The organism is Psychrobacter sp. AOP22-C1-C5, assembly GCF_052378885.1.
Lineage (GTDB): Bacteria > Pseudomonadota > Gammaproteobacteria > Pseudomonadales > Moraxellaceae > Psychrobacter.
This window is the reverse complement of the sequence record NZ_JBQSYC010000002.1, coordinates 230,685-288,355: the sequence shown is the minus strand read 5'-3', so window position 1 is coordinate 288,355 and position 57,671 is coordinate 230,685. Positions and strand designations below refer to the sequence as shown.

Here is a 57,671-nt window from a genome sequence, read left to right as displayed (position 1 = left end):
GGTTGCTATAAGCATCATTACGACGCTTACGCGGAGTTTGTCGACTGTCTACGATCTTAAAGTCTGGTAGAGCATGAACAATGAGTCCTGTTCGATAAAAGCGTACCCGTTCAGGCTCAATCATCTCACCCTTATTATCACGGCAAAAAACATAAGCCCTTAGATCAATAAATTCACGGTGCGCCACCAAACGAGCTTCCTCATCATTGTCAAATACTGCTGACATACGCGCGATGTCATCAGCGCTATAATCACCGCATTTGTCAGTAAGCGCGCCTACTGAGCCAAAGCTTTTGGATTCTTTGGCACGAGTTTTGGTGAGATGTAAGCGCTGAACATGATAGATAAACTGCGGTATCTCAAGGCTAGCAGGTAATGACAGATAATCAGGTGGTAGATTGGCAGCAGGATAAAAAGCCATCGCACGCGCAAGCAAAGGTTGCCAGCGCTGCTGATAAGCCTGAACCTCGGCTAAGTTGCCTTCATAAATGGGCATGTCACGAATTTGACGCAAAATGTCGGGTGGAAATTGCGTATCTCGGAAGCTGGCAATGTCTTCTTGCAGCGTCGATAGCAAAACTTTGGCGTGCTTTTTGCCATCCTTTGATGCAGGGTCTTCAATATGGTCTGGGGCGACAAAAGGCGCTGAGCGTTTAGACATGATAGAAGGCCACAGTTGATTATGAATAAGCGTTTAAATGTTAAGTATACAGAATTTATCTTAAAAATATGACAGCAGGGCTGATTTTTTCAGCGTTTTTAACACGCGATTACAATGATAAAAACTCCCGTGATACGCACTCATTCAAAATCAACGCTTTTCTAGATTTATTTTTAGTTGTTTGAATAGAGTATGTGATAATAAATATGAAACGTTAAATAAGTTATAGAGATTACTTATGAATAATCGTTCATCCAATTTGACTGCTCATTATAAATGGCGAGGCCTATTAAAAACTTTTGGCAAAATAGTCGTAAGCATTATCTGTTCAGGATTGGCACTATTATTGGGGTTTTGGTTAGTGATAGCATCAAACATGGGACCAACTTATTTACTAAGTGTGTGCAATGGATGTTTAGATCACTGGATTAGAATGGTGCTGTTAGGAGCTGGGGTAGGTATTTGGCTCACAACAGCAGTTGGATTAATTTTTCTTATACTGCGTTATTTTTTCCATTCAACTAAATGTAACCGGTAATTGGTAGAATCCATATAAATAAGTCTTCATAGTTTCAATGATGATGACCCGCGTGACTATTATTGGTAGCTGATTGCGTCGAGATGTCACAAACTAAGGCATCACTATGTGTTCCAGTTTGTGGAAGCGATGCGCTTTCGACCTGAATAGTGGCGTGATGAATGCCAAGTTCAAGCAAGCTTAATTCCAAACTGCCAATTAACACATTCGATTGATGAATATTCATTTCTCCATCGACAACGATATGACAGGATAATGCATTTAAGCCGCTAGTAATGCTCCAAACATGAAGGTCATGGACTGCTTTTACTTGCGGGTGAGTGAGTAGTTTTTGCTCAACATTGACTAACGCTATATTGGCAGGCGTGCCTTCCATCAAAATGTGTACTGAATCACGTACGACACGGTAGCCACTCACTAAGATAAGCACTGCCACAATGACTGAGGCTACAGCGTCTGCCCATAACCAACCAAATCCCATCATCAATAACGCAGCAATGATGGCAGCGACTGAACCCAGCAAATCACTCAATACGTGCAAGTAAGCACTTTGCATATTTAGATTAACGGGTTCTTTATTATTCGATGGCTTAGTATCAGATGACTTGGTGCCATCTGATCCATGACTATGCCTATGCTCATCGTTATTATGGCTTCCTCTGTGCATGAGCCAAGCGACCAAAATATTAACCAACATACCGACAGTCGCAATGATCAGCATACCTTGGGTAGCAATCTCGGATGGCGAATTAAAGCGTTTGATTGCTTCATAAAAAATCATGAGCGCAATGATAATCAGCGTAGCGCCATTTACCGTCGCAACTAAGATCTCAAAGCGCTTATAGCCAAAAGTTTTTTGGTGAGTGGCTGCTTTTTCGCCAATTTTAAAAGCTATTAGGGTAGCGCCAAGTGCTATCGCATCGCTTAACATGTGACCGGCATCTGATAACAGCGCCAAGCTTCCTGTGAGCCAGCCACCGATGGCCTCGATAAACATGTAGCTGGTAATGATGATAAAGCTAATAAGCAACGTGCGTTGATAGCCTTTGGTATCTCGTGGAGACGTGGTCTTCTCTAGATTGGTATCGTGATCGTGATGGTCTTGTCCATCGTGCGCATAGGTATGATGCCCACTATCTTGATGCTTGTGCGTATCAGTAGTCTTCTGGTGAGTGTGGTCATTATGTCGAGAGTTTGAATTTTCTGGATTCATAGCAGCACTCAGATTCGCTGACATTCAATGGAATAATGAATAGGCATTTTACATAAAGCGGTGGTGGTTTTTTGAGCACTACCGCGAAACAGCTATTATAAATTTATCATAGTCGAATTTTAGAAGCTGTAACAGCGAAGTAAAAATAATGCAGACAGTCGATATGACTCATTCAAAATAAAAAAGTAGTCTATAAAGGCGGCGCAGTGATCAATTGAGAAAGCTTAAACTACCAGCCTATAGGATCAATATCTAAAGTAAGTTTAAGATATTTAGCGCTTGGCAGAGCAAGGACTGGTTGCCACCACTGACCCAATACATGGTGAAGTTGTTGCCTATCTTTAGCTAATAATAGTAGCTGGGCGTGGTAGCGGCTGTTCTTTTTGCTCATTGGTGCATCAATAGGGCCAAGTACGGCCAGATTGTGCGCACTTGGTAGTAGGGCAATCGCATCTTTGAGTGCTTGAGTGGTAGCGGTCATTGTCTTGCCTTCACAGCGTATTAGGGCGGCATAGCTGTGAGGCGGCAGACCCATCATTTTACGTTCTTGTAGCAATTCACGAGCAAATGACAAATACCCATCTTTGACCAGTTTTAATAACAATTCGTTATCCGGTTGCAACGTTTGAATCAGCACTCGTCCTGCTTTGTCGCCGCGTCCAGCGCGTCCAGCCACCTGAATCATTAGCTGAGCAGTATGTTCAGGCGAGCGAAAGTCTGCGGACAAAAACCCACGATCAGCATTGGGTAGACAGACGAGGGTGACGTTGGGAAAGTGATGACCTTTGGCGACCATTTGCGTGCCGACCAATATCGCAGGTTTGCCTTCATTGATACGTTGGTAGATATTTTCCCAGCTGTCTTTCAATCTTGTCGTATCCCGATCGATTTGAATAATGGGATAGAGCGCTTTACTGGTTTGAGGGTTGGCAAAAATCGCATGCAGGTTTTCGCTCAGTCTGGTGGTACCCATACCTTTGGCGTCTAAATTTTGACTGCCGCAATCAGGGCAGACAGTAGGAATGTAGGCTTGCCAATCACAGTGGTGGCATTTTAAATAAGAATTGCTTGAGTAATGGCTATGTTGAGCTTGGCTATTGTAATGTACGGTCAAATGAGCATCACAACGTGGACAGTCAGCCTGCCAACCACAAGCATTGCACAATAAAACAGGTGCATAGCCGCGGCGGTTCAAGAATATCAATACTTGATCACCAGCTTCTAGCGTTTGTCGTATTGCCCCAATTAATTTATCTGTCAGGCCCGTGTCATAACGTGCCCCGTCGTCCGTGGTTTGTTGATGGGTACTTTGTAGACGAGCATCAATGAGCTGCATAGGCGCAGGTTTAGCATTACCAGGGCGCGTCAGCAGCTGATACTCTACCAACTTGGCGTCATCAACCAATTTTAAATGCTCAAGAGAAGGGGTGGCCGTACCAAGCACGACCGGTATGTTGTGCTGCAAGCCACGATACAGGGCAACGTCAGCTGCATGATAGCGCAACGTATCTTGTTGTTTATATGAGCCATCATGAGCTTCATCGACGACAATGAGTCCCAGATCTGCAAAGGGATACAGTACGGCTGAGCGTGTGCCAATGATGATTTGCGCATGTCCAGTGCGGCAGTCTTGCCATCCTTGTAAGCGATGGGTATTGTTCATTCCTGAATGCAGCAAAACGATATGCGCGGCAAATCGACTGGCAAACCGCGCACGTGTTTGCGGTGTCAAACCAATCTCTGGCACTAAAATCAAGACCTGCTTTCCGGATTCTAGTACCGCTTGCATGGCTTGTAGGTAGACCTCAGTCTTACCGCTGCCTGTAATACCATTTAACAAAAATCCCGTGTAGCGTTTGGCTTCATGCGCAGCAATGATCGCATCGACGGCAAGCTGCTGTTCCTCATTCAGATCAAGGGGCATTTTTGCTAATTTGACAGGTGAGGGCGCTTGTTTTGTTTGAATATACCGTTCAATAAGGCCTTTGTCTTCAAGCGCTTTTAAAAACGCTCGTTGCATGCCCTCTAACAATAAGACGTCTTCACTTGCACCGCGCTCGCCATGTAGCTTTAGCATATCAAATTGCTGTTTTTGTTTTTTGGCGTTGGCGCGAAAATCATCATCAGTGATGTGTGGCAAAATTCGCCAGTGCGTAATCAGCAAATCTAATGGTTTGCCTTGACGAACCAAGCTCGGCAATATGACAGCTAAGACGTCGCCAAGCGGATAGTGATAATACCGAGCAAGCCAATGGGCTAGCTTTAGCATGCTATCGCCTAAAATAGGATCAGCATCTAAGCATTTATTGATGGGTTTTAGCTTATTGAGTGGTACGCTACTATCAGTTTCAGAAACATGAGCAACAACGATGCCAATCAAGGTTTGTCGGCCGAATGATACCTCGACACGGCTACCAATTTGCGGTATCTGTGTGGAAATGGCATTTGGCAACATGCTCATATTTGCTGGCAGGCTGTAGTCAAACACCCGATAAAGGGGGACGGGCAGAGCAACTTGTACCAACATAAAATGTACCCATCGCCTTTAGACAGTTAAATAAGGATAGTAAAAGGATAACAGCAGTAAGCCCAAATAGTGCTATTTGGGCTTACTTTAGAAAGAGGTATTTTGACTCAGAAGATTAGCAGTCATGATGTAGGTGTTAAGATTACTCAATATATAAGATAGACTCAATCTCGACCACACCACCTTTTGGCAAGGCAGCCACTTGGACCGCTGCACGCGCAGGATACGGCTCACTTAAGTTGGCAACAAATACTTCATTCAAAGCGGCAAAGTCATTCAAATCAGTTAATGACACATTAAATTTGACCACATCATTCAAGCTGCCACCAGCGGCTTCACAGATGGCTTTGATGTTTTCAAACACTTGCTTTGCTTGTGCTTCAAAGCCTTCTTTTAATTCCATTGTCTCAGGATCAAAACCAAGCTGTCCTGAAATATAGACGGTATTACCGACTTTTACGGCTTGTGAATAAGTGCCGACAGCCACAGGAGCTTTGTCTGTTTGGATGGTTTGACGGGTCATATGATGTCCTTTTTATATTTTTCTGGTTTGGTTAGTGGAAATGCATTATTTACTATATTTTATCATCATTCTAAGATTATTGAAAAAGCTCTAAAACGATGAGCTGGTACTATCAATAACTACCACTTCGCCGTTTTGTTACAGCTGATATAAGCGCATGATATTGGGGAAGCCAAGTAATGAGCGCAGTTCGCGAATACCTTGCGCTAAGTGATTGCGACTACGCACAATGATATGGATGATGGTATCACTGCTACGGACATCAATGGTTTCGACGCCTATATTTAATTGGCGTAGATGATAGATCACTTCAGTGATTTGTTCATCACTGAGAGAAATAGACAATTTCAAATAGGCTGGAAAACGAATTTTCCCATTATTTTTTATATCATTCTCGCCTGATTCGCCTTGCTTGACCGCTTTATCATTGCGCCATCGCAATTGGATAACCTGATACGGATTGTCCTTACGAATGTCATCAATGGAGAAGCACTTGTGGCGATGTACGACCAAACCATGACGTGATAAATGACCAACGATAGGATCGCCATATATCGGGTGACAACAATTGGCAAAATCAAGCTCAACGCCAGAAGCGTTAACTATAAGCTGCTGGGGCTGAGTCATATCCTCGCTATGCTCTTTTGCTTGTAAGTCATTTACTTCATCGCTAAACAAGCGGGTAACCACCAACTGCGGCAGCAACGTGCCAGAACTTATTTGCTCAAATAAAGCATCTTTTTCTGTTAATCCTCGCCATTCAGTGAGGTTTTTCCAATCACTGTCTGTCAAATCATCGAGACTTTTTTGGTACGTTTTAAGAGCACGGTCTAACGCTTGCTGACCATGATGCTGCTTATCGGCCACAGACAAATCTTTAAACCAGCGTAGAATCTCTTCACGGGCTTTATTGGTGACCACAAACCCGAGCCATTCTGCTTTTGGTTCTGAGTGGCTATTTACTTCGATTTCGACCAATTGTCCATTTTTTACTACGGTACCAAGCTTGGCAGGTTTGCCATCGATGTTTGCGCCAACCGCCACATTGCCAACCATTGGTCCGACCGCGTAAGCAAAATCTAGCGCTGTTGCCCCTTGTGGTAGCTCATAGGCACGTCCTTTTGGACTGTAACAAATGATTTTACTTGAGTGTAAATAGTCCATCAGCTCATTGATTGTAGAGACTGCCGCCGAAAAATCGGGACTGTTTTCATTTAAATTGTCTTCGTCGACCAAATCTTTCATATTGCGTAACGAGGCTTGAATGACTGATTGACTGACGTCGGATGCGTGCTCTGCACCGATGACGCCAAGCCTTGCTGCGCTTTGCATTTGCTTGGTCAAAATAGTTACTTTTACCACATCGTTGTCGCGCTCATAAATAAGAGTGAGCGACTGATTACCACCTGGTAAGGGTCTGCGAATATTATCAGCAATGTGACTGTCATCAATCTGATATTTTTTAATCAAATAATAAGCCAACTTATCACAGGATTCGACATTGTCGAGGACAATTTCAAACGCATAATGGCGTAATAAGGCATTGATCTCACCGCGATTGCGGAAAAATTGACGATAAATGACCACACGATTATCTAAAACTTTGACCAGTCCATTCAGCTCCAAGTTATTGAGGACAATACTCAAATAGCGATGGATGGCTTCTCTTTGAAAATTACGGCCAAGGCCATGCTGCAAAAGCTTATCAGACAGCTTGTTGTACATATCAGAATCAAGGTTACGATAACAGAGCACTTCGATGTAATCAGCGATGTCATTGAGACCCATCAATCGTGCGAATGGGACATAAAAATCTAGGGTTTCTTGCGCGGTGGTACGTTGCTTTTCGGGACGTACTGCATCAAGCGTGGACATATTATGCAAGCGGTCGGCAAGCTTAATAATCAACACGCGTGGATCAGCCAAGGTGGCAGTCAGAATTTTATGAAAAGTGGCGGCTTTATTTTGCTGCTTATTATGTGAAGAAGACTTTAGCTTGGTCACACCATCGACCAGTCTTGCCACGATTTTGCCATAGCGCTGCTCAAGCTGCTCGTCACTTACTTCAGTATCTTCGACGGTATCGTGCAAAATCGCTGCGATAATTGTGTCTCGATCTAGACGAAAACCCGCCAATATCTCAGCGACCGCAATAGGATGCGTAATATAAGGTTCCCCTGATTTGCGCTTGTCTTTAATGTGCGCAATATCACCGAACTCACACGCGTCAATAATATCACGGCGTTCAGCGGCAGTGAGGTAACCTACTGAGCGCAGTAAATTATATTGAGCTTCATCGACTAGATGATGACTGAGTTTGGGTAAGGTTTGACTCATAAAGCAACGATCCTATTTTCCATTACCTATTTTCCAAGCTAGCTATGAAGGTAAATAGTGACTGAATGAATGCTGACCTATTATACAAAAGCTCAAGAAAAAAAAGCTAAGAATGGGTAGATTACCTTCTAATTAATCGTAAATCGCATTCAATGTCAACTGCTAAGCAAGCAGGGGCTATAAAAATTTAGAAATTTGAACTCAACGGTATATTCTGAAGTATAAATGGTGTCTAAAACAATCAAAGCAATATTATTACAACTAAAAAACCACAGCCGATGCTGTGGTCTCTATCATCACTATGTATTTGGATATAAAGCTTTAATAAGCTCTATAGCAGTAATACAAATGACCTTATCAAAGCAGCCAATTAGAAGCTATGGTCGCCTGATAATGCCAAATCTAGTGAGCTGGTTGCAAAGTGATGCTCTGGCTGATTGAGAATATCACGTGTGATTTTACCAGCAGCAATCTCGCGTAATGCTAATACAGTAGGCTTGTCGTTATCGACACTAACCAATGGCTCAGCAATACCTTTAGCCAATTGACGAGCGCGCTTGCTTGCCACCAAAATCAACTCAAAGCGATTATCAACGTTATCTAAACAATCTTCAATCGTCACTCGTGCCATAAATAGCTACCTCGGTTGTTTTTATTAGTAATGGACATGGTCCGCCACTCAATAAAAATAATATCAAAAATATAAAAAGGGATAGCCAGATATTATAGCATTTTTTGCTCAGTCGCGTAGTCGCTTTTTATATTGACTTAAATAAACGGCTCAGGCTTGAATCATTCTTCTGGGTTATCGCTTAGCAAGTTAGTAATCGTGCGATGATAACGTTGCTGCTGACGTTTAAGCGTCTGTCTGTCTGCTACGATAATTGCTTTAAGCTCAGTCAAAGCCACTTCAAAATTGTCATTAATAATAACAAAGTCAAAATGTACGTATTGCGCCATCTCACTTACTGCACCAGCCAGACGCTGCTCTATCACTTCTATGGTATCTTGCGCGCGAGTCGATAGGCGTTGACGTAAGGTTGCAATGCTGGGCGGTAAAATAAAAATCATCGTCGCATCGGTGAATATCTTTTTGACTTGCAACGCCCCTTGCCAGTCAATCTCTAAAATGACATCAACGCCTGCTTCTAACTGCGTGCGCACGCTTTGTTCTGAGGTGCCATAATAATTGCCGAACACTTCCGCGTGTTCCAAAAATTTCTGTTCACCGATTGCGCCTACAAAGCTGTCGACGTCGGTAAAATGGTAATGATGACCGTCAATTTCGCCAGGACGCGGCGCACGGGTCGTATGAGAGACACTGACGGTCAAGTCATTGGTGGTGGCAAGTAATTGCTTTACTAGTGAGGTCTTGCCTGTACCAGAGGCGGCGGTAATGATAAATAATGAACCTGTCATACAGTATGTCCTAATAAAAGACGAAAAGGTGCCCTAGTGAACGGCTAAAGGCTGGTAAAAATAAAAATCGCCATCATGTATGGCGATAGAAATCGGAGTCAATACGTTATTATAAACTGCTTTTATGAATTTTATTTTAATTAAAGCCACACTTGCCACTGTGCGATGAATACTTCAATGTTTTGCTATAGAACATTAACGCTAACATTGGTATTTTCAAGGGCAATAAAAGCAAATTATGCTAAAGTAGAGCCTTGATTTCATCCCAGTCTTTGAATTGAAGCTTTTTAATATAAGCTTTGAATATAAATTATCTAATGATAGGCCTGCTTATGCAAATTTATCTTGCCAACCCACGTGGATTTTGTGCTGGTGTGGACCGTGCAATTGCGATTGTTAATGAAGCATTGACACGTTTTGAGCCACCCATTTATGTTCGTCATGAGGTGGTACATAATAAATTTGTCGTCTCAGACTTGGCAAATCGCGGTGCTGTCTTTGTTGAAGAGCTTCACGAAGTGCCAGATGGTTCTATCGTTATTTTTTCGGCCCATGGCGTGTCAAAAGCGGTTGAAGATGAGGCTGAGCGCCGCGATTTGACAGTATTTGATGCGACTTGTCCGCTCGTCACTAAGGTACATATCGAAGTTGCTAAGTTTGCGCAAGATGGTATGGACGCGGTACTGATTGGTCATGCAGGACATCCTGAGGTAGAAGGCACCATGGGACGTTTTAACCGTCGACATGGTGGTCAGATTCATCTGGTCGAAGATGAAAACGATGTTAAAGCATTGACCGTACAAGACGCTGAACGTTTGGCATTTGTCACGCAAACCACTTTATCGATGGATGATACCGCGCGCGTCATTGATGCGTTGCGCGACAAGTTTCCCAGTATTCAAGGCCCGCGTAAAGACGATATCTGTTATGCCACTCAAAATCGCCAAGATGCGGTAAAAGATCTTGCCAGCCGCTGTGAAGTGGTGCTCGTGGTCGGCTCGCCAAATTCATCAAACTCCAATCGTTTGCGTGAATTGGCAGAGCGCATGAGCTGCCGAGCTTATCTGATTGACAATGCCAGTGAGATGGATAGAAGCTGGTTGGAGGGAGTACAAAGTATCGGCGTGACTGCTGGTGCATCAGCCCCTGAAGTGCTTATTCAAGAAGTGCTACAACAGTTGCAAGACTGGGGCGGTGACTTACCGAGCGAGCTGTCAGGTATTGAGGAAAACGTGACGTTCAGTTTGCCTAAAGCCTTGCGTATTCCAGTTACGCAAGTGGGTAAATAGCGCAAAATAATCAATAAAAATCACCTACGATGGATAAGGTAGAATGAAAAAGCAGAAAAATAAATTTGTCTTGTCAGAAGCCACTCTGAATGAGGTTAACAAGCAATTAAAAATAAACACGTTTGTCATTTGCTTGATTGCCTTAATACTTCTATTGAACGTCGCGCATTTTATGCAAGAGCATCGCCCTTTTTACGCTGTGCTTGTGGTCGTGATGGTTTTTTTATTGTTTATCATTATAAAGAGTCGCCGGATTCTTGAAATGAGAAAGCGGGCGCTTACTAAATCTTAATAAAGCAAAAATTCACAGTATTTTTTCTAAAATAAATTCCCAGAGCATTCGAAAATCGTAAGATAAATGAGAGAAGTTTTATACAAGAACAAGGATGGTCATGTCAGCTTATTATCGCTTTATCAAACGCGAACAACAAGAAAACGGTATCAGTGTTGCGCACTATCAGCCAACCAAACACGCACAGGGCGCTTGGAATGAGCATGAGCAACACATGGCTCCAGCGACAGGTTTGCTCACAGCTGAGCTAAACGGCTATGCGCCGCAAGCCAACATGCGCATTGCTCGTATTAGCCTTGATATTTTAGGCTTAATACCGCTTGATGACTTTACTATTACCACACGCTGTATTCGACCGGGCAAGACCATTGAGTTGATTGAAGCGGTCATGAGCAGTCGTGGCCGCGATGCGATCATTGCGCGTGCATGGCGACTTATGACCCAAGACACCAGTGAGATCGCAGGGCTTGAAGATCAAAAGTTGCAGCATATGCCTGAGGATTTGCCAGCTTGGGATGGTATGAAAGGCTGGCCGGGCGGGTTTATTGAAAGCGTGCACCTAGTGACAGATGCGGAGCGTCGTCCAGGCCGGGGTAGGGTTTGGATAACTAATGATGTTGAGATGGTCGAGGGCATATCTACTGGTGACTTGGTACATCTGTTAGGTATGGTTGATACGGCCAATGGCGTTGTGCCACGGGTTGGTCTTGGCCTATCGACATTGGAATGGATGTTTCCAAACACGGATTTACAAATCCACATGCACCGTGCGCCGCAAGGTCGCTGGCTGGGTATCGAAGCGGTGCAACAATATGGCGATGATGGCATTGGCCTGACCAGCGCGATACTGCATGATACACAAGGACCTTTTGGTCGCAGTGAGCAGATTCTGACCATTCGACCGATGCCACGTTAAGAAATGGGATATCATTTAGCTATTGGTTTTAAAAAACGAAACGAGATATTGTAATCAATTAATTATACAAATATTTGAAAACTGGTTGTAATAGTACCTAACAAGATAATGTCAATCGACCTAGAGGTTACTATGAAAACACATATTCGTTTGTCAAAAAAACTGACGACTATTTGGGAGTTATTGATAGAAGCTTATTCAGAATAGCTGCTCATGCTTTGGCTCTTGTGTAAGCAAATGACTGATACTAGAACACCGCCTTGGTAGACAAGTGCGGTGTTTTTTATTGAATAGGGGTCTTGAGCTTGAAATTTTTTGCTGTGCCCTTATTAGTATAAGCAGCTTAGCAGTATTCAAAACGACGGTTTTTCATAGCCGTTTTAGTACGTTTAAATAGAATCACCGCTATCTTAGAACAACTTTTTACCACCAATTAAAGGAGTTTTTTATGAGTGAACAGACCCAAGCGGATAACAACAACGCTGATAACCTTAATACTGATACAACTGCCTCTAATACAAGCGCCCCTGAATTAAAAAAACACACCTTTGAAGCTGAAGTGGCGCAGCTACTACACCTAGTCACTCATTCGCTGTATTCTAATGCCGATATTTTTGTACGTGAACTGGTTTCTAACGCTTCTGATGCGTGCGACAAATTGCGCTTTGAAGCGACCAATGATGACAGCCTATATGAAAATGATGGTGAACTGCGCATTCGCATCAATGTCGATGAAGACGCCAAAACCATTACCTTTACCGATAACGGTATTGGTATGAATGAAGCCGATGCGATCGAGAACTTGGGTACGATTGCCAAATCAGGCACCAAAGCATTTTTGGACAAATTGTCTGACTCACAAAAACAAGATGGTCAGTTGATCGGTCAGTTCGGTGTAGGCTTTTATTCAGGTTTTATCGTGGCTGATACGATCAGTGTCGAATCACGCAAAGCGGGCGAGCCTGCCGACAAGGGCGTGCGCTGGGTATCAGACGGTACGGGTAGCTTCACCGTTGAGCCTATCAATAAAGCAGAGCGTGGTACTGCCATCACCTTGCATCTAAAAGAAGAATATAGCGAGGGCGAAGACAACTATCTTGACCGCGGCAAAATCAAGCGCTTGGTCAATAAGTACTCAGACCATATCAGCTTGCCCATCCAAATGCGTAAAGAGGTTTGGCAAGAAGACGTTGTCGGTGATGAAGACGACGATACGCCAGCAGGCGGCGAGATGGTGCTGACTGACGAGTGGGAAACCATCAATAAAGCCAGCGCGCTATGGACACGCTCAGCGTCTGAAATTGAAGATGATGAGTATGTCGATTTCTACAAGAACATCACTTACGACATGGATGCGCCGCTGACTTGGACGCACAACCGTGTGGAAGGCCGTGTGCAGTATACGCAATTACTGTATATCCCGAAAAAAGCCCCTGTCGATCTATATACTCGCGAACAGCAACATGGCTTAAAGCTATACGTCAAACGTGTGTTTATTATGGACGAGGCTGAGCAGCTGCTACCGATGTATCTGCGCTTTGTCAAAGGTGTCATTGATTCAGCGGATTTGCCATTGAACGTCAGCCGCGAGTTGTTGCAAGAGTCGCGTGATGTCAAATCAATTCGTGATGGTAACGCACGTCGTATTTTGACCTTGCTATCAAGCTTGGCAAATAGTGAAGACAGCGATAAGCAAGAAAAATTCGCTCAGTTCTACGCAGAGTTTGGTGATGTCATCAAAGAAGGTCTTGGTGAAGACATGGGCAATCAAGAGCGTATTGCCAAACTGCTTCGTTATGCGACCAGCACGCAAGATGGTCTTGAGACCAGCTTTGAAGACTATAAAGCTCGTATGAAAGAGGGTCAAAAAGCTATTTATTATCTAACGGCTGATAACTTAGCTGCGGCCAAAAATAGCCCACAACTCGAGCTGTTTAAGAAAAAAGGCATCGAAGTTATTTTGATGACCAGCCGTGTTGATGAATGGGCGATGAACTTCTTGACTCAGTTTGATGAGACGCCGCTACAGAACATCGCAAAAGGCGCGGTAGACTTAGGCGACTTGCAGGATGAAGCCGAAAAAGCAGAAGCTGAAAAGGCGCAAGAAACGTTAAAGCCCGTTGTCGATAAGCTAAAAGCGGCTTTAGGCGACCGTGCCAAAGACGTGAAAGTATCGACGCGTCTAGTCGACAGTCCAGCTTGTTTGGTCGTTGGTGAAGGTGAGTTGTCACCGCAAATGATTCAGATGCTTAAGCAAATGGGACAGGATGTGCCAGAGAGCAAGCCGACTCTCGAAGTCAACCCTGACCATCCGCTCATTAAAAAGCTAGAGAGTAGTGAGCAGTTTGATGATTTGGCTCAAGTTATTTTCGATCAAGCATTGCTCGCGGATGGTGGTCAATTAGACGATCCTGCCGCTTATCTAAAGCGCGTTAACGAGCTATTAATGAGATAAAACGTCGTATTGAATCAAAAAAGAGATCTTGCATGCAAGGTCTCTTTTTTTGTTTGATTTTAGCCAAATATAAGCAAATTTTACAAATCAGCCTTATCCTCTTGACCGACAATCCGTTACAATCGCGATAGATTAGCGAGCTAAACTATTAGTCTGAGCTATTCATCATTTATAACCATTTCTTAGTCAATTAGCTATAAAACTGATGTTTTTATGCCATAAAAAATGTAAATCAATCACATTAAATGGTAGTCGCATCAAAGCATTTTTAGTTGATTTACTTTATATTTCTCGACTGGCTAGAGGTCTAAGTCTTTGTCACTTGCGTCGTTAAAAACCGTATCACTTCAGCGCTTTTCGCTCAATTTCGCTGCCAATATTATCGCAACTTTGTGGATGCTAGTCGGGTCAACGCGTGCGTTTTCTTGGGTAAAACCCACCTTTATGCAGTTTGCTGTCTTTGCCTTATTGGCGCTCGGCAGCAATGTGCTTTTTTCTTGGTTGGCAGCTGAAAGCGGTAGCCTCTTTAATGAGCAAGGATTGGTCAGCTATTTGATTTGGCCAATGATTATTCTGTTGGGCGGGATCATTTTGGCAAGGCGTGCGGGCAACCAGTCGTTGCTTTTTGTGCCTGTGGTTTTGTGGTTGGTCGCTGATACATTGTCAGCGCTATTGCAAAGCTTAATGCAACTTTTGGGCAGCTACGGCTGGTTACCCAATTGGAGCTATTCATTTTTACCGATTTTGTTTTTGGTGCTGTTTTTGTGGCAGACGCTAGCATTGCTATGGATTTTCTCTCGTCGTCTGCGCATACCGTGGTGGGAGCGAATCATTGTGTTGGTAGGCGCGGTTGCGCTTTTAACCATTTGGCAACGCAATGTCGCTGACCAGCCCATATTCAAACAGATTCCTGTAGAGCCTGTATTAGAAGAGGCGGCTCTATACGAACAGCCCCGTTTGTTGCAAGAAGCCTTGAATAGTATTGACCCTAGCGTATCAGGTAGAACCGATTGGTACTTTATGGGCGTGGCAGGCTTCTCTGAGCAAGACGTTTTTCGCTCTGAGATTAATAAAGTACGTGAGTTATTTGATGTGCGTTTTGGTACCAGTGGTCATTCTTTATCATTAATCAATAACACATATAGCTGGCTTGATGAGCCGATTGCCACCAAAACCAGTATTTTGCGCGGCTTAAAAAGAATCGGTCAGCAGATGAATGCCGACGAAGATGTGTTGATGCTTACGCTATCATCGCACGGTAATACAGATATTATTCAGCTGGAAAACCCGCCACTTGCGATAGAAAATTTAGATGCAGCGTGGCTACGCGAGGCGCTAGATGCTTCAGGCATTCGCTGGCGTGTAATCGTGGTATCTGCCTGTTATTCTGGATCATTCATCGATGATTTGGCATCGCCAACCACGGTAGTGATTACTGCCTCAGCTGCGGATAGACCATCATTTGGTTGCACAAATACTGCTGAAATGACCTATTTTGGACAGGCGTTTTTTGCTGAAAGTCTACGTAGCAATACCAGTTTTGAAGCGGCTTTCAAAGATGCAAGAGTACGTGTTCATGATCGGGAAAGCGTCATGGGGTTTGAGCCCTCAGAGCCGCAGATGGCGATTGGCAGTCTCATGGAGACAGCATTACCTGCGTTTGAACAAGTGTTATTTGATAAAACACGACCGCCAGTCGCTCGCGTTATCAATCAGAATGATACCACTGTTAATATATTGCCTGAGGGTGCTTCACAGCAGCCAGTGGATAGTACAGCAACCACTGCTAATTAATGCTGTAGCATAATTTGAGGTTTTAAAAATTACTACTTTATAAAGACTTTTTATAAGTCATTGCATATTTTACTTTGAATAAAAAGGATGCCTCTTATGAACAACTCTTATAATCATAGTCTGTCTGCCAATACCCAGCTCACACAAAAAAGTGTGAACCGCTGCTTCAATGGCGAGCAGCATTATTATAGACATCAATCAATGTCTACCAAAACGCCGATGACATTCAGTATTTATATGCCTGACGAAGCGTTATCAGGGCAGCTTTGTCCAGCGATTTTATACCTATCAGGATTGACCTGTAATGCGGACAACGTAACGCATAAAGGGCATTTTCAACAAAAATGCAGCGAGCTTGGGATTATTTTTATCGCACCTGACACATCTCCGCGTAGCGATGCCGATGTAGGTATTGAGGTAGCCGATGATGAGCGCTATTTTGTCGGACAAGGCGCTGGTTATTATGTTGATGCTAAAGAGGCACCATGGGCTGAACATTTCAATATGGAAACCTATATTGTTGATGAGTTGTACGATCTGCTACGCGCAGAGTTCCCAATCAGTACTATGGGTATCATGGGACACTCAATGGGTGGGCACGGGTCTTTGCTACTAGGATTTAAGCATCCCAGTAAATTTATCAGTGTTTCGGCAATGTCACCTGTTTGCTCAGCCAGTGAATCTTCATGGGGTCAAAAAGCGTATACCGAATACTTTGGTGATGACAAAGCCTTGTGGGAGCAATCTGATGCCTCAAAAGTGATTGCCCGCTTAGGTCGGCAGTATGCCGGTATTTTGATTGATCAAGGCGGTGCAGATGAGTTCTTTTTAGAAGGACATTTACAAACGTCAACGCTCCAAGATGCTTGTGAAAAAGCCAAGCAGCCATTGACGCTGCGTTACCATGCTGGGCATGATCATAGTTATTATTTTATTCAAAGTATGATGAATGACCATATTGAACATCATTGGCACATGGCACAAATTAATTAGCATTTGATATGACATTTTTTTATTATACGTTTACTTTTTAAAAGGTCAGCCTTATGGCAAATTCTCAAGATTTAGCATCAGCGAGTGTTGTTCATTCTTTATCAGATTCTACCGCTGCTGATACTACGCTTGCGACCATGCGAGCAGATATGGATGCGGCTTTGGAAGATAAACAGCAGACTAGTATCCATGCCGACACTGATTTGAATGAAGCGCGGACAAGTTCTGTCCAGTCAGACGATATGATTGTCCAATCAGTCGATGATGCTGGCGAAAGGGTGCTAGACGAGGCGCAAGTCTCACGCGTGATCGAGATGGCGTGGGAAGACAGAACGCCGTTTGGAGCCATAGAGCACAGCTTTGGCCTTACTGAGTCTGACGTCATTAAGCTAATGCGCCAAGATTTAAAACCATCGTCTTTTAAGCTGTGGCGTGAACGAGTGACCAATCGTGCTACCAAACATCAAGCAAAACGAGACTTTGAAGTTGGCCGTGCTTATTGTAAAACGCAGTACAAGCAGCGTTAACAGTTTGAGTATGGAATATCAGTACGTTCAATATCTGAATAATACTGATATCCGTTCCAAGATCTTTTTTATTTTATTTAAACATGAATGAGGTAGCTTCCTTATGACCAGTTCTTCTAAACCCTATCTTATTGCACCCTCGATACTTTCAGCTGATTTTGCACGTTTGGGCGAAGAGGTTGAGAAAGTATTAGCGTCGGGCGCTGATGTGATTCATTTTGATGTGATGGACAATCATTACGTACCCAATCTGACGTTTGGTAGTATGATTTGTAAGGCGCTACGTGATTATGGGATTGATGCGCCTATCGATGTGCATCTTATGGTCTCACCTGTTGATGGTATGATTGAGCAGTTCTTAGAAGCGGGTGCTAGTATTATCACTTTCCATCCAGAGGCTAGCGCGCATGTCGACCGCTCCTTGCAATTGATCAAGGATGGCGGGGCAGAATGTGGCTTGGTATTGAATCCAGCAACGCCATTACATTATTTAGACTACGTCATGGATAAGGTTGATCAAATCTTACTCATGAGTGTCAATCCTGGCTATGGTGGTCAGTCATTTATTGAGGGCACTCTAGACAAGGTGCGCCAAGTTCGTCAGCGCATTACTGACAGTGGTCGAGACATCAGATTAGAAGTTGATGGTGGTATCAAAGCCAGTAACATTCGTGCAATTGCCGAAGCAGGGGCGGATATGTTTGTCGCTGGCTCTGCAATCTTTAACCAAGAAGATTATAAGGCTGCTATTGATGCCATGCGTGAAGAGCTGGCGCTGGTTAACGTTAGCAAATAAACCTGTATGAAATTATTGAGAATGAATTCATAGACGCCTTAATTTTTAACTTAGGTCACCCATAAACACGAATACTAAAATGTGCTGTATAATTGATAACTATACATAGCGGTAAGTAACGTAAAGGTGAATTATGGACGCAAATAAAACAATTAACGCATCAGTCCTCTCTGAGCCAGCAAGACATACTAAACCGCGGCGTAGCTTGGTGCCAAAAGGTATTACGATTGGTTTAGCAGTTTTTTCGCTTGTTCTAAGTCTTGCAGGTTATGGTTTTCGCCTAATGATCGGTGATGAGGTTGAGACCGTATTACGCCATGCTGCAGTCATCGTCCCTGCATTTGTGATTGGTATCCCACTGTTTTTTTGGGTCGGTTCGCGAGTGGTTAATAAAGTGAAAGGTCTGCATATCGAGACGAGAAATGCGTTGACGCTTGGCTGGCTAACCGCTTGCGTGGCAATGTTATGGTTGATGGGTAGCTACAGTTAATCTACTGCTACGCTGCCAAATCGACCGTTCCTAATATCAAGCTGGCCGGTCATTTAATGAATGATCCATTGAAAGTTTCTTACTCATCAATAAGTCATGCTGTATGAGCGTGACTGGACGCTCCCATGTCAAAACCTGCTACTAAAATTACAGATACTATTTTTCCAAAAGACTTACCAAATAGTCTTTTTATCATGTTGATTAGTGCCTGTCTACTGATGGGCCTTGCTTCATTACGCCATGGAACTGATTTACAAGGGTGGCTAAATGTCATTGAAAATTGGTTAATCATGCTGCTAATCTTTCCAACCGCTACTGCCACAGTGGCATTGCCTTTCAAATATCGTGATCCAACCTTTGAGCTAAAACTGGCATACTACCTTGGTATGTTTGTCGCGTTGTTATTTACTTTATCAAAACTGCGTTATTGGCGTTGACCTTAGAGATTGACTCAAACTCATCATTTATATAAAAGACTTATGTGATAGGTCTTGAATTTCAAGGTCAAAGCGTCCATTGTATGAGTAAGACAGTTTTACCCGCACTACTATAAGATAATAGCTTGTTATATGAGATTTTCTTTGCAAGTATTAGACGGGACTATAAGGAACAAGCGAATGCCATACGATATCGAGAATGATATAGAAACAGATAATGATAGTACCGACCAATTTGCAGGATTTGCTAAAGAGACCACGCTTGAGCTGGTAGAAGCTGAAGATGGTAAGTTGTTATTGCGTGATGCTGAACAAGATGAAGCACCGCTGATGACCATCGATTTTTCTGACAAGTTAAAAGAGCTACTGGGTAGTGACACACAAGCGATTGGTCAACACATGATTCATGCGGCAATTCAGGTTATTATGCAAAAGCAGATGAGCCAATGGCATGCGCATGTGTATGACAAAGAGCCGACACATTATAGTTAAGGTTCAATCGGTTTGGCCTTTAGATGTGATTGTGCACTACTGAAGAATAAAATTACGAGCAGAAAAAAGGGTTTATCTAATGATAAACCCTTTTTTTATTCAAATAAAGCCGTTGGTGAAAACGGAAATTATTTGATTTTAGCTTCTTTAAAGATCACATGCTGGCGAACTTTTGGATCAAATTTTTTGATTTCCATTTTGCCAGGCATAGTGCGCTTGTTTTTGGTAGTGGTATAGTAATACCCAGTACCAGCTGTTGATACTAATTTAATTTTATCTCTCATGATAGCTTTCCTGTAAATGAGGGTCTTAAAACGATAGGTACGGGTCTCAAGTAGTAATTTGCCACATATGCTGTAGCAGAAAAGCAGCTTAAGTAACGAGAATTATCGTTATCAATAAGCTGCTAATGTCTACTTAAACTTTTTGACCTTGTGCGCGTAGATCTGCTAACACTTTATCGATACCTAGTTTGTCAATAATGCGCATACCTTTGGTAGACACACGTAGACGTACAAAACGATTTTCAGACTCTACCCAAAAACGATGGTGGTGTAGGTTTGGTAGAAAGCGACGACGGGTTTTGTTGTTTGCGTGCGAAACATTATTACCCACCATAGGGCGCTTTCCAGTCACTTGGCAAACTCGAGACATGGCGAACTCCTAATCTATGAGGTATGAGGTTTTCTCATACCAGTCTGGGCAAGTTGCACGTTTTTGCGGCATGGACACAGCAAGCGGCAGCTTTGCACCAAACAAAACTATATGAAGGTTGAGCTGGTAGAACTGCTATCTAAAGGCAAATAACAGGCTGACCAATTCAGAAAATTTTAAAGCCGACATTTATACCATAAAATAGATGAATACTCAAATATTTTTATGATTATTGCTGGTTTAAACGATAACTATTATACCCTTAAAAGTACTATCTATGTTGTTGATTATTTAATAGTAAAGATTAATTTTTAGTTGTAACTTATAACAAAAGTCAGTAAAGTCTCTTTTATATATTTAATACAATCTGTTAATACAATCATCTTTAATGTAAATCTATGTATCATTACCAATCTATTGTGATTCTGTGTAATGGTTTTTGCCTACTTGCTCGAATAAATCACTGCTCATGCGGAGTCTAAAACATGCTATACGCTTCACTACCTACTTCTAAGCTGTTTCAATTAACAGCATTAACTTTATCACTGGCTTTGGTTGGATGTGGTGGCGGTGGTGGTACTGACACGATTGCGCCAGAGCCTGATACAGGTGTGACTCAACCTGGTACTGGGAATGGTGACTCAGAACCTTCTCCTACAAATGCAAGTGAAATCTACATATCAGCTGAAAAAAATCAGCTCTTAACAGGTAGTGATAAGACTACTATAAATATTAGAGTAACTGACAAAAATGGCGGTATTGTCAGAAATGTTCCTGTTAGCATAAATATCGCTGACGCTTCTTTATACGGTTTATCTTTAAGTAGTACTTCTAATCAAGTAACTGATGACCAAGGCTTAATTGCTATTGAATTACTACAAAACACAGTAGGCATTGACTCGCAATTAAACCATGAGAGTTTATTAACTGTTGTTGTTAATGAAAATAATAATGTCATTCAACAAACACTTCCTATTTTGGTATCTGGTACTAGCACAAGTAATGTTGTCTCTTCCAAGAACTTAGTAGAAGCTGGCGACAACTTCAGTGTATCTGGGCAAATCTTAGATGGGGCAACTAAACCTGTCGCTAATGCCAATGTTATTTTATATAGCAATGATAAAGAAGCAGCAACTGGAATAACAGACAATAACGGTAAATTCATCTTTGACTTGAATGCCTCTAATTTAGATATATCAGATGTTGGTTACTTATTCAGCATTGAAGTTAAAGGTGCTAAAACCACTCAGCGTATTCCTGATATCTTAACAGTAGTATCAGCAAATAGCTCAAGTATGAGTTTTTCAGAAACCCCTGACATTGTTGTTGGTAATAAACAAAAAATAACTTTAAATGTTCCGAATGCAGTAAATGGTGATATTGTATATTTATCAACCAATAAAGGTGAGATATTTGCTTCTATAAACGATACTCAAGGTAGCTCTCGTCGTGGATTAAATGTTTTAAATGGAAAAGTTGACTTTTATATCGACTCTAATGTACCTGGTACAGCAACTATAAGAGCAGAATTTGATAATGAAACTAAAGAAACTCCGCTAAGTTTTGTATCGGTTGAACCTAGCAAGCTGCTTCTACAGATTGAGCGGGCTGTTGTTAGTGTAGGCGGCTCTACCTCAGTAATAGCAAGAGTTCTAGATAAAAACGATGCGCCAGTAAAAAATGCCATCGTGCAATTTACCACTATTAGAGACGCATCTGGTGGAAGCTTAGGTCAAGGTTTTGCTTATACTGATGATAGTGGTATAGCTACAGTTGTTTATAATGCAGGACAAAACCCAACAAGTACGAACGGTGTTACTATTAAAGCTCAGGTACAGTCAATTAAATTACCAAATGGCCAGGAAAGGGCTGTAAATACTATTCTGGATACTTCTGAAATTACAGTTCAAACCAAATCCACATATATCAGTTTTGCTTTTGCGGACAAAGTATCTTCCGATGATAGGCAAATATATTATTTCCGTAACGGATCTGTTAGTGTTCTTAACAGTGCTGGTAAGCCTGCCATAAATCAAAAAGTATCTATAAATTTGACTCCACATAATTATTTAAAAGGTTATTTCGATATTATTAGAAATAACTCTCTAGAACCAGATTTTTGGCAGCAGAATGCGGTTATTTGCGAAAATGAAGATAAGAACAACAATGGTATTTTGGATCCTAATGAAGACTTCAATGGTAACGGTCAGCTAGATCCTATTAATGTGGCAGCAGTACTTAATAGTGATGGTCAAACGGTTGATTCTAATCAAAGTTTTAACTTCATAACAGATGGGTCTGGAAGAGTAGATTTTTCTATACGTTATCCAAAACAATATGCTAATTGGTACAGAGCTAAAGTTACTGTAAATACAAGAGTAGATGGTAGTGAATCACAACAATCTAGAGTAATAGATTTTCCAGCATTAGTAGATGATGTTGATGTTGGAATACCTATGCGCCCTAATACGAATAGTCCTTTTGGTACCGATCAGAATTGTTCTAGCTCTCAATAGGATAAACCATTCAAAAACCCCCAACTCTATGTTGGGGGTTTTTGCTTTATTACTCGTCAAAACCAAATTACCCTAAATAACCAAAAACAAGCAACTCCGCCAGCAAAACATCTCGAAAAAGATTAAAATAGTCGGTTTCCTATGCTGCTGATAGCATTTAGATTGTAATAATTTTATTTTTTAATTGGGCGTACTATGTCAGATAATACCAAAACGGCTCCATCAACCACTCTAAAGCCAAATCCTCTTAATGCACCTGCGACTGGCGCAAGCGATACTGCTACGCTTTTGATCAAATGCAAAGACCAAGCGGGTATCGTACAAGCGGTCTCTGAATTTATTCATCGTTACGGCGCTAATATCATTACGCTTGATCAATACTCAACAGCCCATGAGGGCGGTCAGTATTTTATGCGTTTAGAGTTCGCTTTGGCAGGATTGAGTGAGATTATCGATAATTTTGAGGTCAGCTTTGGGCACACAGTCGCCAAACGCCACAATATGGATTGGCGGCTACATAACAATGCGATTAAGACCAAAGTTGGTATTTTGGTATCTAAGTTCGACCACGCGTTGTTGGATTTGTTATGGCGACATCAGCGCGGCTTGCTTGACTGCGAGATTACCTGTGTGGTCAGTAACCATGCTGACCTGCGTCAAGCAGTAAAAAACTTTGGCATTAAATTTCATCATGTATCGGTTACAAAGGATAATAAAGAACAGGCTGAAGAGCAGATTCATAAGTTGATGGAAGGCAACGACTTACTCGTATTAGCCCGTTATATGCAGATACTATCGCCTGACTTTGTGAAGCGCTGGCCAATGCAAGTGATCAATATTCATCATTCATTCTTACCAGCGTTTGTGGGCGCAGATCCGTATCGTCAAGCTTATGATAAAGGCGTCAAGCTGATTGGTGCGACTGCGCATTATGTCACCGCTGAGCTCGATCAAGGGCCTATTATCGAGCAAGATGTTCACCGTGTCACTCATCGCCAAGGTGTGACGGAACTACGAGCAATTGGCCGCGATATCGAACGTAATGTATTGGCACGCGCTGTGAACTGGCATGTGCAAAATCGTGTGATTGTAGCGGGCAATAAGACCGTGGTTTTTAATTAACACAGTTTTTAGTAATGAGCAAAATATTAGTTGCTCATTTCATCAAACGATCAAGCGGCAGTCAGTATTAGTATAAAACGCTACTGCTGACTGCCGTTTTTTTTATTAAGCGATTCCCAACATCAGCTCTAATACAAACTTACTACCGACAAAGCCAATGGCTAATAAAATAAAGGCATAAATAGTGATATTGGCAGCACGCTTACCACGCCAGCCTGCGCGCCAGTTGCCAAGTAAAAGAGTGCCAAACAGCAACCACGACAGCAGACTAAAGACAGTTTTGTGCACAATGTGCTGCGCCATCAAATCTTCTACATAGATAAAACCAATGCCTAGTGCAATACTAAGCAAGACAAATCCTACCAAGAGCATATCAAACAATAGGCTTTCCATGCTTTGCAACGACGGCAGTTTATTGACCCAAAACCGATGAATCGTATGGTGCTTCAACTCACGTATTTGTAGGCGTAAAAATAGCGCTTGCACCGCTGCCATCAGCAGCACGCAATAAGCGGCAAGAGACAATAGAATATGAGCCTCAAGCCCGATGCTGATACTTGTTATGGGCTGATAAGGGGCGCGGCCGATATAGCCGACCGTCATGCCTATAAGCGCTGTTGGCGCGGCTAAAATGCCAAGGCTCACAATGGGACGATACAAACAAAATAGGACGTAGAAGAACAAGAAAAATAAACTGATTAAGCTGATGATATTGAATAAGTTAAAATTCAAACCATAAAGAGTGACAACATAGGGATACAGTAGCACCGCATGCGCACCCATACCGACCACCAATAACCCTAAGCTGAAGCCTTTGTGGATAGGTTTGTCTTGAGTCAGCGTCCAACCAAGGTAAACGCTGACTAAGATATAAGCTAGGCTAGCAAGTAGGAATGCAAAGTGCACAGATATAAAGCCTCATCTCATATTGAGCGTATAATGACTGCTCAATGTAATGCTAAAGTGGTATTATCGGAATAATTAGAATAATTGTCCAATTTATCATAAAATGGTGGCCAATTGAGTACCATCTTGCGTATTCCTTACAAATGCTCAGCTAAGTCAACCTGAACCAAGCTTATTAGGCATGAATGACACCTTTAATGTCCAAGCCTTTTGCAAACCGACGATAATGTTTAAGTCGTCTTAATGCTATAGTGTTGATAATTTAACGTTTTTTATGATGCTATTGATAAAAAAACAATCTGATATCTTATAATGCATCCCACTATTATCTGTAATCCATTTAAATGGTTTTACTAAGAATTATTTTAACTGCGAATTATTTTAACTGAGAGTTATTTATGTTTGATACCTTAACAGAACGTTTATCGTCGAGCTTGCGCAATATTGTGGGAACTGGACAACTGACTGAAGACAATATCAAAGACACTTTGCGTGAAGTGCGTATGGCGTTGCTAGAAGCCGACGTGGCGCTACCAGTCACTCGCGACTTTGTGAAGCGTGTTAAAGAGCAAGCGCTGGGCGCTGAAGTATTAAAAGAGTTGGCACCAGGACAAGCATTCGTCAAAATCGTTCACGATGAGCTGACCGAAATGATGGGCAGTGCCAATCAGCAGCTAGAGATGACAGGTAAACCACCTGTTGTTTATCTACTCGCGGGTTTGCAAGGGGCGGGTAAAACGACCACGGCTGGTAAATTGGCTAAATTCTTACAAGAGCGCCATAAGAAAAAAGTCATGCTGGTCTCAGCTGATGTCTATCGTCCAGCTGCCATTAAACAGCTTGAGCAGGTCGCTGGTCAAGTGAATGCGAAGTTTGTCAATTCAAGCACTGAAGAAAATCCGATTGATATCGCGCTACGAGCCATTGAAGAAGCCAAGATTCAATATCAAGATATTTTGATTATCGATACGGCAGGTCGTTTGCATATCGATGACAACATGATGGATGAGATCAAAGCGCTCACAGCAGCAGTCAATCCTTCTGAGACGCTGTTTGTTGTTGATGCCATGACCGGTCAAGATGCGGCCAATACTGCCAAAGCTTTTAATGATGCATTGCCATTGACGGGTGTTATTTTAACCAAGACTGACGGTGATGCGCGTGGCGGCGCAGCGCTTTCTGTACGCGCTATTACAGGCAAGCCGATTAAGTTCTTAGGTCGCGGTGAAAAATTAGACGCGTTAGAGCTGTTCCATCCTGAACGTATCGCTCAGCGCATCCTTGGTATGGGTGACGTACTAAGTCTGGTCGAAGAGGTTGAACAAAAAATCGACCGTGATAAAGCCGAAAAAATGGCGCAGAAGATGCAAAAGGGCGGCGAGTTCGACCTTGAGGATCTATTGACCCAGTTTCAGCAAATGAAGAGCATGGGCGGCATGGCAGGATTTTTAGATAAAATGCCAGGTATGGGCGGCTCTGACATGCAAAAAGCCGTTGAAGATGCCAAACCAGAAGAAAAAGTGCGTGAGATGGAAGCATTGATTAATTCTATGACGCCATTTGAGCGCAAAAACCCTGATAAAATCAATCCAAGCCGTAAACGCCGTATCGCTGCAGGTTCTGGTCGTGAGATTCAAGACGTCAATCGTTTGCTCAAACAGCACAAACAAATGGCAAAAATGATGAAGATGATCTCAAAGCCTGAAGGCATCAGCAAAATGATGAAAGCAGTACAAGGTCTAACTGGCGGCGGCGGTGCTGGTGGCGGTGGTCCATTATTTGGTGGTGGCGGTCAGCAAGGCGGTGCTAGAGATGTGAACCCAGAGCAGATGGCAAAGCAAATGGGACTTGATCCCAACAACATGCCAAGCACCGAAGAGATGCAGAAGCAAATACAAGACATGCAAAACCAAGCGCCAAAGAAATTTAAAACGCGCTTTTGATCCACTCATAAGTAATGACTAAGTTTATTGATCACATAGACAATCCACTATGAAATAAACTCAATGTTACTGAGATGAAGTTTACGTAGCCTCTGTCTGCGCAGACGCCGCAAGCAAGGAAAATCTACCTCGGTAGCACATTGCAATGTTTGTCCTTACTCCATTTAGGGCTGACTAAGGTTTTTTGATAAAAACCTCAAAGCGAAAACCGTTTTGAGGTTTTTTTATGTTTGTCTCATTTGGACAAACTCTCATGGATAAAGTGTGAAAAACATAGAAAGTAATAAAAATGATGAGCCCTAAATGCTATGATAGGCGCTGATTTACTAAGCCAGTGCTTTTTTTATAACGCCGTGCTTTTTTTAATACTGACAGTATAAGCCGAGAGTATGATGTTTTTATCCATGGATACCGTGTTTGATCAATGCTCGGTCGCGATTCTAGATTCGAAGGGTCACGTGCTATCGAGTCATACCGAGACGGGCAAACGCCAGCAGACCCAGCAAATCCTTCCAATGATTGATGCAGCCTTGTCTGAAGCTCAGTTAAGCCTCGCTGATATACAAGCACTGATATTTAATAGAGGCCCAGGTGCCTTTAGCGGGATACGGATTAATACTGCTGTCGTACAGGCGTTGTCAGTCGCGCATGATATTCCTTGTGTGGGTGTCTCAAGTCTGCAAGCGATTGCCCAGCGTGCGTATCAGCAATATGGTTTGACCCACGTATATAGCGCGCTTGATGCTCGTATGCAGCAAGTGTATTTTGGTCAATATGCAATAACAGATGATAGTCAAACAGACTGTGTTGTCATGCAGCCAGTACTGGTTGGCGATAGCGATAGTACGGAGCAGTTGCTAGACTATGACAGCCAAACTGCGCTCAATTTACCTATCGTTGGTAATGGATCGATACTGTTAAAACAACGGGACGGGCAAACATGCCATGACGATGTCTGGCCGGATGCAGTAGTGATAGGACAGCTGGGTATCGCTCAATTCATGACTTCAGGCGGTACGGATGCTGCAAATGCATTGCCCAAGTATTTGCGCAACCAAGCATGGAAAACATTAAAAGAGCAAGGTAAGGCATAGTCATTAGCAAGCTTATTGTCAGTCTCTCGTAAAAATATTAGAACATACTAAAAACTATACTGAGCAATCCGTATATCTTTGTCTAGGAAAGTCATTGTGGATATTATTTTATTAATTCAAGCTGTCATCATGGGTATCGTTGAAGGTATCACTGAGTTTTTACCCATTTCCAGTACAGGCTATCTGATTCTATCAGCAGATTTGATGAGCTTTTGGACCAAAGAAAAAGTGGATGTGTTTGTCGTAGTAGTACAGCTTGGGGCGATATTGGCGGTTATTTATGACTATTGGGGCAGATTGTGGCAAGCACTAACGGGATTGTTGACTGGCAAAGCAGAAGGCATGGCCAATCCGAGACAGCTTGGGCTTAGTATAATCGTCGCTACTATTCCAGTCATGGCCGTGGGTTTTACTTTTGCAGATGAGATTAAAGCTTATTTATTTAATCCTATCGTCGTTGCCATCATGCTTATCGTTGGAGGTTTGCTCATATTTTATGTTGAGAGTCGTCCCAAAGAAATCATCGCGCAAGAAGCCGAGGACGTCAGTTTAAAAACTGCCTTGATAATTGGTTTGTTTCAGTGTATTGCATTGATACCAGGTACATCACGTTCAGGTTCTACTATTATTGGGGCGCTATGGCTTGGAGTATCACGTAAGGCCTCAGCGGAGTTTTCTTTCTTTTTAGGTATTCCTGTCATTGTAGGCGCTGCATTACTGGATCTGTTTAAGCATAGTGATGTATTGACGAGTAATGAAGATTGGCTGGTGATAGGTATCGGAACCGTCGTATCCTTTGTGATCGCGCTGCTTTGTATTCGCTTTTTGGTCGCATGGGTCAGCCGTCGCGATTTTACTATTTTTGCTTGGTTACGTATTATTACTGGTATAGTTGTCTTAATCGCAGCTTGGGGCTTTGGTTATCAAATGGCAGGTTAGGTGATGACCAATGAATGGCATTATCAGCAATAAAAAGGATGGCCGTGATGACCGCTTTGCAGCAAGAGTCTAGAGATGCTAGTCATTTCATAGACTGCCAATTGTTTTATTTGAGCGAGTCGCAGCAAGTTCAGGTGACGGCCTTACAAGCATTAATAGAGCAGTGGCATTTGCCGATCGTTTTGCGTTCTGAACGGTTCATGGACAAACTCAATCAAAAACGACGCCAACAGTTAAGTCAGGTATCCAGTCAGCCTATACTATTATTGGACGATAAAAACGCATTGTCATGGCTCAGTGATGGACTCAGTGTTGCTCCTGAATGGGACAAACTACAACGGCGAGTAGTAAGTGCGGGGCGTAAGTCTGAGCTATTACTACAGGCTGCAAAGATGACATCAGAGAGTAAGGTCATCGATGCAACCGCAGGTTTTGGGCATGACAGCTTGATATTAGCCAGTACGGGCGCTCAGACTATTATGCTTGAGCAGCAACCGTTGATGGCATTGTTGTTATTAGCGGAGCAGCAGCGTATGACTGCTTTGCCTAATTGGCAAAAACTGATGTCACGTTTGCAGATTATCAATACCGATGCCATCAGTTATTTTGAAAACGTAAGCTGCCATTCAGATGATACGGACAAATCTATCGATGTGATTTATTTGGATCCTATGTTTCCAGAAGACAGCTATCAAGACAGCAAGACAGGGAAAGGTGCTAAAGTTGGCAAGCATATGCAAGCGTTGCATATGCTTGCTCGTCCACCAACCTTAGAAGAAGAAGGGCAATTACTACAAAGCGCGCTGGCTGTCGTCAGTCAACACTCTGGTCGTGTAATCGTCAAGCGCCCACAATTTGCGCCCCTACTTGCCAATCAACCAGCAAGTGAGTGCTGGCACAATGAAGCGGTGCGATTCGACGGCTATTTTGTCTGACAGCTACTTTGTCCGATTGGCCGCTTTTTTTATTATAATAAATGGAATTATTTAATAATCTTACCGCACACAAATCTAGGAGCAGGGAATGTCAGCACTGGTTATTTGGGTCATGGGTGCCGTTTTACTATTGATAAATATCATGCTGCGTACTCGAATCCTTCGGCTTGAAGCACGCCTAAAAGAGCTGAGCAATCCAAAAGAGCAATTGGCTTTTTTGCGTCAGCAAGCATCAAAAAAAGAAAAGATTGCTGCCATCAAAGCATTGCGCAAACAATACCCTGAGATATCATTGATTGAAGCAAATCGTTTGTGGCAGCAAATATAGAGGCCATTGCACAATGATACAAACTCCTTCCTCCATGACGTTTACTGAAAAGCTCCATGCTTACATGCAGCTGACGCGTTTTGACAAACCTGTCGGCATTGAGCTGCTTCTGTGGCCGACTCTATGGGGCGTGATGCTGGCCGCAATGGGACAGGCGCAGCAGCAAGGAATGACGGCAGGTCTGCCAAGGCTTAAGATATTTGTACTATTTGCCTTAGGGGCTGTATTCATGCGGGCGGCGGGCTGTGCGATCAACGATTTTGCCGATCGTAAAGTCGATGGTCATGTGACTCGCACTAAAGGTCGACCATTGGCCGATGGGCGCTTATCTGGTAAAGAAGCGATTGTAGCTTTCTTGGCATTGGTCGTATTAAGCGTTAGTCTATTACTCTTTTTACCTATTACAGTATTTTACTGGTCGTTCGGTGCCATCATACTAGCGTTTATCTATCCATTTATGAAACGCTATACCCAGTTGCCCCAAGTGTTTTTGGCAGCTGCGTTTGGCTGGGCGATTCCAATGGCTTATGTGGCGGTACAAGGCGCTCCTGATATCTGGTGTTGGCTTTTATTTCTTGCGTATATGTGCTGGACAGTGGCTTATGACACTCAGTACGCGATGGCTGACCGCGAAGACGATTTAAAAATTGGCATTAAGTCGACAGCGATATTATTTGGTCGTTATGACGTAGTGATCATTTCTATACTACAGATGTTGTTTTTGCTAATAATGGGTGTGGTACTGTGGCATTATTTTGCACCAACCAGTTTGAGCATCACGCCAATATTTGGGCTAGCTCTTGTGGCCATGATGTTTGCTAAGCAAAACAGTGCTTGTGCCAGCCTTAGGGCATTGGCATGCTTTCAGGCATTTTTGGCCAACATCTGGGTAGGACGTTACGTCTTTGCACTCATAGCCATTGCTTGTATATGGACAACATTGAATGGATAGGTTTTTAAAACTGAAGCGGAAAAAGACATCCAATGCGACTGCCTCTGTTATCAATTATGAGGCAAGGTTGGCTGAGCATGGGCTAACGCGTCAGCAGGTCATCGAGACTGAACGTAAACTGGCAAAGTTTGCCAACATTATGGATTCTCTGGTACGGGTTCCTTTTACCAAGCAAGGAATGGGCGCGGACGCTGCACTATCGACCATTCCATTTGCAGGTGATTTGGCAGGACTGGCGTTAACCAGTTATGCTTTTATCTTGGGTCGACAGTTGGGCGTGCCTGCGCATAAAATGACGCCTGCTGTCAGGCTGGCTTTCATCGATATGGTCGTTGGCATTGTTCCGGGCATTGGCACGCTATTGGATATTTTTCTTCGGCCCAGTCGTAGGACGTTGGAAATTGTTCATCAGCATATACAATACGAGTATGGCATTACTGACGTCACACATATAGATCGACCGTTTTTGCATCAATCGCTTGAAAATAAGCAGCAGAAAAGTAGCCTTTGGCGAAATCCAGTCATTGCTTGGTTGTACTTGCATATTCCAGATATCCTAGGATTGATCTTTATTATACTGCTCGGTTGGGGAATATGGGCAGGCATCAGTTGGCTTGGTGGTCTGTTTGGGAAAGCGACCGGATTTGGTTAAAGGTAAATAAGATTATACTGACAATAAAAAAGGCGGCAAACGTAAATATCGTTGCCGCCTTTTTTATTGCTTACGATTGGGTTTTATAATCGTTTAAACCAAATTTTTATTAAAACTATTGTGTAATGACCTCGGCCTCAGCACTAACCGCGTCAAAACTTGTGATTTTGTCATTACGAATAAGATCGATGGTGCCACCGCCTGCGTGGCTGACGAGCTGTATAGTGCCATCGCTTGAGCGATAGGTAGGATTGTTGCCTTGGCCTTCAGGTGCGGTTAGAGTCATTTTTGGTTTATTAGGTAGCGTCACGATGGCATTAAGCAAGCCTGCTGCTGACGTCTCAAAAACAACGGATAATGCCTCTCCCGTTGCGCTCTTATAGCGTACATCTGTGATTTGTGCGCCTTTGATGGCTTGCTCAGGATTTGGTGCGGCGCTAGCTGGAGCGGCATCTGTGGTCTCAAGGTCGTCTTCTAATTGCGTTAAGCTGACATCGCGCTCGGCGTCGGTTGCTACATTTTCAGTATCAACATTACTTTCAGGCACATTGATATTGGTCGTCACGGGCGTTGTTTGTACGTCTGTCTCGACCTGCGTTTCATTAACGGTTTCAGGTTCTGGTGTTTTTTGGCAGGCAGTCACGAGTAGCGCACCGACAAACACGATAGGAAGTATGCGAGAGTAGTACTTAGAGTTTGCGCGTGTCAATGTGTGATGCTTCATGATAATTTTTCATCCGTTAAGAGCGCTTTATTTGCGCCCATAAATCGTGAGAGATAAGCTTTGTATGACTACATTACATATAGTCAATTCAAAATAAAAGTATTACATACAGTCATCATGTTCTACTGGTATAAATTTTCCTCATTGGCTGTTCACGAGCTTGACAGATATTACGTAAAACTCATCTCAGTAGAACTGTACTTTTTTTAAAATGAATCGATTATATTATTAAGTATTCACGGTAATGATCAGTTTTCGTTGTCCGCCCTGCTTATTAATAAGGTTTCTGTGTTCACACAGATAAACGCCTTGCCACATCCCTAGACCTAACCTGCCGTTGATTAGCGGCACCGTTAAACTTACTCCAAGCATCATGCTTTTGAAATGTGCTGGAAGGTCATCAGCGCCTTCTAATGTATGGCGATACTCTGGCTGATCGGCAGGCGCAATTTTATTTAACCAGTCTTCGGTATCTAATCTAACATCAGGGTCGGCGTTTTCATTAATAGCGAGGCTGGCTGAGGTATGCTGCAAAAATAGATGCACTAGACCTGCTTTAGAAAAGTTAGGTATTAGCTTATCAAGCGCATCTTCAATCATTGGGGTAATGATATGAATGCCGCGTGAATGTGAAGGTAGAGTCAGGGTGGTTTGATAGTAGGGCATGAGAAACTCACTTTATCTTTAGACTATCGGCTGCCATGCCACTGTCTCTATAAACATCATCCAAATATCGGCAGCTGGCAAGCAGCTTGTCTACTACGCCACTTTGGCTTTGAGTATTAAGCTTTTGTGTAAACTCTAAAATAGAGGATAGTTGATCTAACACCATATCATAGCTGGTATTTTGTTTATCGGTATCAATAATAACAGTTTTTGCATAGTTTTGATCAAGGCTGAGATAGTCAAGAATCAGTTCTGGGACACGGGTGGCGATAAGTTTATTAAGAGTAAATAATTGTGATTCAGTAATTTGATCGTGATGAATGGACTCATATTGCTGCCCAATGTCGTCCATAATGGCTCGAAATGCCTCAGGAACTTGCCCATCGTAAAGCAGTTTAATAAAGGGGTGATAAGCTGAAAAGCTAATAATGTCAAGCTCAAAACCTTGTTCAGGCACTGTCTTTTTTTCTGACGCCATCTTTGTTTGAGATTGGGCCACGACCAGATTTGCAGAGGCTAAATACTCTTGATGGCGCTGTACTGAAGCGCTCTGTGAGTGCTTAGACTTTTCTTTTAGCACAAACACAATGGGTACGATAAGAATAAGACTCAATAAAATGAGTAAAACGTAAAAAGACATGGCAAGACTCTGTCGCTAAAAACGCTATTTATTTTAAAAATAATTTTAGATTACAATATATCACGCTTGTGCTATGTTAAGGCAAAACAAAGGTCGATAAAAGTTTTATCTTCTTACCCATATTGCCTATTTCTAACTAAGGACGACGATGAATAATGACACAATCACTAAGAGTCAGCTAGCTGCTTATAAACCAACCACTGCATATGTTGGGACGTCTTGGGCAGTCATGCTGGTAGGTGTACTCGCGTATCTACTTGGATTATGGAACGCACAGAGTATGCTACTAAATGAAAAAGGCTATTATATAGCGGTGTTAGCTCTTGGTCTTTATGCAGCGATTAGCCTACAAAAAACGCTACGTGATCGCAGTGAAGGTATCCCTACGACCCATCTATATTACTTAATCAGTTGGGTCGCTTTAGGACTGTCTATTGCTTTGATTGCAATCGGCCTTTTAAATGCAGGAGGTTTAAGCCTAAGCGAAAAAGGTTTTTATATGATGGCGTTTACTATGAGTTTGTTTGCCGCTGTGACCATTCAAAAAAACACCCGTGATGAAGCACAAATTCGGGCATTAACCGCGTCAACGATTACTACTGATAATGCGGGCAGTGCTAAAATTGTCCATCAAGAATCACGCGAGTCTGATACTACAAAATCACTCTTTGGTACGGTCAAATCGCGAATGGAAGGCGGTGATTAAAGACTTTAAGTATAAATTAATTATTTAAATATCAATTTAAACAAGCGGTGTCTGTAAACGTGTGCGACTTGGCGATAGGCGCGCAAGCATCGCTGCCGATAATGGCGCAAATGTCCCCATCATCATATCTGTCAATGCCTCAGCGCAGATGGGTGCTAGGGCATAACCTTTAGCCCCCATTGCACTCATGACCCACATTCGATTGCTATCAGCTAATCGTCCTACAATGGGGTGGTAGTCAGGTGTTTGGGTACGAACACCAGCGCGCCCTTGCCATGAGCTGATGTCTGCCGGAATAATTGCGCTCAGCTCTGGAATGGCGCTGATGAGCTTATCATGGCTAATCTGATGCTCCTCAAGACGAATGCGGGTGTCTGTGTCATTGCGTATAAAGCTTGCGCCCAATAAAAACTGAGGCTGGGACGCTACAATAGGGTTCAACTGTCCATCGTCCATTTGCGGGGTGAATGGCGTACAGTAACCACTATATTTCAGTGGGATTTTGGGTAAGTGGGCGAGTTGTTCAGGTGTAGGCGTAAACCATGAAAGTTGACCACGAATCTTACGGCAATCAAAAATACGATTGTCTAACTGATGACTTTCGAAAGCGGCGCAAATCACTACATTATCGGCAGTGATAGCTAACTCAGACCTGTCTTGACAGTATCCTGCAATACAAACCTGATTTTCTGTTTCGTTAATACTATCGACTTCTAATTGCTGAAAGCGAATTAACGGATGCATCAGTACAATTTGCTTTAATGCTTGCGGATTGACCAAGCCAGATTGCGATAAATATAAATTCTTCGATATATCCTGCTCTTTGAGTCCGCTGATCTCTTGCGCCTGCCCAGATGATAACGTGGTTGCCATCTCGTTAGGATAATCAATAATTTGCTCTGGGCCGATATTGGCTTTTATGAGTAAATCAAGCGCGCCTGTTAACTCAAGTACGGGCGGTGTTTTTGCTTGCTCAGCCATGTCGTTGAGCTGTCGATATAATCTGCTGCTGTAAAGATACCCTATCGTGTGCAAATGCTCATCGACATGATGAATGGGGGTCATCTTGGGTGCGAGTAAGGCACGAGGATTCCCTGACGCGCCTGCCAAAGGCGCAGACTTGTCCAATAAAGTGACTTGAGTACCGCGATTGGCCAGCGACCAAGTAGTAAGCAACCCTGAAACACCGGCACCAATGACGATGCTATGAGTAGGCAAATTGTCGCCATCATACTCACTACCATCTGAAAATGTAGCGTCAGTCATGACTGCTGTTAGCATCTCACGCTTGCGACCAAAGCCTTTAACTTTATTGATTTCAAAGCCATGCGTTTTTAACGCCCGTTTGACCACACCAGCAGAGCTGTAAGTCGCAGCGGTTGTACTCGGACGAGATAACCGCTGGATTTGGGCAAAGATATTCTCAGCCCATAAGGTGCTGTTACAAGAAGGCGCAAAGCCATCTAAAAACCAAGCATCTACATAGGGCGTAGGCTCAGTCGACTTATTCGAGAGCAGTTTGGTCAAGCTCTCAGTCGCGTCACCAAACCACATATCAAGGGTTAAATTATCCGCAAAAAAATTCAAACGATGACAGCCTGCAATAAGAGGAGGATAGGCGATCAAAAGTGGCTCAATGCATTCGGTCAGCTCAGGAGCGCGTTGACCCCATAAAGTGAGTATGTGCCTTAAGTCTGCAAGCGGAATTGGGTGTATTTCGGTGGTAATGAAATGCAGGCGCGAGGACGCCAATTGTGGATACGTATTACGCAGCTGGCGCCAAAGTTGCCACGTCGCTAAGAAGTTTAGTCCTGTCCCAAAACCCAGTTCAGCAATCGTAAAGCATTGATTTGATGCAAGCTTCGCTAATCGCTCTGGCAATTGGTTATGCGTTAAAAACACATGACGCGACTCTGCAAGACCGTCTGCATGTGAGAAGTACACATCACCAAACTCACCCGATACAGGCACCATATTGCCTGTATCATCTGTTTGCCAATCAATCTTGGCTGGAGTAATGATGTTTAGTAAATCATCAGTTTGCGTAGTAGACATATTAGATTTCTTAGAGTCGAGTATAGACGATATGTCTAGTGACTGGTTACAGGCCGCCAGTACTACCAACGTTCACGGCGTACAAACACTAGCCACGAGATAAAAATACCGACCAACAAACTGATTAAAACGGTAAAGGCACCATATAAAAACAACTGACCTTTGCTCTCATAAACCAAAACGTTTGCTTGCGTCTGTAAGTCGTTTACTTGACGCTGAAGCTGAGCATTGCGGCTCAATAGTTCTTGATTGGCATCAGATAGCGCCTTATTAGAAGGCTGTAGTTGCGCTGCCAACAAAGTGTCACTTGGGGCGGCAGGAGTGGTCGCAGCTGGTGCTTCTTGTCCTGCTGCCACGGGCGTCGATGCAGGTGTAGGAGTGTCAACAGCATTTGCTGGTGGGGCAGCTTGTATCGATACAGCGGCAAACAGCATAACGCCCGTTATACCAGCTTTATAGGCGCGAGTAGTTTGTGGAAATAACCTCTGACTCACGGCATAGTTACCTTTGTCGATGCTGCATTTATAGCGCTGTTATTAGGAGTTGGTAACGTTTGAACGAATGGTTTAACATCCACATGACTGTATACGCCGTCACGCAAGTAAGGCTCAGCGCTTACCCATTTTTGTGCCGCTTCAAGCGACTCAAAGTCAGCAATAATAAGACTGCCTGACATCTCGTTTTTACCGTGTTCAATGGGTGTGGGCCCAGCAATAATAAGACGCTGTTCGCGACTCAAAGCTTGTAAGCGTTCAACGTGTTCAGGGCGAGTGGTCTGACGCTGTGCGCTGCTATCAGCGACGTCATAACCGATAATGGCAAATAAAGACATAATACTTACTCAATAAATAATAAGAATAACGCGCCACTTTTTCTAATAATGTCTGCAATCAATATTTGCGATTAATCATTATCGTTACTAGAATTTAGAAATGACGTATTATTATAAGAAAATAATCATTTGACAGTTTTATCAGTCAGTGCTGGATTAAGATGTTTCTTTAATACCATAAATTGGACAACCACAAATACCAGCATAATTGGAATCCAGCCGTAAGTTTTGAAGTTAATCCACGCCTCATCCGACATCATAAACGCTGTGATATAATGCAGTACGCCCATAAAGGCAAAAAACAACGCCCAAGCGACGGTGAGTTTTTTCCAGCCACTCAAGGTAAGCGTAAACACTTCTTTCATTGCAAGTTGCATTAATGGCTTGTTAATGGCGGCACTAACAAATAGCGTAAAAGCGAAAATACCATTGATAATTGGTGACTTCCAACGCAGATAGATATCATCGCGCAAGAGTAAGGTGCCACCGCAGAACAAAATGGTGAGTAATAAGACAACCCATTGCTGCTTATCGAATTTGCCTTTTTGACGCACAAAATGGATAGCATAAATAATAATGGTGGCAACGAGCAGTGCGCCAGCTGCCGCTAAAATACCGCTATGACGAGCGGCAATAAAAAAAGCAATTAAGGGAATGAAGTCTAATAAGGCTTTCATAACAAATAGGATGTCCAACAAAAACGTATGAGGTAGTTTACACGTCTACTGCGTCAAAAAAAAGCAATCAACACTATAATCGTCTTATATGACATGCGTTAGCCGTTTACTGCTCCTTTTACTGATAATATATCTACTATCGACAAACACTTAGATTGACAACACATTCAACACTTTAAGGCCCGCTTTATGAAAATCGACTTACATTGTCATAGCACTTGCTCCGATGGCACCTACGCACCAACGGAAGTGGTACAACGTGCCCATGCGGCAGGTGTGACTGTGTTGGCATTGACTGACCATGATACGCTGGCAGGTATTGACGAAGCACGCACGGCTGCTAAAGCTTGTGATATTCAGTTAATCAATGGGGTTGAGATAAGCTGTGAGCATACGCTAAGCGGTGGTTATGGCAAAAACAAGTCAACCAATAAAATCATACATGTGCTGGGGCTTGATTTTACAGATCGCGAAAAAATGCACCAGACGCTTGAGCAGCTACAAGACAGTCGTGCGTCTCGTGGACAGAAAATGACTGAGAAGCTCAGTGAGCTATTAGGCATCAATTATGATGAGCTATGGCAAGACATACTGGATAAATCAGGCGGCAATCCACAAGCGGTAGGACGTGCTCATATTGGACAAGTATTGTTTGAGCGTGGTGAAGTAAAAACAGTTCAAAAAGCGTTTGATAAGTATTTGGCTGATAATAAGCCAGCTTATGTAGCGATTGAAGCGCTAACGATGCAGCATGGTATTGAGCTGATACATGCGTGCGGTGGTAAAGCGGTACTGGCTCATCCAACGCGTTATCAGCTCTCAGCGACACGAGTACGTAAGCTTATCGAAGAGTTTGCCCAACTTGGCGGCGATGCTTGTGAGCTACCTGCTAGCAGTGAGCCTGTGAGCACTCGCAAAATGGTCGATCGTAGCATCGCTGAACACAAGCTTGCCGCATCTATAGGCAGTGACTTTCATGGAAGTAACATGCCATGGCGACGTTTGGGTGATACACCAGTTTTGAATCCTGAACAGCAAGGCGTCTGGCAGTCTTTTACGGTGCTCTCCTAAAAACAAGATGTCATATATTGTCGCGCGAATCAATTAAACCAATTGATAGCCAAGACAAAAATTGCCACAATCAATAAGTAAGTTTAAGCCGGATGTAAGCCGTGCCTCTGATCTAATGATCTGGTTTTCGCTTCCTAATTTTCTCTGTCCGCGGTAGCCCAATTATGGCTGTATCGATATCTCATCTAGGCTACAAAAAACTCTCTCGAGTAATTTTTGAGTGGCAAGCGGCAGACAGAGCATCCCTGCTGGCACTGTTTATATTGATGGAAGTCACATCACATTGGCTCTGGTGCTTATTTGTTTGGTGGCACCGAGAGATTTATGTTCCTCACGTTGATATGGACTTGTTTTACCCCTTTTGGATTGGGGTAACACTGATGGGAGTGTTCTTTTTTTGGATGGCAAGCCATTTGTCACCGCTTAGAAAGGACAATGGTTTGCTACATAGATGGCAGGCTATTTTAGTGACGGTTTATAGCATTTATATTGCGGCGGTCATTTTAGTCATGGGGCATAGTAGTTTGGTCTCTGGCGTGTCTCTGGTCGGCGGGGCAATGCTTGCAATGATGCTCATACGGCGACGCTATGTATGGAACGCCTTTTTAGGGCATGTCATACTAATTTTGGCGTTTACTATTTTTCCCTATATTGGCTTTACGTTGCCCAATATGCGTCAAACAGCTACTACCGCTTTCCCCGTCGTGACTTATAGTTATCTAGGCTACACCGAAGTGACGGCGGTCGAAAGTACCATCCATGCTTCCATTGTTCAAAACGCCAAACTAAGCTGGGACACTTTGAGTCAGTTGCTCTTTTCTTCCACGTTTTTTTGGCGTGCTACTCATCTTTATCTGGCGCTACCAAAAGCCATTTTTATCATTTATACCTTCCGTACTTTGTTATTGATATTGGATGACAGCAAAAAAGAAATATTACAGCATGCCAATCAAGATGATTTGACCCAGCTCAAAAGTCGCCGTTATGGTTTAACGCAAATGAAAGAAGCGCTGATCGCAATAAAAGATCAGCAAGACTTCAGTGTCATTTTATTGGATTTGGATTGGTTTAAAGAGATCAATGATCAATATGGTCATGAAGTTGGTGACCGAGTATTGATGGAAGTGGCACAGACGCTAATGCAGTCGTTAACGGATGAAACCATCATTAGCCGTTATGGCGGTGAAGAGTTTTTGATTGTATTACCTGATACCAAACACGATAGTGCGATGACCATTGCTGAACAAATACGTTTGAGCATCGCAAACCATGCTATCACTGTTGAGGATGGTATCACTTTCAATGTAACCACCAGTTTAGGGCTGTATACGCTGACCCATGAAGAGCGTAACTGTATCAAACAATCACAAGAAATATTGGCTCAAAGAGAAGCATCCAATACTGCTGTAGAAACAAAGAAAGCAAAATCACGCGCAATCAAGTTCATGGGTTCTCAAGTTAATCACCCAGTCTCCAACTATCAGCCTCCTCACGACATCTGCCAGCGTCTCATCTGTGCAGCAGACCAAGCTTTGTATGAAGCCAAAGCCCGTGGCCGTAATCAAGTGGTCAGTGCCAATGAGATGTATGCCTCAAGAGAGGGAGTGGCAACCTCTCTTTATGGTACTTGAGCTAGTACTATATGCAGCTACAATAATATATAGTAGCCATAATTAGTGCTTGTATTGCTTGCTACGATGAGTTTTTAGCTAGGATTCTAATTGCTGCACCAAGCCTGCCAATACGCTGGTTGCAAAGCTGCCAGTTGTCAAGGTGAAGCTCAACACTAGTGTCTGATCATTTTCCCATTTCCAAGACAATGCTTTGATAGGTAACCGCAGCGCTCGCCGTTGTGCCTTAATATCACGCGTCTCTAGGCCTTTTGCTAACTGTACTAATAACGAATTGTTTTGGACGGTGTCGTATTCAATAGTGGCTGCATTTGCGCTGACTTTGTCATTACCTGTACCCCATAAAACGCCAGTCGGATGAATGTCACCGCTGGCAAGTCGCGCCTGTAAAGTGTCGTCCATTGTCTCGCTTGTAAATATCGAGCCTGAGCCATCTAAGTTAAACACGTCACCATCTAGGCCGTGATTCCAACTGCCATCATTTACTCGTGCTGCTAATATCTCATTAAATATCAAACTACGCGCAGCGGACAACTCCATGGTGTTTTGTTCACGTGGCGCGCGTTTGCGTTTACTTTTTTTCGGTTGCGGCCGCGCCTCGCGGAGAGGACGTGCAAACAATGCTAAGGCCTCTCTAACATTATTGCCATTACGTCCAAAGCGCTGCGGACCAAAATAATTGGGCACGCCATTTTCGCTCAGAGTTTTTAAATGCTGCTCGATACGTTGCTTGGCAATTGGTACTTGTTCAGACGTTTCATTGTCTAGACTTTCAAACTCAATATTGCGCAAAGTAATAATAAATTCATTGGCCTTATGTGTACCGCGATTGAGCTTTTTATTGTGCCAATGTTGGGCGAGAATGGTGACCGATTCATTGTCCCCGATATCCACTGGGGCAAATTCAGTCGTGGGCAATTGCTTTTTTGGTATTCGTAGGCTAAACCACTGGGTTGTCACTGCGTGACGGTCTTTGAGTCCTGAATAGCCCACATCGCGTAACGGAATCTCCGCCCACTCCGACAGTAATGTTGCCAAATACGCCGTATTCATGCCTGATTTTTGAATGTGCAACCACAAGTGCTCACCCTCATCAGTAAAGGCTAATGGCAATATCTCGTTGACAATAAAGTCGGTCGCATAGGTTTTGTAATTGGCACGTTTTAACGGTGGCTGTACTGGCTGTGGCAATTGCGAGGTATCAGTAGCTACTGCAATATCGATATTTGAGAGATCAAATGACTCGTTATCCAGTGTTTTATTATTAACCGTTTCATTATTAACGGTTTCGTTTTGAGAAGTGGCTTGAGGATTGCTCGTTGAGTCTATTGTTTCGTTTTGAGGCATTGTGACAGTCATAACTGGGTCTTTTATTTTGAGTGTAGGTTTTAAGAACTGGGGTAAGAAAGTAGACAAGAAGCGGCGCATTACGTTTTGCAACGCAGTGAACATACAAAAAAACATGCTGCGCTAACGGATATTGATATCATCAATGACAATGCTGTTATAGATGTAGCGTTACTTCATTTGAGACGACCGTCTTTAACATGCACTTATCAAACAATAATTATAACCGTTAGGGAAAACTTATGAGCAATGCAATGATTCAAACCATCACTATCAGTAAATCGGACATCCCAATTGGGGGTATGAAATCTTATAAGCAAGATGACGATAGTATCATCTTAATCACGCGTAATGAGGACAAGTTTAGCGCATTTGACGGTAAATGTCCGCATGCCGGGGCAGATTTGGGGGAAGGGTTGCGCTGCGGTAATCGCGTGGTTTGTCCATGGCATCATGGTACTTTTGATAGCCGAGATGGCACGCTATTGGAGCCAGTTGCAATGGAGGGCTTAACTCAATACGAGCTCACCGAAGACGGCGAAAACTTGCTGGTTGATACCTCAGCTAAGATGGATAAGCAGATTGAGACGGACAAAATGACCGACACTCACACCATTATCGTAGGCGGGGGCGGAGCAGGCTTTATGACAGCCGACCAACTGCGCAAAACTGGCTACGGCGGTAAAATTACCTTAATCAGTGCGGATGACACGGCTCCCTATAATCGTCCTTTATTGTCCAAAGCATTTTTGGCAGATCAGATGGGAGAAGACAAATTAATGCTGGGCGGTACTGATTGGGCCAGTAATAACAATATTGAGCTACGTCTCAATCAAGTAGTGAGCGAAGTGTTGCCAAATGAATGTACCATTATAATGAAAGACAGCGGTGGCAATACCGTGCGCCAAACGGCGGATTTCTTAGTAGTGGCGACGGGCGCTGAACCAAAGAAGCCGTCATTTGCAGGCGTTGATCTTGAAGGCGTCTATACGCTACGCAGCATGGATGACGCAAAAACCATTAAGGCGGCCAGTGATAATAAGCATGTGGTAATCGTAGGCACAGGATTTATTGGAATGGAGACGGCGTCAGCTTTGCTACAAGCAGGCAATGTGGCTTCTGTCACTATTGTGGGTCGCGACCGCCGTGTCATGAGTAATATTGTCTCAGAATCGGTTAGTAATGCTTTGATCAATCTACACGAAGACAAAGGTGTTAACTTTGCATTCGGTGCTAGTGTCGATGCAATCAACGGTGATAATGGGTTGGTCAGCGGTGTTACGCTGTCCGATGGTAGTACGCTTGCAGCGGATGTTGTCATTTTGGGAACCGGCGTGTCCCCACGCACTGAGCTACTCAATGCAGTCAACAATCCAGATGGCGTACAAGTGGACGATCATCTGCAATTGCGTGATGGTGTTTATGCGCTAGGTGATATTGCCAAAGCGCCCACTCAGATGGGTCGCATGCGTATTGAGCATTGGCGCGTGGCCTTGCAACATGGCCTTGTGACGGCAGCCGCGATATTGAATGATGAGACAGTTGACTCACTAGAAGCGCGTACGCCTTTCTTTTGGACGGCGCAATACGGTAAAAGCCTGCGTTATAGCGGACATGCAGCTACGCCAGATAACGGTGTCTTATTAGGCACGCCTGACGATCTGGATTATATCGAATACTACTTCGACGATGAAGGGGAAGATACGCGTGCTAGTGCCGCAAGTTCACTTGGACGTGATAAAGAGTTGATTGCTTTCTCTGAGCTGTTACGCCGTGGTCATGCGCCAACACGGGCACAGATTAATGCTGGATTCGATATTATCAAGCAAGCAAACGCGTTATCGCTCTAGCATCTAATGGACAATACGTATTACTATAAAGGCTGGCCTGATGACTCAGGCCAGCCTTTTATAATAAGTCGATACTGAATAAAATGGTTACACAATATTATGAGGCGAGACTGGGATAAATTTTTCTTGCTTGCTGTGTGCTTTGCACTCCAGAGGCGTCAAAAAATTTATCCCAGTCTCGCTGGCTCTCTTTTATATTAGCCTAACTATAAGTCAATAAAAAAGGAAAATTACAATATGAATAAGGATGCTGTGTTTTTACGCCAAGCAGAAGCAGGTGACATCGGCGCACTTGAAGTCTTACTCAATCGCTGTTATCGGCAGACAGAAGGCTGGACCAATGAGGCGGATTTAATTGGCGGTATCCGAATTACCCCCAATGAGCTGACAAACACCATCGCCAATCCGAACCATTATCTGTTTGTGTATCCAAAAACGACGACAGGTGAGCGTGACGCGGAAGAGACAGGTGAGATGCTTGGCTGTATCGCAGTCGATATAAAAGTCGATGCTGATGCGAACAAAAGCGCTTATATTGGCATGTTTGCCGTCCATCCTGAGCTACAAGGGCAGGGCGTTGGTCATCAAATATTGCAAGCAGCAGAGACATTTGCTACAAGGCATCTGCAATCAAGTGCACAAGATGCTCAAACAAAACCCGCTCGCCTGACCATGTCAATTTTAAGTCATCGTCCTGAATTACTCGCTTACTATCAGCGCCGTGGTTATGAATTAAATGGTAATAAAATGCCATTTCCAAACGATGGCAATAATGGCGAACCTAAGCGTCAAGACTTAGAGCTATTAGAATTAGAGAAAATCGTTAGCGAGTAGAGCTTATCGTTGATCTACTATAAAATAAATACAATGGCCTGTTACTGCACTACTGAGATATATTTTCCGCAGCCTCTGGCAGCCTCTGGCAGCAACGGCACAGCAAGCAAGTAAAAATTATCTTAGTTGGACATTGTAATGTTCTTGTTTTATGCAAGACTGACCTATCTTGATTGACCCCAAAAATGACCAAAAGTCATAAATAGCCCGATGCTTAGCAAAATAAATGCCACAACAATTAGGCGCTTAAACCAGTTAAACGCAGGCAAGCGCGTGGCATTGTCATCAGACATTAGGTATGCAAAAAAGAACAGCAAACTTGCCGCAAGCGTCATGATTCCAAGACCAATCGGTAATATAAAAAGGTATACCTGCCACACAGTCATCTCTCAACAGTCATTATTAAGCGCATCATAGCAGTAACAGGATTGCGCTGTCAGTATAGTCACTCTACTATCAAAGTGTTACGACGTTAACCCTGTCTGAAGTATGACATATACATCTGTACTCGGTTGCCTTGTACCACTTTCAAATTGAATCGACTATACGAGTAGTTTTTAAACCTGTCCTCAAACTAAAAAACGGCCAAGGCTGCAATCCAAATAAATAGCATGAAATTAAGTTGGGTTCGGAGCATTAATTATATATAGTTCAGGTAACTTTATAACCATAGTGAAAGTGACGTGAAGCAGGTAAAAAAACTGAGCGTGATAGCGTTATTGATTCCACTATTTAGCGCCTGTTCGAGTCCGCCTTCTGAAAGCATCGTTGAGGGTCTAATTGAAGATCAATATGAACAAGGCGATCAGATAGTGAGTGATGCCGTGGCAAGTGCAGGCAATGATAAAACAGCAATAACCATGAGCAATATGATGGAACGCATGATGCCAAAGCTTGAACGCATCGAAAATATCAATTGTGATACTACAGAAGGCTGGAATACTTATGTGTGTACGGCTGATATCACACAGACGATTGCCGGTACTAGCCGAATCGATAAGACCCGCTTCAAATTGTCTAAAGTAAATGGTGAATGGGCATTAGATAATTAAAAATATACTCAGGTGGGCTGTTGCTTTTCTGTTTTCTCATACTGTTAAGGATGTATATGACTATCCCTTTTATCCCTAAAAAATTATTCAAGTTATCTACTTTACCAGTCACATTTCTGTTTTTACCGTGCTTAATCTGTCCTGCCGTTGCTCAAACATATCAAATTCAAGATTTCTCGGATGATTATGATGCCGTTATCAAGACCGTAAACGATGAAGACAGTGAGGCAAATAGTGTCATCAATATTATAGATATCAAGACCAAGAAAGTTCTTATTAGTCAGCCTGCTGACATCAATATAGATTATGAACTAGATAATGGTGAAGAACATCAGCTGGGTAAAAACATCAGCGCCAATATTGTCAGTATCCCGTATGGGGAACATAGCGTATTGATTTATAAGGATTTTAACTTTGATGGGCAAAAAGACTTGGCATTGAAAGATGGACGCAACGGCTGCTACGGTGGGCCTTCTTATCAGGTATATTTAAAGAAAGGCGCTAAATTCGCTCATAGCGAAGCATTTACCGAATTGGCACAAGGTTATTGCGGATTTTTTGGCGTTGATGAAGACAGCCAAACCTTGAGCACTATGACTAAAAGTGGGGCAGCATGGCATCAGTTTTCTGAGTATAAAGTGATTGATAATAAGCCCGTAGCTGTCCATATTATCGAAGAAGAGTATAACGCTAGAGGGTTGGTTTCTATCACTGAAAAAACAAAAGTGAATGGCAAGATGTTGGTAGGTAACTATGAAATGCTACCACCGAATGATGGTTCAAATGAAGATGAAGTATCTCCTTATGTTTACAGGTTTGATTTGGAAAACGGTAAAAAAATGGTGCTAGACAGTACTGACGGCGAACAGCTGTTTTATGTGTTTGCAAACAAACGCGGTAGAGTTGAGCTGTTTTATGATGGTCGTTTTGACTATGATGTGTCGACGCAAACGCTTAGTTTTATCAATAAGCCAGTGCGCTATCAAATCAACCAAAAAGGCATCGCGGTAAAACTGTCCAATAAAACCACTTTGTTAAAATCGCAGCCCAAAAGCGAGCATGGCAGTTTGGACAATCTTGCTCAGTTTAAGAATGTAAGGGCTAGATAAGAGTAATCGGACAGATAATAGCTTGCCTGTGATCTAAACGATCGCACGACGTCTATAAAATAACAGTCCCGGAATGGATAAGCCAAGTACCAAGGCAGACGTTACAAACAAAGCTTCAAAAAAATACACCATCATTTGATTAAATAACTCGTCTGAATAGCCAAAATAACCAATCTGTACCATACTGACCATGGCCTTATAAGCGGCAATACCCGGCATCATACAAATGACACTTGGCGAGATCAGCGCTTTGGGTGGTAGGGTATATTTTTTAGAAAAATACACACCTAAAAAGCTGGCGAGCATCGCCCCAAAAAAGCTAGCAACCACAATATGCACGTGCTGATAGACAAGCCCTGTTTTTAATCCAAATCCCAAAGCGGTCATAAGCAAACAAGGCAAAATATACCGTTTGGGTACGGTAAACATCAGGGTCCAACCAAGGGTAATGATGCAAGCCAGCACCACGGTTTCTATGAACCACATGTCAAAACCCCCAATGCTGTATTCTAAGTAACACAAGTGCCATTACGATGCCCACGCAAGCTGACAAAGTCAACATATAGGTAAAAACAGCCCGTCCAATACCAATATTGACATAACCTTTTAAGATGTCTGAGAAAGAGTTGATCAAAGGAAAGCTTGGCACCAATAGGAGCACGCTAGAGGCAACCGCAATATCTGCATTATTTCCAATATCAAAATAATATGTCGTCGCGCCAATCAATGAGGCGATAAAAGCTGTGGCAATGACTGCAATAAAGGGATTGAAATGGTGCTTGGACAAATAAATACGCGTCAGCATCGCCACCATACCAGCGGTAAAAGTCACGGCAGTAATCGACCAACTCCCGCCATTGAGATAAGCGAAGGCAGCACAAGACGCGCCTACAAATATGCTCACCAACCACGGTAGGTAAACCGCTCTATCCAATTCATCAAAAGCTTGCGTGGTGAGTTTTGTCAGCTCGTCACTATCGGTAGTAGCTTCAGTTTTATTGACAATTTGCTGGATTTGTACCAATAAATTGACATTGATGCTCTGATTGATCGTGTCTCTAGTGGTCGTAATACAGCGCTCATCACAGATGGTGGTCAAGGTAAGCGCATTAAAATTGAGCGAACACTCCACACTGTTCATCCCTAACGCAATGCCTAAGCGCTTGGACAAGTCCACCACAACGGCAGACTCAGCACCATACTGCATAAGGAGTAAGCCGCAGCGCACGCACAGTCTGGTAATGCGCTGCTGCTGGACGTAACTGATAGAAGTCATGGGAGAGATACGCAAGTTGGCGAGTGAGACGCTATTATAAAGGGTCTGGGCGATGATAGGGGATGGTTTGAATAAGGTAATCGCATAACTTGAGATATTTATTTAGGTAAGGTGCGTATATTATGTTTCTTAGATTTTAATTTATTCAGGTCTTTAATGTTGATTAAAAAACTAAGCAAATTGATTGCTATGGTAATGATTTTTACGCTCGTTACCTCCTGTAGCGATGTATTTTCTGCAAATTATATTGGTGATTTAGGTGGTGTTCCCGTTGATCTACCCAAAAATCTCATACATTTGGTTGAGTATAACGGCGACCCTGCATGGGGCAAAAAACGAGAAGGTGCAAAGCCCACGCGTAGCTATGACTCAAAGATTAATAGCTTTGGCTTTGATGTGCGTTATACCGATAACACCATACTTGATAAAAGCAGTAAGGAGATTAAACGGGCTTATGATGAACAAAAAAATTTAGGGAATAGTCCTTGGATTTCAGTCAGTGTCTCTTCTGGAGATAGATACCATGGGGTAGGCGCCACTCACCGTATCGGTGATGGGACAATTAGTGCAAGTGACGTAAACCCTGTTTATCGGTATGCAAAGCTTGATAAAGAACAATATGGATTGGAAGTTTACGCATCGCCTGGTATAGACCCGAAGACTAATGAACCGTGGCGCGAAGACAGTAATGCAGAGGATGTGTTTATTCAACGAGATGAAATAGGACAAATCATAACTTACATAAGGTGTAGTAATAGAGATGTGCCAAGCCCACCTTGTAGTCACAAATTCGATCTAGAGCCACAGATGGGTTTATATGTCAATGTACAGTATTCTCGTTATAATCTTGAGGATTGGCAGCAGATTGAGCAAGTGGTCAGACAACAGATTTTAAACTTTCGTAAGACGTCGTAATTTTTGCTATCAAACTTAACTTAGGAGTATGGAGAATAGGATGTATATCGCTATCTTAACGCTCACCTTTACTTTACCCGGATGTAGCTCGTTAAAAGAAAAGCGCCAACGGATGGGCGGCTTACATGAGCGCTTCGGTCGTAGTCCAAGTGTGGCAGTGTGTGAAAGCGGTGAGCGTGATCGGCATGACGCTAGTGAATGGACGTTTGTGATCGTTGGACTGTCCAAACGTGAGGTTGAGTCACAGTGTCGTGAGATTGAAGAGAAGATAGAACGTATTGTGGATGCGCGGGTGATGGATGTTGAGCGGGAGTTTATTTAGGCTGAGGCTTTTATAGAAAACTAATACCTAATCTGCCATTTTAATCACGTCCAAGTTATGCTCCGTGACCATGATGTGACTACGTTTGATCTATTGGCATCACTTGATGCCTAATAAAAAATAGATTTCCAAAATAATATAAGAAAATATCGATAAATTATGTTGAGTTATGTAGAAATAATCTGTATTGTACCGTAACAAAATTTATACATTATAGTTCAAGTAAAGAGATCGTATCAGACGTTTATAGCTTATAAATCAAGCGTCAAGCTAATAATGAGTTATGTAGTCTAAGATTTGATTTCTCTATGATAAACCGCAATGGCATTAAAATTTTGTCAGTTAGGTCAACTTTATTATTAGAGAAATATTATGCTAAAAAAAATCGCTTTTTTAACCATGACTTCAGTCCTATTTGCCGGTTGCGCTTCTATTCCTACAGAACAAGCGCAAGTATCTGATGTATTAAAGCAGGTTCAACCGCCTGCGAACGATAAAGCAGGACTATATATTTATCGTTCTAACAGTGTCGTGGGCGGCACTCTGAAGAAAGATGTTTGGATTGATGATGAATGTGTTGGTGAGACGGCGCGTGGAACATTTTTTCACCAAGAAGTGCAAGGAAATATGACGCATAAAGTTTCTACTGAGTCTGAGTTTTCTCCAAATGATTTGATGGTAAATACAACAGCCGGTCAAAACTATTTTATCAAGCAGTACATTAAACCGGGTGTGTTTGTAGGCGGAGCTGGACTGAAATTGGTTTCAGAAGCTGAAGGTAAAGAAGCGATATCAGAGCTTAAGCTGGGCGTAAAAGGTAAGTGTAGCAAATAATAAGGTTCATTCTAGTATAAGCTAAGCATGATAAACACTTATTAACGCATCAAAAAAAGCATCAGCAATTAAGCTGATGCTTTTTTAATGGTTCAGAACAAAGGGGCTTTTTAATTTTACTGACTATTATTGTTAATCCACTCAGTAATATAAGGCAACTGATTCTCCAAATCTTGTTTTAAGTGAGGCGCACTACTATTTATCCACGTTTCATCACACCAATCACAGCTACTGTATAAATTGCCAAGCCAACAAGGGTAGTATGCAACGATATCAGGTAAATTTCTTGGAGCGTTCATAAAACCACACTCAATATTGTTAATCACTCTACAGATATCTACAGGAGTGACTTCATCATTTAAATATCTTTTGATTAAGTTGATCAGATATTTAGCTGCTAAGATTTCTGCACTCAATGATTGTGGTAAAAAATCTGGTTCCGTAGTTACAGTCAGTCTGAAAAGAATATCTTCAAAATGATGTTTGGGCGCATAAAAAATTTCAAACACTTCTTCAGGAATGTTGTCGTGATTTTTAACGAATGTATCAGCCCATTGAATAATTGACTCTATGTCTGTTTTGTCATACCAACACTGTACTAATATTTCTTGATGAGATTTCATGGTATCACTCAGAATATGATGCTTTAGTATTAAATTTCTAGTCAAACCTACTTAAGTCATTTAACCTAAATGTTCAACAGGGTCCTCTGGTTTTTCACAATCCTTCTTGTTTAAATTTATCGTATGTATCAGAAAGTCTTCGTAAATCATTTTTTGATTCTTTATTTAGAGTATCGTAGATATCATCTCTTAATATCTCATAAGCCCTAATAAAAGCAAGTGTATTCTCATGAGTAAAGGGCTGTCTCATATCATGGTTGGTAAATGAGTTAACAGTGTTTAATAGCGCACCAAGATGGTAAGGATTATATTTTAAAGCTTGCAAGAAATAAATCAGTCCTGTTTCATCTTCTTCATATTCAGTATGACATGGAGCGGGTCCTGCAACTATAAATCCTTTTAAATTTAAAGCATCAGCGATCTCAAGATCGGTTGCTCGATTATCGGCAATAACTTCATTCAAAATAGCGAAAGCCGTCCCCAAATCTTCTAGCTTAAATTGATAAATGATATATTCAGCCTGACTGATTTTTTCTTCTATTGTCGTCATGCCTTGGTCTCGTTTTGCACTGTTTGAAGTATTGAATATAGTTAATACCAAAACATTATATTGAGCTTTCTATCTAATCGATTTTCGAGTTTACGTCTATACGCACTCTGAGCTTAAAAATATTCTAAAACAATAATACCGAACTAGAAATTTGTTTATTCATTCGATTATACTTAAGGATTAATAGATATATAAAGGACTGTCATGACCATCACCACTATCCAGCTATTTACCTTCATCATTGCTGTATTCATATTTATCATGACGCCGGGTCCTGGTGTATTTGCCACTATTGCTAAAGCCATGACACAAGGTTCTTGGGCGGCTCTGCCTTTAATCATTGGCCTTGCCGCAGGGGATACTATTTATATGGTTTTCTCAGCTTATGGATTGAGTGCATTGGCAAGCAATTTCAATACATTGTTTACTGTAGTTAAGTTTGCAGGTGCAGGTTATTTATTCTACTTGGCTTATAAAATGTGGACGACTGTGCCAAGTGAGATTATCGCTGGAAATGTAGCATTGAAAAGTAAGAACGAGGGATTGAAAAGTGTAATGTCAGGCTTTTTGGTGTCCATTAGCAATCCAAAAGTTATATTATTCTATATAAGCTTGTTACCGAGCTTTTTTCCAGTAACCAGTCTGACAGGGGTAGATATTACGATTCTGTGTCTGGTGATTTTTAGCTGCGCCATTATTGCTATGATGACGTATGCCTTTATGGCGAGTTACGCTCAAAAACGCCTGAAAAGCCCCAAAGCTCGTCAGAAATTTAACCGAGTAGGGTCCTCATTTATGGGGTTGGCTGGCACATGGTTGATAGCGAAGGGTTAAATTTACCATATAACATTGGGTAAAGTATGACGCCGAGCAGTTGTGTTCACGCATAAATGCTTGCAATCTATTTCTCATTACGGTAACGCCATGAATAAACAACGGTTTCAAGAAAATGAGGAGAATAGACTGCCTATTAGCACGCCTACCAAAGATGATCCTACGCTAGTTTGCTGCCCAAAATGTCGATCTAAAGCCGTTGTTACCTTATACAATGATGAGGCTCGATTGAGTTGTCCAAGTTGTGGCTACAACCAAGCAAAATTAGCTGAGCAGAGAACCTTCTATTGGGGCGCGGAAAATCCAACGGATAGTTATTTTGGCGCAAATTTATGGTTGCAAACCGATTGTGCAGGTCAGAGCTTGTGGGCATTCAACAAGCGTCATTTAGAATATTTGGAAGACTTCGTATCAGCCAAACATAGGCAACGTAATCCAAATATAGATACTTGGGTGAATAGTTCATTAGCTAGTCGTTTGCCAAAATGGCTTAAAGCTGCCAAAAATCGCGAGCAGGTTTTAAAGGCAATTGCAGTTTTGAAAAATAAGTATGATGATGAGTAGATTGGTATTGGGATGCAATACTTGACGAGATAATTTTGCGTAATATTGAATTGTTGGATTTTCTTCGTCAATCTAACCTACGAGCTAAAATTGATAAATCTATCTTCTCTTTGATTGAGAGAGTTGACTATAACTCTTATCTTTTTTAAATTTTGATTCAAAATGGTAATACCAATTCCACATAAATTTGGGTAGAAAACCGTTTTCAGATTTCACCTCATTCATCATGATGAATAATTCAACTTTAACATCATAGTCTATGCGAACAGGTGATTTTGTACCTTCAGCTATTAAGTCTTTTAAAATATTTATCTTATTATTTCCAAAATACTTAAAGTAAACGGATAGTATTTCTTTATCCTGTTTAGATAGATTTTCTTTATAGAAAATATACTTTCCAGCCTGACGAAAATCATTCTTTTCAATATACAAGTTGGCAAGGTTTTCACACAGAACAGGATGTCCGTAACGAAGTCGCATATATCCTTTTAAATTGTTAATAGCAGTATCTATATCATTATTGTAGATAATTTTGTTAATACCATTTGTCAGCTCAGCTTCAGTCACATGAAAACTCCTTTATTATATAGTGTTGAATAATCGATATTATTCTAAAGCACAAAAAAAGGCCACTCCTTAAAGAGTAGCCTTTTATCAATTTCTCACCAACTTTTATTAGCTTACGTCTTTCATGCCTTGCTCAAGCATTGGCTTTAAGAACTCACCCGTATATGAGCCTTTCACTTCTGCCACTTCCTCAGGTGTACCTTCAGCGATAATCATGCCGCCGCCTTTACCGCCTTCAGGACCAAGATCGATTACCCAGTCCGCCGTTTTGATCACGTCCAAGTTATGCTCGATGACCACGATGGTATTGCCTTTATCACGTAAAGTATGAAGGATATGCAGCAACTTATAAATATCGTGGAAATGTAAGCCAGTCGTTGGCTCATCCAAGATATAGAGCGTCTGTCCCGTATCACGTTTGGCAAGCTCACGCGCCAGTTTGACACGCTGCGCTTCACCGCCTGATAGCGTCGGTGCAGACTGACCCAAGCGAATATAACCAAGACCCACATCCATCAACGCTTGCAGACGACGATAAATCGCTGGAATCGCTGAGAAGAACTCAGTGGCATCTTCTACTGTCATATCAAGCACATCGGCAATGCTTTTGCCTTTGTAGTGAATCTCCAAGGTTTCGCGGTTATAACGCTTACCTTCGCAGGTATCACACGGCACGTACATATCTGGCAAGAAATGCATCTCAACTTTGATGAGACCATCGCCTTGACACATCTCACAGCGTCCGCCTTTGACGTTGAAGCTAAAGCGACCAGGCTTATAACCACGAGCGCGCGCTTCTTGCGTTTGCGCAAACATTTCACGGACAGGGGTAAACACGCCTGTGTAGGTGGCTGGGTTTGAACGCGGCGTACGACCAATCGGACTTTGATCAATATCGACCATTTTATCCAAATGCTCAAGACCACTGATGCTATCGTGCTTGTCCGCGATCAGCGTTGAGGCATTATTTAACTGCGTGGCTGCCAATGGCATAAGCGTACGGTTGATAAGGGTCGATTTACCTGAGCCAGACACGCCCGTGATACAGGTCATGATACCAACTGGTATTGTCAGATCGACATCATGTAAGTTATTACCAGATGCGCCTTTTAGCTCAATATTCATCGGTACTTTTTTGGCTTTGGCCTTACCTTTGACGTCCATATCGATGGTTTTGGCTTGATGACGAACCGTTGGAATCTCAATCTGTCTCTTACCAGACATATATTGTCCAGTGAGCGATTCTTTATTTGCCATGATGTCGTCGATGGTGCCTTGCGCGATAACGTGACCACCGTGTACGCCAGCACCGATACCGATGTCAATGACATGATCCGCTTGGCGAATAGCGTCTTCATCATGCTCAACGACGAGTACGGTATTGCCCAAGTCACGCAGACGCGTTAAGGTTTTTAGCAAGCGATCGTTGTCGCGCTGATGCAGACCGATGGACGGCTCATCAAGCACATACATGACGCCCATGAGACCGGCACCAATTTGACTGGCAAGACGAATGCGCTGGGCTTCGCCGCCGGACAAGGTTTCGGCAGAGCGGGCAAGCGACAAATAATCAAGACCAACACTCACAAGGAAGTTTAAACGCTCATTGATCTCTTTAAAGATTTTTTCAGCGACTTCACCTTTATGACCGCTAATTTTAAGCGTTTTATAATAGTCAGCCGCATCACCGATAGACAACTTAACGATTTCGGCAATGGTCTGATCATCGACGCGCACGTTGCGCGAGATTTCGTTAAGACGTGCGCCATCACAGACATTACAGGTGGTATCCGCCAAATACTTGGCCAGCTCATCACGTACCAGATTGCTTTGTGTTTTGGCATAACGGCGCTCTAAATAAGGCAATACACCTTCAAACGGCACAGTCTTATTGGTTTTGCGGCCACGCTCATCAGTAAAGTTAAAGGTCAGTTTTTCTTTACCAGAGCCGTGCATCAAAATGTCTTGCTGTGCTTTTGGCAGATCGTGCCATGGCGCATCCATGTCAATCTTAAAATGGTTGCATACGGTTGAGAGCAAACCAAAATAGTAGGCGTGACGCTTATCCCAACCATTAATCGCGCCTTGATTGAGCGATTTTTCATGATGAGTAATGAGCTTTTCAGCAGCGAAATACTGACGTTTACCCAAACCATCACAGCTTGGACACGCGCCGTATGGGTTGTTAAAACTGAACATACGCGGTTCAAGCTCAGGCACAGCGCGATCACAGACTGGGCACGAGTGCTTTGATGACATGACCTGATTGTCGTCACCGCCTTTTGGATTGCCATCCATAAAATGCAACGTCACAATTCCTTGACCCAAACGCAGGGCTGTCTCCAAACTTTCAGCGACGCGGTTCCCTAAGTCGTCACGAACTTTGAAGCGGTCGACCACGACTTCGATGGTGTGCTTTTTCTTTTTATCGAGTGTTGGTAGCTCATCGGTATCATAAACATCACCATCAACACGCACACGTACAAAGCCTTGACCAATCAGTTGCTCAAGCAAGACGGTATGCTCGCCTTTACGCTCACGAATCACAGGCGCTAAAATCATTATCTTGGTATCAGCAGGCAGTGCCATGACTTGATCGACCATTTCAGTGACCGATTGTGCAACCATTGGCTCGCCGTGTTCAGGACAATATGGCGTACCGATACGCGCATAGAGCAGACGCAGATAGTCATAAATCTCAGTAATTGTTCCAACCGTTGAGCGCGGGTTATGGTTGGTGGATTTTTGCTCGATGGCAATCGCCGGGGACAGACCTTCGATACTATCAACGTCAGGTTTTTCCATCTGTGAGAGGAACTGACGCGCATAAGCTGACAAGCTCTCGACATAGCGACGTTGTCCTTCAGCATAAAGGGTATCGAATGCCAATGAGGATTTGCCTGAGCCAGATAGGCCAGTAATCACCACGAACTTGTCGCGGGGAATGTCTAAGTCGATATTTTTTAAATTGTGGGTGCGAGCACCACGTATTGCGATATGGTCATGTGCCATCGGTTATAGGTTTCCTATTTGCTAAAATTTTATTTAAAAGAATGACTAAAATTTAAAAAAGGTAAATTGAGATGTGTTAAGTGATTTATCGAAAGCGTGGATAATGATTTACGTGTTTTAATTTTTATTTTACTAAGCGAATCTAAATCAAATAAGCGTTAAGTTACAGGTATCGTCTGTTATAGATTTGGTCAGATACTGTCATTTTATCGAGGCATTTGTCACAAATCTTATTGGGCAATAATATTTAAGACGCCTTACTTTATTGTCATGATGGGCGCATTATTCAAGGTACGATGTGGTATCAGATGCACTTGGTAACAAATTAGTGCGGTATAGTTATGGGAGAGCGCAGGTGTGGGTTAGGATGTCGCAAAAAGACAAAAGTTTCGGCAACATGATGGCGAATGTCTTATACTAGGGGGCCTGATTTTACGGCCGATGCCTTGATAGAGCTGTAATGGTCAATTGAGGCGCAGTTGTGATAAACGACCATAGGTTTGTAATAGTCAAAATGTAGTAGCGATAAACCAGCAATGATCAATCAGTGAGGCAAGTATGAATAGCGTAGAAAGGCGAGCAATCCTCGGGGTCGGTGGTATTTTTGCCTTGCGAATGATTGGCTTGTTTATGATTGTGCCTGTGTTTTCTGTTTATGGTAACGATTATGCGCATGCCACACCATTTTTGATTGGTTTAGCAGTGGGTATTTATGGGTTAGGGCAGGCCATCTTTCAGATACCAATGAGCCTCGCTGCTGATAAGTTCCCGCGTAAACCCATTATCTTTTTGGGTTTAATCTTATTTGCCGTGGGCGGTATCATCGCTGCCAATGCAACAGACATTTATGAAGTCATTATTGGTCGTGCGCTGGCAGGCAGTGGCGCGGTATCTGCGGTGCTCATGGCGTTATTGGCAGATGTGACGCGTGAAGAGATGCGCACCAAAGCGATGGCGACAATGGGATTAACTATTGCAACCTCCATTATGCTCGCTTTTGCTTTTGGCCCCTTACTGGTAGGTTCGCTCGGTATCTCAGGACTGTTTTGGTTGACCGCGGGCTTTGCGGTTTTGGCAATGGTATTGCTATTGATGGTGCCCACACCGCTACGAGTGCTTAAGCACAATTTAGATAACAAATCGATCGGTGAGCAGTTAGCGACCGTACTCAAAATAGGCGATTTGAATCGTTTGCACATCGGTATTTTTGCTCTGCATCTTACCATGACGGCGATATTTG

Annotated in this window: 58 protein-coding genes (2 of these 58 cut by a window edge); 33 read left to right on the top strand and 25 right to left on the bottom strand. The window is 42.7% G+C overall.

The features are described 5' to 3' along the window. The 7 genes from ACT3TH_RS03740 to gmk all read right to left on the bottom strand — a co-directional run. Positions 1-661: the 5' portion of a hypothetical protein gene (locus ACT3TH_RS03740; RefSeq protein WP_444754512.1), read on the bottom strand. It extends 44 nt beyond the left edge of the window; only the first 661 of its 705 coding nucleotides appear in the window; its start codon is at positions 659-661; the stop codon falls past the left edge of the window. Between the two features lie 572 nt (positions 662-1,233). After that, the gene (locus tag ACT3TH_RS03735) at positions 1,234-2,412 is read right to left on the bottom strand and encodes a cation diffusion facilitator family transporter (protein WP_444754511.1); all 1,179 of its coding nucleotides are present in this window, start codon (positions 2,410-2,412) and stop codon (positions 1,234-1,236) included. Between the two features lie 229 nt (positions 2,413-2,641). Further along, positions 2,642-4,939 carry a primosomal protein N' gene (locus ACT3TH_RS03730; protein WP_444754510.1) on the bottom strand — a complete coding sequence of 766 codons (2,298 nt, stop codon included), beginning with the start codon at positions 4,937-4,939 and terminating at the stop codon, positions 2,642-2,644. A gap of 142 nt (positions 4,940-5,081) precedes the next feature. Next, entirely contained in the window at positions 5,082-5,462 is a 381-nt protein-coding gene (locus tag ACT3TH_RS03725; protein ID WP_444754509.1) for a RidA family protein, read from the bottom strand. 138 nt (positions 5,463-5,600) lie between these two features. Then, entirely contained in the window at positions 5,601-7,799 is a 2,199-nt protein-coding gene (locus ACT3TH_RS03720) for a RelA/SpoT family protein (protein ID WP_444754508.1), read from the bottom strand. Between the two features lie 370 nt (positions 7,800-8,169). Continuing rightward, a complete protein-coding gene (gene rpoZ, locus ACT3TH_RS03715) occupies positions 8,170-8,430 on the bottom strand; it encodes a DNA-directed RNA polymerase subunit omega (RefSeq protein WP_062845329.1) in 261 nt (86 codons plus the stop codon). Positions 8,431-8,591: 161 nt separating this feature from the next. Further along, on the bottom strand, positions 8,592-9,218 hold the full coding sequence (gene gmk / locus ACT3TH_RS03710; RefSeq protein WP_444754507.1) for a guanylate kinase: 627 nt from the start codon (positions 9,216-9,218) through the stop codon (positions 8,592-8,594). Between the two features lie 332 nt (positions 9,219-9,550). On the opposite strand from gmk, the gene ispH reads away from it, so the two are divergent. From ispH to ACT3TH_RS03655, 11 genes are all read left to right on the top strand, one after another. Next, positions 9,551-10,507 (top strand): 4-hydroxy-3-methylbut-2-enyl diphosphate reductase, encoded by a 957-nt coding sequence (gene ispH, locus ACT3TH_RS03705; protein WP_444754506.1) that lies wholly within the window; start codon positions 9,551-9,553, stop codon positions 10,505-10,507. 43 nt (positions 10,508-10,550) lie between these two features. Then, positions 10,551-10,799 (top strand): hypothetical protein, encoded by a 249-nt coding sequence (locus ACT3TH_RS03700; protein ID WP_444754505.1) that lies wholly within the window; start codon positions 10,551-10,553, stop codon positions 10,797-10,799. Positions 10,800-10,899: 100 nt separating this feature from the next. Next, entirely contained in the window at positions 10,900-11,715 is an 816-nt protein-coding gene (locus tag ACT3TH_RS03695) for a thioesterase family protein (protein ID WP_444754504.1), read from the top strand. Between the two features lie 448 nt (positions 11,716-12,163). Further along, positions 12,164-14,170, top strand: a complete 2,007-nt coding sequence (gene htpG / locus ACT3TH_RS03690) for a molecular chaperone HtpG (RefSeq protein WP_444754503.1) — start codon at positions 12,164-12,166, stop codon at positions 14,168-14,170. 315 nt (positions 14,171-14,485) lie between these two features. Further along, complete coding sequence (locus ACT3TH_RS03685; RefSeq protein ID WP_444754502.1) at positions 14,486-15,964, top strand: C13 family peptidase; 1,479 nt, start codon at positions 14,486-14,488, stop codon at positions 15,962-15,964. Between the two features lie 96 nt (positions 15,965-16,060). After that, on the top strand, positions 16,061-16,957 hold the full coding sequence (gene fghA / locus ACT3TH_RS03680) for an S-formylglutathione hydrolase (RefSeq protein WP_444754501.1): 897 nt from the start codon (positions 16,061-16,063) through the stop codon (positions 16,955-16,957). A 242-nt stretch (positions 16,958-17,199) separates the two neighbouring features. Further along, a complete protein-coding gene (locus ACT3TH_RS03675) occupies positions 17,200-17,484 on the top strand; it encodes a TIGR03643 family protein (protein ID WP_444754706.1) in 285 nt (94 codons plus the stop codon). Positions 17,485-17,587: 103 nt separating this feature from the next. Then, positions 17,588-18,280: a ribulose-phosphate 3-epimerase gene (gene rpe, locus ACT3TH_RS03670; RefSeq protein WP_444754500.1), complete on the top strand. Its 693-nt coding sequence runs from the start codon at positions 17,588-17,590 to the stop codon at positions 18,278-18,280. Between the two features lie 133 nt (positions 18,281-18,413). Next, positions 18,414-18,770, top strand: a complete 357-nt coding sequence (locus ACT3TH_RS03665; RefSeq protein WP_444754499.1) for a hypothetical protein — start codon at positions 18,414-18,416, stop codon at positions 18,768-18,770. Positions 18,771-18,895: 125 nt separating this feature from the next. Further along, positions 18,896-19,207 carry a hypothetical protein gene (locus tag ACT3TH_RS03660; protein ID WP_444754498.1) on the top strand — a complete coding sequence of 104 codons (312 nt, stop codon included), beginning with the start codon at positions 18,896-18,898 and terminating at the stop codon, positions 19,205-19,207. A 180-nt stretch (positions 19,208-19,387) separates the two neighbouring features. Then, complete coding sequence (locus ACT3TH_RS03655; RefSeq protein ID WP_444754497.1) at positions 19,388-19,699, top strand: hypothetical protein; 312 nt, start codon at positions 19,388-19,390, stop codon at positions 19,697-19,699. A gap of 128 nt (positions 19,700-19,827) precedes the next feature. Here the strand turns inward: ACT3TH_RS03655 and rpmG are convergent, their stop codons facing one another. Beyond that, complete coding sequence (gene rpmG / locus ACT3TH_RS03650; protein WP_010201403.1) at positions 19,828-19,983, bottom strand: 50S ribosomal protein L33; 156 nt, start codon at positions 19,981-19,983, stop codon at positions 19,828-19,830. Between the two features lie 133 nt (positions 19,984-20,116). Then, positions 20,117-20,353 (bottom strand): 50S ribosomal protein L28, encoded by a 237-nt coding sequence (gene rpmB, locus ACT3TH_RS03645; RefSeq protein WP_444754496.1) that lies wholly within the window; start codon positions 20,351-20,353, stop codon positions 20,117-20,119. A gap of 485 nt (positions 20,354-20,838) precedes the next feature. Here rpmB and ACT3TH_RS03640 point away from each other — a divergent pair, with 485 nt between their 5' ends. Further along, complete coding sequence (locus ACT3TH_RS03640; RefSeq protein WP_444754495.1) at positions 20,839-22,869, top strand: hypothetical protein; 2,031 nt, start codon at positions 20,839-20,841, stop codon at positions 22,867-22,869. Positions 22,870-23,064: 195 nt separating this feature from the next. Then, the gene (gene purU / locus ACT3TH_RS03635; protein ID WP_444754494.1) at positions 23,065-23,991 is read left to right on the top strand and encodes a formyltetrahydrofolate deformylase; all 927 of its coding nucleotides are present in this window, start codon (positions 23,065-23,067) and stop codon (positions 23,989-23,991) included. A gap of 105 nt (positions 23,992-24,096) precedes the next feature. Here the strand turns inward: purU and ACT3TH_RS03630 are convergent, their stop codons facing one another. Next, entirely contained in the window at positions 24,097-24,897 is an 801-nt protein-coding gene (locus ACT3TH_RS03630) for a cytochrome C assembly family protein (RefSeq protein ID WP_444754493.1), read from the bottom strand. A 398-nt stretch (positions 24,898-25,295) separates the two neighbouring features. Here ACT3TH_RS03630 and ffh point away from each other — a divergent pair, with 398 nt between their 5' ends. From ffh to ACT3TH_RS03595, 7 genes are all read left to right on the top strand, one after another. Further along, complete coding sequence (ffh, locus tag ACT3TH_RS03625) at positions 25,296-26,840, top strand: signal recognition particle protein (RefSeq protein ID WP_444754492.1); 1,545 nt, start codon at positions 25,296-25,298, stop codon at positions 26,838-26,840. Positions 26,841-27,232: 392 nt separating this feature from the next. Further along, entirely contained in the window at positions 27,233-27,934 is a 702-nt protein-coding gene (gene tsaB / locus ACT3TH_RS03620; RefSeq protein ID WP_444754705.1) for a tRNA (adenosine(37)-N6)-threonylcarbamoyltransferase complex dimerization subunit type 1 TsaB, read from the top strand. A gap of 96 nt (positions 27,935-28,030) precedes the next feature. Further along, the gene (locus ACT3TH_RS03615) at positions 28,031-28,873 is read left to right on the top strand and encodes an undecaprenyl-diphosphate phosphatase (protein ID WP_444754491.1); all 843 of its coding nucleotides are present in this window, start codon (positions 28,031-28,033) and stop codon (positions 28,871-28,873) included. Between the two features lie 47 nt (positions 28,874-28,920). Next, entirely contained in the window at positions 28,921-29,808 is an 888-nt protein-coding gene (locus tag ACT3TH_RS03610) for a class I SAM-dependent methyltransferase (protein WP_444754490.1), read from the top strand. Positions 29,809-29,896: 88 nt separating this feature from the next. Continuing rightward, positions 29,897-30,136 carry a hypothetical protein gene (locus tag ACT3TH_RS03605; protein ID WP_444754489.1) on the top strand — a complete coding sequence of 80 codons (240 nt, stop codon included), beginning with the start codon at positions 29,897-29,899 and terminating at the stop codon, positions 30,134-30,136. Positions 30,137-30,170: 34 nt separating this feature from the next. Then, complete coding sequence (gene ubiA, locus ACT3TH_RS03600; RefSeq protein ID WP_444754704.1) at positions 30,171-31,088, top strand: 4-hydroxybenzoate octaprenyltransferase; 918 nt, start codon at positions 30,171-30,173, stop codon at positions 31,086-31,088. Further along, on the top strand, positions 31,081-31,740 hold the full coding sequence (locus ACT3TH_RS03595; RefSeq protein WP_444754488.1) for a DUF4112 domain-containing protein: 660 nt from the start codon (positions 31,081-31,083) through the stop codon (positions 31,738-31,740). Before ubiA ends, ACT3TH_RS03595 begins: the two co-directional genes overlap by 8 nt. 115 nt (positions 31,741-31,855) lie before the next feature. Here the strand turns inward: ACT3TH_RS03595 and ACT3TH_RS03590 are convergent, their stop codons facing one another. The 3 genes from ACT3TH_RS03590 to ACT3TH_RS03580 all read right to left on the bottom strand — a co-directional run bounded on the left by ACT3TH_RS03590 (position 31,856) and on the right by ACT3TH_RS03580 (position 33,770). Further along, a complete protein-coding gene (locus ACT3TH_RS03590; RefSeq protein ID WP_444754487.1) occupies positions 31,856-32,464 on the bottom strand; it encodes a hypothetical protein in 609 nt (202 codons plus the stop codon). Positions 32,465-32,692: 228 nt separating this feature from the next. Next, complete coding sequence (locus ACT3TH_RS03585) at positions 32,693-33,130, bottom strand: secondary thiamine-phosphate synthase enzyme YjbQ (RefSeq protein WP_444754486.1); 438 nt, start codon at positions 33,128-33,130, stop codon at positions 32,693-32,695. Between the two features lie 7 nt (positions 33,131-33,137). Beyond that, positions 33,138-33,770: a hypothetical protein gene (locus tag ACT3TH_RS03580; RefSeq protein WP_444754485.1), complete on the bottom strand. Its 633-nt coding sequence runs from the start codon at positions 33,768-33,770 to the stop codon at positions 33,138-33,140. Positions 33,771-33,918: 148 nt separating this feature from the next. On the opposite strand from ACT3TH_RS03580, the gene yiaA reads away from it, so the two are divergent. Beyond that, positions 33,919-34,476: an inner membrane protein YiaA gene (yiaA, locus tag ACT3TH_RS03575; protein WP_444754484.1), complete on the top strand. Its 558-nt coding sequence runs from the start codon at positions 33,919-33,921 to the stop codon at positions 34,474-34,476. A 36-nt stretch (positions 34,477-34,512) separates the two neighbouring features. Here yiaA and mnmD read toward each other — a convergent pair whose 3' ends face one another. From mnmD to ispZ, 4 genes are all read right to left on the bottom strand, one after another. Further along, entirely contained in the window at positions 34,513-36,531 is a 2,019-nt protein-coding gene (gene mnmD / locus ACT3TH_RS03570) for a tRNA (5-methylaminomethyl-2-thiouridine)(34)-methyltransferase MnmD (protein ID WP_444754483.1), read from the bottom strand. A gap of 62 nt (positions 36,532-36,593) precedes the next feature. After that, positions 36,594-37,025 (bottom strand): hypothetical protein, encoded by a 432-nt coding sequence (locus ACT3TH_RS03565; RefSeq protein ID WP_444754482.1) that lies wholly within the window; start codon positions 37,023-37,025, stop codon positions 36,594-36,596. Beyond that, the gene (locus tag ACT3TH_RS03560) at positions 37,022-37,363 is read right to left on the bottom strand and encodes a YciI family protein (RefSeq protein ID WP_444754481.1); all 342 of its coding nucleotides are present in this window, start codon (positions 37,361-37,363) and stop codon (positions 37,022-37,024) included. The genes ACT3TH_RS03565 and ACT3TH_RS03560 overlap by 4 nt, the downstream gene beginning before the upstream one ends. Positions 37,364-37,488: 125 nt before the next feature. Further along, complete coding sequence (gene ispZ / locus ACT3TH_RS03555) at positions 37,489-38,040, bottom strand: septation protein IspZ (protein ID WP_444754480.1); 552 nt, start codon at positions 38,038-38,040, stop codon at positions 37,489-37,491. A 189-nt stretch (positions 38,041-38,229) separates the two neighbouring features. Between ispZ and ACT3TH_RS03550 the strand changes: the two genes are divergently transcribed. Both ACT3TH_RS03550 and ACT3TH_RS03545 read left to right on the top strand, forming a co-directional pair. Then, positions 38,230-39,111, top strand: a complete 882-nt coding sequence (locus tag ACT3TH_RS03550) for a PHP domain-containing protein (protein ID WP_444754479.1) — start codon at positions 38,230-38,232, stop codon at positions 39,109-39,111. 164 nt (positions 39,112-39,275) lie between these two features. Next, the gene (locus ACT3TH_RS03545) at positions 39,276-40,742 is read left to right on the top strand and encodes a diguanylate cyclase (RefSeq protein ID WP_444754478.1); all 1,467 of its coding nucleotides are present in this window, start codon (positions 39,276-39,278) and stop codon (positions 40,740-40,742) included. 78 nt (positions 40,743-40,820) lie between these two features. On the opposite strand, the gene truD is transcribed toward ACT3TH_RS03545, so the two are convergent. Beyond that, a complete protein-coding gene (gene truD / locus ACT3TH_RS03540; RefSeq protein WP_444754477.1) occupies positions 40,821-42,101 on the bottom strand; it encodes a tRNA pseudouridine(13) synthase TruD in 1,281 nt (426 codons plus the stop codon). 230 nt (positions 42,102-42,331) lie between these two features. Between truD and ACT3TH_RS03535 the strand changes: the two genes are divergently transcribed. Further along, entirely contained in the window at positions 42,332-43,939 is a 1,608-nt protein-coding gene (locus ACT3TH_RS03535; RefSeq protein WP_444754476.1) for an FAD-dependent oxidoreductase, read from the top strand. Between the two features lie 237 nt (positions 43,940-44,176). Further along, entirely contained in the window at positions 44,177-44,773 is a 597-nt protein-coding gene (locus ACT3TH_RS03530; RefSeq protein ID WP_444754475.1) for a GNAT family N-acetyltransferase, read from the top strand. A 164-nt stretch (positions 44,774-44,937) separates the two neighbouring features. Here ACT3TH_RS03530 and ACT3TH_RS03525 read toward each other — a convergent pair whose 3' ends face one another. After that, entirely contained in the window at positions 44,938-45,159 is a 222-nt protein-coding gene (locus tag ACT3TH_RS03525) for a hypothetical protein (protein ID WP_444754474.1), read from the bottom strand. A gap of 297 nt (positions 45,160-45,456) precedes the next feature. On the opposite strand from ACT3TH_RS03525, the gene ACT3TH_RS03520 reads away from it, so the two are divergent. Both ACT3TH_RS03520 and ACT3TH_RS03515 read left to right on the top strand, forming a co-directional pair. After that, a complete protein-coding gene (locus ACT3TH_RS03520) occupies positions 45,457-45,825 on the top strand; it encodes a hypothetical protein (RefSeq protein WP_444754473.1) in 369 nt (122 codons plus the stop codon). 56 nt (positions 45,826-45,881) lie between these two features. Next, on the top strand, positions 45,882-46,934 hold the full coding sequence (locus ACT3TH_RS03515) for an XAC2610-related protein (protein WP_444754472.1): 1,053 nt from the start codon (positions 45,882-45,884) through the stop codon (positions 46,932-46,934). 33 nt (positions 46,935-46,967) lie between these two features. Here the strand turns inward: ACT3TH_RS03515 and ACT3TH_RS03510 are convergent, their stop codons facing one another. Continuing rightward, the gene (locus ACT3TH_RS03510; protein WP_444754471.1) at positions 46,968-47,420 is read right to left on the bottom strand and encodes a threonine/serine exporter family protein; all 453 of its coding nucleotides are present in this window, start codon (positions 47,418-47,420) and stop codon (positions 46,968-46,970) included. A gap of 1 nt (position 47,421) precedes the next feature. Beyond that, complete coding sequence (locus ACT3TH_RS03505) at positions 47,422-48,210, bottom strand: threonine/serine ThrE exporter family protein (RefSeq protein WP_444754470.1); 789 nt, start codon at positions 48,208-48,210, stop codon at positions 47,422-47,424. 189 nt (positions 48,211-48,399) lie between these two features. On the opposite strand from ACT3TH_RS03505, the gene ACT3TH_RS03500 reads away from it, so the two are divergent. From ACT3TH_RS03500 to ACT3TH_RS03490, 3 genes are all read left to right on the top strand, one after another. Then, a complete protein-coding gene (locus ACT3TH_RS03500; protein WP_444754469.1) occupies positions 48,400-49,125 on the top strand; it encodes a hypothetical protein in 726 nt (241 codons plus the stop codon). A 40-nt stretch (positions 49,126-49,165) separates the two neighbouring features. Further along, positions 49,166-49,447: a DUF503 domain-containing protein gene (locus tag ACT3TH_RS03495; RefSeq protein WP_444754468.1), complete on the top strand. Its 282-nt coding sequence runs from the start codon at positions 49,166-49,168 to the stop codon at positions 49,445-49,447. Between the two features lie 372 nt (positions 49,448-49,819). Continuing rightward, the gene (locus tag ACT3TH_RS03490; RefSeq protein WP_444754467.1) at positions 49,820-50,281 is read left to right on the top strand and encodes a DUF2846 domain-containing protein; all 462 of its coding nucleotides are present in this window, start codon (positions 49,820-49,822) and stop codon (positions 50,279-50,281) included. A 116-nt stretch (positions 50,282-50,397) separates the two neighbouring features. Here the strand turns inward: ACT3TH_RS03490 and ACT3TH_RS03485 are convergent, their stop codons facing one another. Both ACT3TH_RS03485 and ACT3TH_RS03480 read right to left on the bottom strand, forming a co-directional pair. Next, positions 50,398-50,904 (bottom strand): hypothetical protein, encoded by a 507-nt coding sequence (locus tag ACT3TH_RS03485; RefSeq protein WP_444754466.1) that lies wholly within the window; start codon positions 50,902-50,904, stop codon positions 50,398-50,400. Positions 50,905-50,998: 94 nt separating this feature from the next. Then, positions 50,999-51,454 carry a hypothetical protein gene (locus ACT3TH_RS03480; protein ID WP_444754465.1) on the bottom strand — a complete coding sequence of 152 codons (456 nt, stop codon included), beginning with the start codon at positions 51,452-51,454 and terminating at the stop codon, positions 50,999-51,001. A gap of 204 nt (positions 51,455-51,658) precedes the next feature. On the opposite strand from ACT3TH_RS03480, the gene ACT3TH_RS03475 reads away from it, so the two are divergent. Both ACT3TH_RS03475 and ACT3TH_RS03470 read left to right on the top strand, forming a co-directional pair. Further along, positions 51,659-52,288 (top strand): LysE family translocator, encoded by a 630-nt coding sequence (locus ACT3TH_RS03475; protein WP_444754464.1) that lies wholly within the window; start codon positions 51,659-51,661, stop codon positions 52,286-52,288. Positions 52,289-52,378: 90 nt separating this feature from the next. Continuing rightward, positions 52,379-52,852 (top strand): hypothetical protein, encoded by a 474-nt coding sequence (locus ACT3TH_RS03470; protein ID WP_444754463.1) that lies wholly within the window; start codon positions 52,379-52,381, stop codon positions 52,850-52,852. Between the two features lie 99 nt (positions 52,853-52,951). On the opposite strand, the gene ACT3TH_RS03465 is transcribed toward ACT3TH_RS03470, so the two are convergent. Beyond that, entirely contained in the window at positions 52,952-53,419 is a 468-nt protein-coding gene (locus ACT3TH_RS03465; RefSeq protein ID WP_444754462.1) for a DUF6584 family protein, read from the bottom strand. A gap of 108 nt (positions 53,420-53,527) precedes the next feature. Next, positions 53,528-56,431 carry an excinuclease ABC subunit UvrA gene (gene uvrA, locus ACT3TH_RS03460; RefSeq protein WP_444754461.1) on the bottom strand — a complete coding sequence of 968 codons (2,904 nt, stop codon included), beginning with the start codon at positions 56,429-56,431 and terminating at the stop codon, positions 53,528-53,530. A 558-nt stretch (positions 56,432-56,989) separates the two neighbouring features. Between uvrA and ACT3TH_RS03455 the strand changes: the two genes are divergently transcribed. Then, a protein-coding gene (locus ACT3TH_RS03455; protein ID WP_444754460.1) for an MFS transporter crosses the window boundary here: on the top strand, positions 56,990-57,671 show its beginning. The gene runs 683 nt beyond the window's last position; 682 of the gene's 1,365 nt are visible here — the first part of the coding sequence; it begins with the start codon at positions 56,990-56,992; its stop codon lies off the right edge, out of view.

Excerpts from the sequence above, each read along its gene's own strand:
- truD (WP_444754477.1), bottom strand. The coding sequence starts at position 42,101 with ATGACTGTCACAATGCCTCAAAACGAAACAATAGACTCAACGAGCAAT.
- rpmB (WP_444754496.1), bottom strand. The coding sequence starts at position 20,353 with ATGTCTCGAGTTTGCCAAGTGACTGGAAAGCGCCCTATGGTGGGTAAT.
- ACT3TH_RS03660 (WP_444754498.1), top strand. The coding sequence starts at position 18,896 with ATGTCAAAACCTGCTACTAAAATTACAGATACTATTTTTCCAAAAGAC.
- fghA (WP_444754501.1), top strand. The coding sequence starts at position 16,061 with ATGAACAACTCTTATAATCATAGTCTGTCTGCCAATACCCAGCTCACA.
- ACT3TH_RS03580 (WP_444754485.1), bottom strand. The coding sequence starts at position 33,770 with ATGTCTTTTTACGTTTTACTCATTTTATTGAGTCTTATTCTTATCGTA.
- ACT3TH_RS03490 (WP_444754467.1), top strand. The coding sequence starts at position 49,820 with ATGCTAAAAAAAATCGCTTTTTTAACCATGACTTCAGTCCTATTTGCC.
- ispH (WP_444754506.1), top strand. The coding sequence starts at position 9,551 with ATGCAAATTTATCTTGCCAACCCACGTGGATTTTGTGCTGGTGTGGAC.
- ispZ (WP_444754480.1), bottom strand. The coding sequence starts at position 38,040 with ATGAAAGCCTTATTAGACTTCATTCCCTTAATTGCTTTTTTTATTGCC.
- purU (WP_444754494.1), top strand. The coding sequence starts at position 23,065 with ATGTCAGATAATACCAAAACGGCTCCATCAACCACTCTAAAGCCAAAT.
- mnmD (WP_444754483.1), bottom strand. The coding sequence starts at position 36,531 with ATGTCTACTACGCAAACTGATGATTTACTAAACATCATTACTCCAGCC.
- rpe (WP_444754500.1), top strand. The coding sequence starts at position 17,588 with ATGACCAGTTCTTCTAAACCCTATCTTATTGCACCCTCGATACTTTCA.
- ACT3TH_RS03595 (WP_444754488.1), top strand. The coding sequence starts at position 31,081 with ATGGATAGGTTTTTAAAACTGAAGCGGAAAAAGACATCCAATGCGACT.
- ACT3TH_RS03735 (WP_444754511.1), bottom strand. The coding sequence starts at position 2,412 with ATGAATCCAGAAAATTCAAACTCTCGACATAATGACCACACTCACCAG.
- ACT3TH_RS03485 (WP_444754466.1), bottom strand. The coding sequence starts at position 50,904 with ATGAAATCTCATCAAGAAATATTAGTACAGTGTTGGTATGACAAAACA.
- ACT3TH_RS03590 (WP_444754487.1), bottom strand. The coding sequence starts at position 32,464 with ATGAAGCATCACACATTGACACGCGCAAACTCTAAGTACTACTCTCGC.
- ACT3TH_RS03550 (WP_444754479.1), top strand. The coding sequence starts at position 38,230 with ATGAAAATCGACTTACATTGTCATAGCACTTGCTCCGATGGCACCTAC.
- ACT3TH_RS03545 (WP_444754478.1), top strand. The coding sequence starts at position 39,276 with ATGGCTGTATCGATATCTCATCTAGGCTACAAAAAACTCTCTCGAGTA.
- ACT3TH_RS03475 (WP_444754464.1), top strand. The coding sequence starts at position 51,659 with ATGACCATCACCACTATCCAGCTATTTACCTTCATCATTGCTGTATTC.
- ACT3TH_RS03505 (WP_444754470.1), bottom strand. The coding sequence starts at position 48,210 with ATGACTTCTATCAGTTACGTCCAGCAGCAGCGCATTACCAGACTGTGC.
- ACT3TH_RS03495 (WP_444754468.1), top strand. The coding sequence starts at position 49,166 with ATGTATATCGCTATCTTAACGCTCACCTTTACTTTACCCGGATGTAGC.
- ACT3TH_RS03530 (WP_444754475.1), top strand. The coding sequence starts at position 44,177 with ATGAATAAGGATGCTGTGTTTTTACGCCAAGCAGAAGCAGGTGACATC.
- ACT3TH_RS03725 (WP_444754509.1), bottom strand. The coding sequence starts at position 5,462 with ATGACCCGTCAAACCATCCAAACAGACAAAGCTCCTGTGGCTGTCGGC.
- rpmG (WP_010201403.1), bottom strand. The coding sequence starts at position 19,983 with ATGAGAGATAAAATTAAATTAGTATCAACAGCTGGTACTGGGTATTAC.
- ACT3TH_RS03720 (WP_444754508.1), bottom strand. The coding sequence starts at position 7,799 with ATGAGTCAAACCTTACCCAAACTCAGTCATCATCTAGTCGATGAAGCT.
- ACT3TH_RS03695 (WP_444754504.1), top strand. The coding sequence starts at position 10,900 with ATGTCAGCTTATTATCGCTTTATCAAACGCGAACAACAAGAAAACGGT.
- yiaA (WP_444754484.1), top strand. The coding sequence starts at position 33,919 with ATGAATAATGACACAATCACTAAGAGTCAGCTAGCTGCTTATAAACCA.
- ACT3TH_RS03525 (WP_444754474.1), bottom strand. The coding sequence starts at position 45,159 with ATGACTGTGTGGCAGGTATACCTTTTTATATTACCGATTGGTCTTGGA.
- ACT3TH_RS03515 (WP_444754472.1), top strand. The coding sequence starts at position 45,882 with ATGACTATCCCTTTTATCCCTAAAAAATTATTCAAGTTATCTACTTTA.
- ACT3TH_RS03470 (WP_444754463.1), top strand. The coding sequence starts at position 52,379 with ATGAATAAACAACGGTTTCAAGAAAATGAGGAGAATAGACTGCCTATT.
- ACT3TH_RS03730 (WP_444754510.1), bottom strand. The coding sequence starts at position 4,939 with ATGTTGGTACAAGTTGCTCTGCCCGTCCCCCTTTATCGGGTGTTTGAC.
- ACT3TH_RS03655 (WP_444754497.1), top strand. The coding sequence starts at position 19,388 with ATGCCATACGATATCGAGAATGATATAGAAACAGATAATGATAGTACC.
- gmk (WP_444754507.1), bottom strand. The coding sequence starts at position 9,218 with ATGACAGGTTCATTATTTATCATTACCGCCGCCTCTGGTACAGGCAAG.
- tsaB (WP_444754705.1), top strand. The coding sequence starts at position 27,233 with ATGTTTTTATCCATGGATACCGTGTTTGATCAATGCTCGGTCGCGATT.
- uvrA (WP_444754461.1), bottom strand. The coding sequence starts at position 56,431 with ATGGCACATGACCATATCGCAATACGTGGTGCTCGCACCCACAATTTA.
- ACT3TH_RS03560 (WP_444754481.1), bottom strand. The coding sequence starts at position 37,363 with ATGTCTTTATTTGCCATTATCGGTTATGACGTCGCTGATAGCAGCGCA.
- ACT3TH_RS03585 (WP_444754486.1), bottom strand. The coding sequence starts at position 33,130 with ATGCCCTACTATCAAACCACCCTGACTCTACCTTCACATTCACGCGGC.
- ACT3TH_RS03665 (WP_444754499.1), top strand. The coding sequence starts at position 18,414 with ATGGACGCAAATAAAACAATTAACGCATCAGTCCTCTCTGAGCCAGCA.
- ubiA (WP_444754704.1), top strand. The coding sequence starts at position 30,171 with ATGACGTTTACTGAAAAGCTCCATGCTTACATGCAGCTGACGCGTTTT.
- ACT3TH_RS03510 (WP_444754471.1), bottom strand. The coding sequence starts at position 47,420 with ATGTGGTTCATAGAAACCGTGGTGCTGGCTTGCATCATTACCCTTGGT.
- ffh (WP_444754492.1), top strand. The coding sequence starts at position 25,296 with ATGTTTGATACCTTAACAGAACGTTTATCGTCGAGCTTGCGCAATATT.
- ACT3TH_RS03675 (WP_444754706.1), top strand. The coding sequence starts at position 17,200 with ATGATTGTCCAATCAGTCGATGATGCTGGCGAAAGGGTGCTAGACGAG.
- ACT3TH_RS03700 (WP_444754505.1), top strand. The coding sequence starts at position 10,551 with ATGAAAAAGCAGAAAAATAAATTTGTCTTGTCAGAAGCCACTCTGAAT.
- rpoZ (WP_062845329.1), bottom strand. The coding sequence starts at position 8,430 with ATGGCACGAGTGACGATTGAAGATTGTTTAGATAACGTTGATAATCGC.
- ACT3TH_RS03610 (WP_444754490.1), top strand. The coding sequence starts at position 28,921 with ATGACCGCTTTGCAGCAAGAGTCTAGAGATGCTAGTCATTTCATAGAC.
- ACT3TH_RS03640 (WP_444754495.1), top strand. The coding sequence starts at position 20,839 with ATGCTATACGCTTCACTACCTACTTCTAAGCTGTTTCAATTAACAGCA.
- ACT3TH_RS03605 (WP_444754489.1), top strand. The coding sequence starts at position 29,897 with ATGTCAGCACTGGTTATTTGGGTCATGGGTGCCGTTTTACTATTGATA.
- ACT3TH_RS03480 (WP_444754465.1), bottom strand. The coding sequence starts at position 51,454 with ATGACGACAATAGAAGAAAAAATCAGTCAGGCTGAATATATCATTTAT.
- htpG (WP_444754503.1), top strand. The coding sequence starts at position 12,164 with ATGAGTGAACAGACCCAAGCGGATAACAACAACGCTGATAACCTTAAT.
- ACT3TH_RS03500 (WP_444754469.1), top strand. The coding sequence starts at position 48,400 with ATGGTAATGATTTTTACGCTCGTTACCTCCTGTAGCGATGTATTTTCT.
- ACT3TH_RS03535 (WP_444754476.1), top strand. The coding sequence starts at position 42,332 with ATGAGCAATGCAATGATTCAAACCATCACTATCAGTAAATCGGACATC.